Consider the following 57,671-nt stretch of genomic DNA (forward strand, 5'->3'; position numbering starts at 1 on the left):
CCTGACTCCCCCGCTTGCTTAACCGGGCGCGTGACCTGTTATTTATTACTGTCGTCACGCACTAAGGACGCATTGACGTTTTCTTTTGCGGCGGCTGGTTCTCATTTTGCTGAGTCGTTGACGCACCGGATTTGCCATCGGCAGGCATATAAAGCGGACCTTTCAGACCACAACCGAATAAACTCACTACGGCTAACACCAGAAAAGACTGGCGAAATACGTTCTTCATCACGTTAAGACCTGTCATTAATACTCGTATGCTCTCTATAATCGCAGGTGGATCATGAAAATCAATAGGAATCGAAAATGAACGATAGCGAGTTCCACCAATTAGCCGACGAACTCATGCTTCAGTTGGAAGAAACGCTGGATCGGTTTGAGGGTGATGCCGACATCGATTACGAAACCAACGGCGGTGTGATGACGCTGAGTTTTGAAAACGGCAGCAAAATCGTGATTAATCGGCAGGAGCCGCTACACCAAATCTGGTTGGCGACCAAAGCAGGCGGTTATCACTTCAACCGTCAGGGAGCACGCTGGGTATGCGACCGCAGCGGTGAAGATTTTATCGCGTTGCTGTCAGCGGCCTGTTCGGCTCAGGCTGGGGAAACCGTTCACTTCGGGTAACGGTCTTTCAACGACTTCACGGCGCTCCACACATCAGCGCCGTCCCAGAATTATCAACCCCAGAACCAGCAACAACAGCATGCCGATACCCACCATATTGACCAACGGCCAGCCGCTGGTCAGCGCCATCAGGCTACCGGCAGACAACGAGGCCAGCGCGTTAGGCACGTAAATCACCAGCGAGTTAATCCCCTGCAAACGGGATTTATGCACGGAATGGGTAAACGCATTCAGCATGAATGTCCCGCCGTTGAACATAAACGCCCACCCAATGCCGAACAACATCAGCGCAAAGAGGAAGTGCCAGAACGTCAAACCGCTCAGCGCTATCGCTACCCCGACAACATTGCACACCATGCCAATCACCACGACCTGAATCGGCGTCAGCCGCTTCGCCAGCAGCACTAACAGCAGCGCGGGCGCATACATGGCCACAAAATGCCATTGCAACACCGTCGCGCTGTGGCTGACGGAAAAGTGGTGCTGATGCATCGCCAGCGGCACAGAGTTCATTAATAGCGTCATCACCACAAACCCGACGGAACAGCTTGCCGTTCCCAACACAAACGCACGGCTTTTCAGAATCGCCGCCAGCGGTTCGCTACGCTGGGTGCTGGCCGTCACAATGGGCATCGGGGGAAGTTTAAGGCCAAGCAACAGCAGTGACGTGATAACGCAGATGAACGCCGCCGCGATAAAACTGCCGAAAAACGGGTACGGTGCCCAGAGCTGAGAAGACTGGCTGGCCGCGAACGGGCCGAGAAAACCGCCCAGAATACCGCCGCTGATGACCCATGAGATCGCCCGGTTTTTCTGCTGATTGTCGGTAAATATCTCAGCCGCGGCGAAGCGATAATACTGATTGAAAGCGCAGGACATCCCCAGAACAAACGTCGAAAAGACAAAGAGGGAAAAACTGTGTAGCACAATCGCCAACGCCGCCAAAAGCGCGCCAGCCAGCCCTAGCAGCGTGCCGATGATGAACGTATTGCGCCTGCCATATTTTGTCATCAGCGATGAAACGCTGTAGATCATGAGCGCGGCACCGCACACCGTCGCGGTAATCGGTAGCGTGGTCAACAAAGGAACGGGCGTCATCGATACGCCAACCAGCGTAGAACACAGCGTCATCAGGGAAATAATACTGCCGGTCAGCCCTTGTCCGAGCGCCAGCAGTATCAGGTTTCGGCGTTGCAACGAATCCATCAATACATCCCTTCCTGAATACGCTGAAAACCGAGTATCAGAGCGTTACTAGAGGATTTGCAGCCGCTGCTTCATCGTCATCGCTTCATCATCCACCACGGGCGTAATGCACAGATGAGAAAGCGCACTGCTGCGGAACGGGATCACCTGAGTACGGCCGTCCAACTGTACGATTTGGTAGAACTGCGGCAGATTGAAATTGATAAAGCTGGAGCCGTAGGTAAAGCGGTCATGCGAAGACGAATAGAAGCGGCTGACATCGCGCACCAGCTCTTCTTTACTGCCCTCACAGTGGTGATACACCTCAACGCGATTCGACTCATCCAGAATATAGATATTAAAGCCCTGATTTTCTGTCAGATCTTCAAAGAAGAACTGGATGATCCCCTCGCTGGCGACGCCATCGACCACCGGCGGTAAATGCACATGGTTGGTTTCAACCTGAACCGGCTGGCCTTGCAGCTTGTTGTTGGAAATCGCGCCATAAAACTCGACCGCATTTTCCAGCTTCTGCACCGAGACACTCAGCCGTTCGAAGAACAGACCCCAGGTTTGACCCGCGACTTTCACGGCTTTGAAACGCCCAGGCTCCTGCTGACGCGTACTGGTCAGGCGCAGCTCAATGCATTCGGACACCAACTGCTGCACACGGGTACGAATCAGCCCGCGCAGGTGCTGGCTGTAGCAGAAGACTTCCAGCGATTCCGGCAGCGCCGCATCCTGATGCATTTTGCCCAGAATGGTCTTCAGTGCTTCCAACACCGCCTGTTCGCCGCTGAAATGCAGCGTACGCACTTCGTTCCACGAGTTGCGATACAGCAGGTCGATACTGCCGACCAGACACTGCTGCTGCTGGCCGAAGCTAAAGACATCCAGATGACGGAAATCGAAATGCACGACCTGATTGCGGAAGGCCGCCGTCGGATCGTGTTCCAGATTGACGATAATCGCCAGATGACGAATTTCACACGGGCTGTACAGCGCCTTCGGCGTCGGTGCAGGCAAACGCAGCGGGAAGTGACTGGCGACGTCGTCCACCAGCGCTTGCAGGCGCGTGATGTCACACAGCTCGTTGCCTTTAATGTACAGACGCGTGCTTGGCGTCAGCAGGCCGTTAAAATACGCCCACGCCACCAATTTGTTCAGATAGCGGTTATATTCCAGCGGCTGGTGGCTGACGATCGCATCCATCGATGGTGCCTGATTATACAGATACCAACCTGAACGGTTCGCACGACCCGGCGGAACATAAATAAAGGTTAAATTCGGCTCCGACAAATCGGGCGAAATTTGTGGGTTCAGCAGGGTAACTTTACCCGGCAGCGCTTCAAACGCAGCATACAGTTTACGGGTCAACACACCGATATCCTGCGGGCTGGCGCTGACGCTCAGATTATTGCGACGGGCGAAGCGAATCAGGTTGCGATAGGTCTGCATCATCGCATCCAACAGCTCATTATGTGCTTCGCGTACCTGTTCGATTTTCCAGTTAGCGCGGTTATCCAGCATGGCCAAATGTTCGTCGCTCCATCCCCATTCTTGCACCAGTTGGCTCAGAATCTGGCGACGCCAGCCGACACAGGCTTTTTCTCTGGAGAGCTTTTCACAGACTTTTAAGTAGAAACATCGACGCGCCAGATCGAGGCGCGTGGGATCGTTGATCGCCGTCAGATAGTGCGTCACGCGATCCAACATCATGCAGTAAGGATCAAGGCCAAAAGAGACGATCTCGCCGTCATGCAGGCGCTTTTTAATTTCGGTCGACAGCAGGCTGGTGTCCGGGTATTCCCAGGAATAGGCTTCCAGCAGCAGCGTTTTCAGTACGGCTTTATAAGGAGAATCGATGCTTTTATAGAGCTGCCAGAGACTCGCGCCGAAATACTCTTCCGCCGACAGCGTGCTTAAGCCGCCTAAATCCATCCACTCGTTAGGAGCCAGCGCCCCTTGCGAGTACAGCGACAGCACATATTCGTCGTAGTGGGATTCTTCTTCGACCGGCACCATATTCCACAGAATACGCTTACCGGCCATACGCACGGCAGTACGGTAGAATTCGTCGAGTAACAGGATGTGCTGCATGGTGCCGCAGTCTTCACCGCTCAGGCTGCCACTTTCATTGTGGCGGAAGCGGCTTTCATCCATCAGGAAGAAACTGACCTCAGCGCCCTGCGCTGCTGCCCACTGCTCCAGCAGCGTACATTTCTTCTGTAAGAGCTGGCGTTCTTCGCTATCCAGCCAGGATTGGTGGCACACCCAGATATCGAGATCGGAGCTACAGCTCTGCCCGATAGATGAGGTACTTCCCATGGAATAGATGCCCGTGATCGGCAGTTCACCCTGCGGATGAGAACAGTCAAACTGACCCCAACGCAACGCGATGCCATCAAGGTACTGTTGCTGCTTTTCATCAGGCGTGTGAGTGCAGATACCGTGAGGCACCTTGCCTTCAAGGTAGCCGGGCATCAACGGGTGATGATGATGTAATAAAATGGGCAGAAGACTGTAAACCTGCTGAAAAGCGGGCTTCATTGCTCCCAGAGCACGGTCAACACGCAGTTGGTTGATCGCATCCAGTCTTTGCTTCAAAGTCTCGATGTAGAAGTACAAGACGTTTCGCCTGATTTATCCCAGTGCCTAGAAAAACCCCGTGTTCCAAATCCGCATGATGAAATTAGAAGAATGTTTAGCGAATTATTGCTGGAAACGTGATCAATTTAACACCTTGCTGATTGGGCGTAAAGAAAGTAAAGAAAGTTAGACTTATCTATCTTGCTTTATTACGAATTTCCCTACCTGACTGCATCAGCACGGCTTCTTACTCGACTTGCGGCACCCGAATTTCAGACCGTTTTAAAAGGCGCACCGCTAATGCCCACAACCTGACACCAACGCACCATCAATGATACGATGGCGGAAAATGATAAAAACGGTATCAAGCATGTTAGCCAATATTATTAGAATTGCCACCCGACAAAGCCCACTCGCCCTGTGGCAAGCACGATATGTTCAGCAGTGTCTGAATCACCTCTACCCGGATTTACACGTGGAGCTGGTGCCGATGGTAACCCGCGGCGACATCATCCTCGATACGCCACTGGCGAAGGTCGGCGGTAAGGGATTGTTTGTTAAAGAACTGGAATTGGCGCTGCTTGAAGGGCGCGCCGATATTGCCGTCCACTCCATGAAAGATGTCCCTGTCGAATTCCCAGATGGCCTCGGCCTGACCACCATTTGCGAACGCGACGACCCGCGCGACGCTTTTGTTTCCAATCATTACGACAGCCTCGAACAATTACCGGAAGGCAGCTGCGTCGGCACCTCCAGCCTGCGCCGTCAGTGCCAGCTGCGCGCCCGACGCCCCGATCTGGTGATTCGTGATTTGCGCGGTAATGTCGGCACACGCCTGTCAAAACTGGACAACGGCGAGTATGACGCCATTATTCTTGCCGTCGCCGGTCTGAAACGTCTCGGCCTTGAAGAGCGCATCCGCTGTGCGTTAAGCCCGGAAGAATCTCTGCCAGCCGTCGGACAAGGTGCTATCGGCATCGAATGCCGTTTGGATGACGAGCATGTCCGTCAACTCCTTGCCCCGCTCAATCACCCCGCTACCGCGGCCCGCGTACTGGCTGAACGCGCGATGAATGTGCGCCTTGAAGGCGGCTGTCAGGTGCCGATTGGTAGCTACGCCGAACTGGAAGGCGATACGCTGTGGCTACGTGCGCTGGTTGGCGCGCTGGACGGCAGCCAAATGATCGTCGGTGAACGGAGAGGACGCGTCTCCGATGCCGAACAACTCGGGATTGCACTGGCTGAAGAGCTACTGGCAAAAGGGGCCAGCGCCATCCTTCAAGCCGTTTATCAAGGGTCAAGCTCATCATGACTATTCTGGTTACCCGTCCGTCACCAACTGGCGAACAACTGGTGACCCGTTTAAGAAAGCTCGGCTACAACGCCTGGCACAGCCCGCTGATCGAGTTTTCGCCCGGACGAGAACTCGCCAGCCTGCCGACCTTGTTGCAGGCACTGCACCCAGACGATCTGGTGTTTGCACTTTCACAACACGCGATTCATTACGCCGATCCGATGCTGGCACGTACGGGCATCAGCTGGCCTGCCCATCTCGCTTATTACGCCATCGGCCGTACCACGGCACTGGCGCTACATAAAATCAGCGCACATCCAGTAACCTATCCGCCTGAGCGCGAAACCAGCGAAACGCTCCTGCAACTGCCTGACCTACAAGATGTTGCCGGGAAACATGCACTATTATTGCGTGGCAACGGCGGCAGGGAACTGCTGGGGGAAACGCTAACCGAACGCGGTGCACAGGTGACCTACTGTGAATGTTATCAGCGCAGAGACGTTCACTATGACGGACTAGAACAAAGCCGCCATTGGCAACAAATAGGCATCGACAAACTGGTGATCACCAGCGGAGAAATGCTACAACGGATCTATACTTTAGTACCTGATTACTATCGGGCTTCCTGGTTACTCGGCTGCCAGCTGATCGTCGTCAGCGAACGACTGGCAGAACAGGCTCGTCAGCTTGGCTGGCGCGATATCCGGGTGGCCGATAACGCCGATAACGATGCGCTCGTGCGCGCACTACAATAAACCTGATCATGGGATGTACCATTATGACGGAACACAATACCCCCACAGCTCCATCCGACGAGGTTGCTGAACGGGTTGAACCCGCGCATCAGCAGCAAGATCCCGCACCGCAGCCCAAACGTAGCGGTGCCGTGCTAGGGGCGATCGCGATTGTGATTGCGCTGGCAATAGGCGCGGGCTTGTATTACCACGGCCACCAGCAGGCGCAGAAAGAAACTGCCGCGCTTCAACGCCTGGAAACGCAGTTAAACACATTACAGCAGCAGCACAAGCAAGAGCAGCAGCAGTGGCTGGACGCTCAACAACAGCAAAGCAAAACACAGGAGACTGCCGCACAGCGTCTTGAGGCGCTAACGCGTCAGTCAGACGAGCTGCGCGATAAACTGGCGGCACTTTCCAGTCATGACACCAATACCTGGCTAATCGCTCAGGCAGATTTTCTGGTGAAACTGGCAGGGCGCAAGCTGTGGAGCGACAAAGACGTCACCACCGCAGGCGCGTTGCTGAAAAGCGCGGACGCTAGTCTGGCGGAAATGAACGATCCCAGCCTGATAGAAATCCGTCGTGCGCTGACCAACGATATCGGTGCGCTGGCAGGCGTCAGTCAGGTCGATTTTGACGGCATCATACTGAAAGTAAATCAGCTCACCGATCAGTTGGATAACTTGCAGCTCGCCGACAACAACACCGATGAAGCGCCGATGGATGCCAACAGCACAGAGCTGTCCGCCTCTTTGAGCGAGTGGCGACAAAATCTGAGCAAGAGTTGGCACAATTTCCTGGCTGATTTTATCACCATTCGCCGCCGTGACAGCGCCGCCGAACCGCTGCTGGCACCGAATCAGGATGTGTATCTGCGCGAGAATATCCGTTCACGTCTGCTGGTTGCCGCACAGGCCATTCCGCGCCACCAGAATGAAGTGTACAAACAGTCGCTGGAAACGGCAGCAACCTGGGTTCGCGCCTACTTCAATACCACCGACCCTACGACGCAGGCCTTTTTGGATCAGCTCGATGCCTTAAGCCAGCAGTCAGTTTCACTGGATGTCCCAACGGAGCTACAAAGTCAGGTGCTGTTGGAAAAACTGATGCAAACGCGCGTTCGTAACCTGCTGGCTCAGGCGCCAGCCACACAGCAGGGAGAGTGAACATGCTGAAAGTCTTATTGCTGTTCCTGATCCTGATCGCAGGCGTGGTGATCGGCCCGATCGTCGCAGGTCACCAAGGCTACGTTCTGATCCAGACGGATAACTACGATATTCAAACCAGCGTAACCGGTCTGGTCATCATTCTGGTGCTGTTCTTCCTCGCCTTTTTGGCGGTGGAATGGGTGCTCCGCCGGATCTTTCGTACCGGTTCCCGCACGCGCGGTTGGTTCCTCGGCCGCAAACGCACTCGCGCCAGAAAACAGACCAAAGCCGCGCTGCTCAAGCTGGCCGAGGGAGATTATTTACAGGTAGAGAAGCTGCTGACTCGCAATGCCGACCATGCCGAGCAGCCCGTGGTTAACTACCTGCTGGCTGCCGAAGCCGCCCAGCAGCGCGGTGACGAGTTCCGCACCAAGCAATATCTGGAGCGTGCCGCCGAGGTTGCAGATACCGATCAGCTTCCGGTGGATATTACGCGCGTGCGTATTCAGTTGGCGCGTAATGAAGATCATGCCGCACGTCACGGCGTGGACAAACTGCTGGAGGTCGCGCCCCGCCATCCTGAGGTTCTGCGTTTAGCGGAACAGGCTTTCCTGCGCACTCACGCCTATAGCGCGCTGCTGGATATTCTGCCTGCGATGCGCAAGATCAATCTGTACCCTGAAGAACGTTTGCTGGATCTGCAACAGCAGGCCTATATCGGTCTTATGAATCAGGCGATGGCGGATGGCGGCAGCGAAGGGCTGAAGTCATGGTGGAATAATCAGAGCCGTAAAGTTCGCCATGAGATCCCGCTTCAGGTCGCGATGGTTGAGCATCTGATCGAGTGTGACGATCATGATACCGCCCAGAAGATCATTCTCGACGGTCTCAAACGTCAGTATGACGAACGCTTGATCCTGCTAATGCCACGCCTCAAAGCTGGTAATCCAGAACAGCTGGAAAAAGTGCTGCACCAGTACATTAAGCAACAGGGAGCAACGCCGCTGTTGAGCAGCACGTTAGGCCAATTGCTGATGAAACACGGCGAATGGCAGCAGGCCAGCGATGCCTTCCGCACCGCGCTAGAGTTACGCCCAGACGCTTATGATTATGCCTGGCGTGCAGACGCACTCGATCGGTTGCGTCTGCCGGATGAAGCGGCACAAATGCGGCGCGAAGGGCTGTTACTCACACTACAGCAGCCTGCCGACTAGTCACTGCGCGATTCCTTTCATAAGGCTCCTTTTTTGGAGCCTTATTCTTTTGTGTGACCCGTCCTGCATAGCCCGACAGAAGGCAGTTACCGAACATTTTCCTCAGACGAAAAAAAACGCTTACCGATAAACGGTAAGCGTTGAAAATATCAGGTCTGTCAGACAACAGAATGGTGCCTCACTCAACGTTATGTCCGGAAGGCCCGATGGAGATTTGCATCTTCATCTGGAGTTGGACGATAGGCACCTCAAATTGGCTCTGCGTCATTCCCAGGATTATGAAGCCGAAGCAAACATAGAAGGTGGAATGAGCATCTACACGCTTATTTAAGCATAAATTATGCCAACATGCATAATTTTATTATCAACACTGCATGAAATAAAGCTAACCAGCTAATAATAAATAATATTTTTATTTATCCACTGGGAGAGAGCGCAAGACACGATGGGCGACAAAAACGAGATCGCGCTCACAAAACCTGTCGCCATTCAGAGACGAATTTGTTATGTAAAATATTAATCATTAATAATCAATGAATTAAATGTCTCTTTTTTGCGACAGCAGAACCCCTAGAGTGTCGTGTTTTTCCGACAGCCTTATCAAAGCTGTTGATTCAACATGCTTAACCGGGCGCGGTAACCGTTACGAATATGCTGACAAGCCGCTTCTTGTGCGGCGTCCTTATCACGCCGCACCAACGCTTCCACAATCGCTTGATGTTCACGCCGTGCTTCCTCGGTACGTTCCGTCGACTCATAGGTGGTTCCGCGCAGTAGTGACAGATGAATACGCAGATTTTCCAGCATCTCGTTCAGATAGGGATTATGCGTCGCCCGGTAAATCTGCCGATGGAAAAGCCGATTGTGATCGTGCAGTTTTCTGCTGTCGGTGAGCGTCTTCTCCACTTCAACCATATCTTGCAGTAGTGCCAGTTCTTCTGCCGACGCAGAAGCCACGGCGAGTTCCATCGCCAACCTCTCTAACCCTTCACGCACGGCGAAAAGCTGACGCAGCCGCTCATAGCTGATCTGCGCAATCATCAGCCCGCGCTGCGGGCCAGGTTCAACCAATCCCAGCGCTTCAAGCCGATGCAGCGCCTCACGAATCGGCGTACGGCTTAGCCCAAACTGCTGCGCCAGCCGTGTTTCCTGCAAACGTTCACCAGGCAGCAGCTCGCCCTTCTCGATCGCGTTAATCAGTATCTCGAACGGCGACAGCGCCAGCTCTTTGTCGTTAAGTGTTAAGTTCATAATCCCTTGATATGTCGTGTGACGGTCAAAACGGGAGCACGCGCAGACGGGTAAAACACCTCGCCTTTATGGCGGTTCGCGCGTTTATGCTACGCCGTGGATCGTCATGCATTGAGAAAAATTCAAGTTTGCCCGACGCCCTGCCTTTAGCAAGATATCGAATCGCATATTTTGTGCTTAGCTTAGCGAAAAAGCGTCTTTGTCAGTGAATGGGCGATTGCATATGCTTTTCGCCACACACTGTATACAAATGCATTCAACAAGACAAAACGTGAATCCCAGAACCGTTCGACTGTGCTGGCAATATCATCGCGTTTTCGCCTAAGGAGCTTCTACGATGTCTGCCACCCCGACGTTTCCTCGCGGCAACGCGCTCAGCCAGTTTATTCACACCGCCTCCACGACTACGATACCCGATGCCGTCTGGCACGAGGCCAAGCGAGCGCTCATTGACTATCTGGGCGTCTCTATTGGCGCAGTAGGAGACGACGCGGCCAGCGCGGTTCAGCGCGTGGCACAACGCTGGCAGGCTAATGGGAATGCGCAAATCATTCTCGGTGCGAAAACCACACCGTCGCTTGCAGCCCTGATCAACGGCACGCTTTCTCATGCGGCCGACTATGACGATACCCATCCGGCTGGCGCGGGGCACCCCAGCGGCCCGTGCTGGTCTACCGCGCTGGCGATGGCGCAGCACTACGGTGCGGACGAGCGCACAACGCTTATCGCTTTCATCACCGGCTTTGAAGTCATGGCCAGACTGGGTGGCGGCTGGGTGCCCGGCGTGGGACGCAACTTGCAACGCCGGGGCTTTCACCCGACGTCGATTGTCGGACGCGCGGGGGCTGCTGCTGTTGCCGCTTCTATCCTACGCCTTGAACCCAACGCGATTGCCAATGCGTTGGGTGCAGCTGCGACCATGATGGGGGGATTACAGAAATCATCCGGTACGCACGGCAAACCGTTTCATGCTGGTAAAGCGGCAATGGACGGCATCACAGCAGCAGAACTGGCTGATGAGGGCTTTATTGCCGCCCATCACTTTTATGAAACCGATGGCTGGGTGAAAACATTTGTGCAAGACGGTAGTGCCGTTATCCCACCGCTCGATTTTGGCGAGAGCTGGGAGCTACTGGGTAACGGCTACAAGCTGTATGCCAGCTGTCGGGGAACGCATGCATCAATCGAAACCGCACTTAAGCTCTATCCACAGCTAAAAGGCCGCGCTATCGCCCGCATTCATGCCAAGGTCCATCCAATGGGGATGGTGAACGCTGGGATCGCCAACCCGCAAAACCCGCTGGAGAGCAAATTCAGCATTCCACATTGCATTGCGCTGGCGTTGAGCGGCTATCACCTCACCGATACGGACTTTACGCAGCAAACCGTTGACGACCCGGCACCGCGCCAACTGCTGTCGCGCTTGCAGATCGACGCAGTCGAGGGGCAATCGGCCAGTTCCGCGTTTATCGATATCGAACTGGAAGACGGCGAAACATTGCATGCGGAAACCGATGTTTATCGTGGTCATCCGCAAAATCCACTGACCGACGCCGAGCTGCGCGCCAAGTTCGACGCCCTGACTATTCCCGTGTTAGGAGAAGCCCGTAGCGATCGACTCTATCAGGCAGCTTTCCACTTTGAGCAGCCGGGTTCACTCGCTGCACTCACTGAGCTATTAGCGGGCTAACGCGTTGCCGTTCGGCATAAACGATTCGATATAAAAAATTTCACGATAACGACAGGATACTTTCATGACCATTGCCCGCCAGCTTGCCCATAATCTGCTGGAATTTTCTCGCCAGACGTTCCCTGCCGACGTATTGGCTCACGCACGAACCGCTGTGATTGACACGCTGGGCGTCACGCTCGCCGGGGGGATTCAGGACGGGGCGCAAAAACTCAGGGCGGTGATAGTTCCCTCGGCTGCCGAGGGAAAGAGCCGGATTTTCGGTACGGACCTCAAACTCAACGCGCTGGACGCCGCGTTGCTGAACGGCACATCCGCACATTTACTTGATTTCGACGATTCCAATTCCTGGCTGCACGGGCATATTTCCGTTGCCGTACTTCCCGCGCTGCTGGCACTGGCTGATGAGCAGGAAGCCGATGGAGAAGCCATCCTGCACGCCTATCTGTGCGGCTATGAAACCGCGGCACGCATGGGCAAAGCCGTCAGCCCTTTCCAATATCGCAACGGCTGGCACCCGACAACGTCCGTCGGCATTTTCGCGGGCGTAGCCGCCTGCGCGGTGCTGTTGAAGCTTAGCGAAGCAGAAGCGGCGACCGCCTTTGCAATCACCGCATCACTAGCCTCCGGTATAAAATCCAACTTTGGCAGCCAGACGAAATCACTGGCGGTCGGCCACGCCAACCGCAGCGCCGTCATGGCAGTATTATTGGCGCGTCAGGGATACAGTGCGGGAGATACCGCGTTTGAACATCACCACGGCTATTTCAACGTCTACAACCGTGCAGCCGAAAACGTCGATACCACGCCGTTAACCGAACCCTGGTCTGCACCGTCCCATATTCTGGATCCCGTAAAAGGCAATAATTTTAAATATTTTCCCTGCTGCTACGCCATTCTGGCACCGCTGGACGGGCTGCTGGCGCTGCGTGAGGAAACTGGGCTAGCTCCCGAATCCTTGGAACGCATTCAGATTGCCATTCACCCCATTCGCTTTCCACATATCAACATTCCTACGCCAGATACACCGTTGGCAGGGAAGTTTAGCCTGCATTACTGCATTGCCCGCGCTTGGGTGCAAGGGAAGCTGACGCTGGATGATTTTATTGACGATGCAGCACTACACGACCCAACCACGCAGTCGCTGATGGCGCGCGTTGAGCTGATCTGCCATGACGAAGCCACTACGCATACGGCGCACGTCACGCTGGTGGCTCATGATGGGAATACCTATCATCGTCGCGTGGCGGGCGCACTCGGCTCCAGCGCGGAGAACCCGCTGCCGGACAACCTGATTGCGGAGAAATTTATCGACTGCGCCAGTCAGGCGTTGCCGCGCACCGAAGCGCTGGCGTTATACCAACGCCTGTTACGCGACGATTATCGTTAACAACAGGAAGGATGCTTGATACGCCTTGATCGCATCAGGCATTATCATTCGCTCTACCACGCGATGGGTTCCACCATGCTAGATCTTGTTCCACCCGACATCTCGCCGCTCTTTGCCGGTATCCTGATTTTTTGCAGCTTCCTGACATCGGCGCTAACGGCAGCGCTGGGCTTGGGCGGTGGCGTCACCTTGCTTGCCATCATGGGACTGGGTATGCCAGTCAGCAGCCTGCTGCCAGTGCACGGCATTGTCCAGCTAGGCTCCAACCTCAGCCGTAGCCTGATCCAACGTTTGTATATCGTCTGGCCGCTGGCGCTGTGGTTTTTTATCGGCAGCGTCATTGGCATCGCAGTGGGTGCCCCTATTGCAGTCTGGATCCCAGACAACGTGGCAAAAATCGCGTTGGCTCTTTTCATTCTGTGGTCAGTTTTTCGTAAACGTACCGCACCAAAACCGGTTAACCGGCTGTTCTTCATTCTGGGCGGCGCGCTCACCAGCCTCGGCACCATGATCGTCGGCGCAACAGGCCCGATGGTCGCAGGGCTTATCAGTTCTCAAGGGCTGACCAAACAGCCGCTGATCGCCACGCATGCGCTTTGCATGGTGTTACAGCACGGCTTGAAGATTCTGGCATTCGGACTGATGGGGTTTGCCTATCACGACTGGCTGCCGATGCTGGCCGCAATGATTGCCAGCGGTGTACTGGGTACCTGGCTGGGCACGCGCCTGCTGGATAATCTGCCCGAAAAACTTTTCCGTACCACCTTTCGCCTCACCATGTTGATTCTCAGCGCTCAGCTCATTTGGCAAGGCGTACAAGGCCTGCTCGCCCACTAATCTCTCCCTTCTGTGCCTTGCTTACCGTGCGAGGCACAGTTCTCTTTTCCCCTTCACATTATCCCCAAAATGGCTATATCCACTATTCAGCTTTAGATAGAGAAATATGCTATTTGCCATTTGAATGCAACATTGAGAACATTTGTATACAAATGGACGCACCATAATAAAAACAATTAATTACAACACGTTAAAACAACACCGACTATTCTGAGGATACTATGCTGAGAAAACTACTCTCATTGACGACCGCCACAGCGCTGACTTTAGGGAGTCTCCTGCTGCCTGTTGCTCAGGCCACTGCCGCTGACGCTGGAAATGGTGAAACACTCAAAAAGATCAAAGCACGCGGTGAGCTGGTTTGCGGCGTGCACCCAGCGCGCCACGGCTTTTCTGCGATTGATAGCAAAGGACAGTGGACCGGCCTGGACGTCGATTATTGCCGCGCATTAGCTGCCGCTATTTTTGGCGACGCAAACAAAGTGCGTTTTGCCGCCCTGTCTACCGCGCAACGCTTCCCGGCGATTCAGTCTGGTGAAGTTGATGTGCTGTCACGCAATATCACTGCCGATTTGTCGCGCGATACGTCGCTGGGCCTGAACTTCGCACCGCCGACCTTCTATACCGGAACGGGCTTTATGGTGCGTACCAGCACCAATGTGAAGAAGGTGGAAGATTTGGACGGCGCGACCGTCTGCATCACGCCGGGCAGCAGCACCGAACGCAACGTCGCGCAGATTTTTGCATCACGCAACCTGCATTACACCCCGGTCGTCATCGAGAACAATAAAGAGTACGTCGCAGCCTACCTGTCTGGACGCTGCGATGTCATTGCCCGCGATAAAGTGGCGCTGCCCGGCGTGCGCACCTTCGACGCGGAAAAGCCCTCTGACCACGTCATTCTACCGGGGATTTACTCAAAAGAGCCGTTGGCAATGGCAGTCCGTCAGGGTGACGACCAGTGGTACGACATCGTGAAATGGGTGGTGTATGCCACGTTCAACGCGGAAGAGATGGAAATCGGCCAGCAGAACGTGGACAGCAAACTCAAATCAACAGACCCGGATATACAGGCATTGCTTGGGGTCACCGGCGATTACGGTCAGAAGCTGGGATTGAACAACCAGTGGGCTTACAACCTGATTAAGCAGGTAGGCAATTACGGCGATATTTATAACCGCCACTTCGGGCCAGACACCCCGGCACCGCTGGAGCGCGACCTGAATAATCTCTGGACGAAAGGCGGCCTGCTCTACGGCCTGCCCATTCGTTAATTCACTACACCATCGGCATCAGCCCGGAAATCTCTGAGCTGATGCCATGCCATCGCATTCACGCCCTACCGCTATCAGGTCGCATGTTAAGTAGCGGTACTGGCCAGAAGAAAAGACCGCCGGTAATGAAATCATCACAGAAGACGCTATCGTCAGCCTCTGCACCACCGTGGCTGGGAACACTACCTTATTCGCGCCGTCTGTTGAATGCGTTTGACAGCAAGTCCCTACGCGCCTGGATTTATCAGTGCCTGCTCGGCCTCCTGATTGTCGCTTTCAGCTACTGGCTGTACGCCAACGTGGTCGAAAACCTGCGTTCGCAAAACATTGCCACCGGCTTCGGTTTTCTTGATCACACCGCACAGTTTGAGATTGGTGAAAAGCTCATCGCGTTTACCCCGCGAGACAGCTATCTGCGCGCACTTGGCGTCGGGTTATTGAATACCCTGTACGTCACGCTATGCGGCATCGTACTCGCCACGTTGCTCGGTTTCTCCGTCGGGATCGCCCGCGTCTCCCGCAACTGGCTACTGGCGCGGCTTGCCGGGGGATACATCGAGCTGATGCGCAATATCCCCGTGATCTTGCAGGTGATTTTCTGGTCGGTGGTGATCCGTAATTTGCCCTCGCCACGCGACGCCATCGAGCTTGGTAGCCTGGGATTTCTGACCAATCGCGGGCTGTCTTTTTCCGTCCCCGCTGCGCATCACGGCTGGCTGTGGACCGGGATCGCGCTACTCGCCGCCGTCCTGATTAGCCTGATTCTGAAACGCGTGGCCCGCTACATGCGGGAAAATGCAGGCCGCTCTCTGCCTACAGGTCGCCTGATACTGGCCGCGATCATCGGGTTACCGCTGCTGGTCTGGTGGCTTTCTGGCGCTCCAGCAGAGCTTGACCGACCTATCCTGAGCGGCTTTAACTTCCGCGGTGGCTTTACCGTCAGCCCTGAATTCACTGCGCTGCTGCTTGGCATTGCACTCTATTCCTCTGCGTTTATCGCGGAAATCGTGCGGGCAGGCATTCAGTCGATCCCTAAAGGCCAATTGGAAGCGGCACGCGCGCTGTCTTTTTCGCCCTGGCATATGATGCGCCACATCATCATTCCACAGGCCATGCGCGTCATCGTTCCACCGTTGACCAGCCAATATGTCAGCCTGTCAAAAAACAGCTCAATCGCAGTCGTGGTGGGTTACCCGGAGCTGGCAAACATCAGTAACACGCTAATGAATCAGACCGGTCAGGCGCTCGAAGTGATTGCCATCATGATGGTGGTTTACCTGACGGTCAGCATCGTGACATCGCTGCTGATGAACCTGTTTAACCGCGTCGTCGCCATCAAAGAGCGCTGAGGAGCACTGAATGTTATTTCCGGTACTGTCACTCTCCGCCGTTCCCAGCCGCTTGCGCACGCCGCTGCTGTGGCTGCGTCGCCACCTGTTCAGCAGCGTGCCGCAAACCATCCTCACACTGCTACTAGCGGTGTTGATGTGGAACGTCGGCAATAAACTGCTGCACTGGGGCATTCTCGATGCCGTGTGGTACACCACTGACCCAGACATCTGCCGTGTAGCCGCTGGCGCCTGCTGGGCGGTGATCGTGGAAAAACATCGCCCCATCCTGTTTGGCCTTTATCCTTACGATGAACACTGGCGTCTGGTGTTGGCGATGGGAATCTGGTTTCTGGCGCTTGGCCTGTCGCTGATGCCGCGCTTCTGGCATTCGCGCATCCTCTTACCGCAGTGGATCGTCGCGGTAGTCGGCATCGCCATCCTGATGTCTGGCGGCGTATTTGGCTTATCTTACGTGCCTTCCAGCGAATGGGGCGGACTGCCGCTGACCATTCTGTTGTTTAGCGGCACGGTCGTCATCGGTATGCCGGTTTCAGTTTTATTGGCGTTAGGCCGACGCTCACCGCTGCCCTTTCTGCGCGGCCTGTCGGTTATTTTTATCGAAGGCCTGCGCGGCGTGCCGCTCATCACGATTCTGTTCGTCGCGGTTAACGTCTTCCCGCTGTTCCTACCCGCAGGCATGGAAATCAACAAGCTACTGCGCATCATCATCGGCATCGCGCTGTTTTTCGCCTGCTATCAGGCTGAGGTGATTCGCGGTGGTTTACAGTCCGTTCCACGCGGGCAATACGAAGCGGCGATGGCACTCAACCTCGGCTATTGGCACACGACGACCAAAATCATCCTGCCGCAGGCGCTGCGTATCTGCCTGCCCGCCATGACCAACCATATTATCGCCGCCATGAAGAATACTTCATTCGTCATCATTATCGGGCTGTTCGACATCCTCACCGCCACCAGTTCGGTGATGCAGGACCCGCTATGGCGGCGTTATTACATTGAAACGTACCTTTTCATCTCGGCTATCTATCTGCTGTTTGGCTTCTTGCTCTCACGCTACGCGCTGTGGGTGGAAAAACGCATCGATGCCAGCCGTAACCCAGAAACGTATCACGGTTAAGCGATAGCCGTTGATGAAAACACAGACAGGAGCTTTGTTATCATGAGCTTAGCCGCAGACACTTTCGTTACAGACAATGCAGTGACAAACAGTATCGTTACAAACAATAACGTCATTATTGAGATCGACGCTGTCAGCAAATGGTACGGTGCGTTTCAGGCGCTGAATAACGTGACGCTGAACGTGGAGAAAGGAGAACGCGTGGTGATTTGCGGCCCTTCCGGCTCCGGCAAATCCACGCTCATCCGCTGCATTAATCGACTGGAAGAGCACCACGACGGGCATATCCGCGTGAACGGCATTGAAGTTAACGACAATATCAAGAACATCAACCGCGTGCGCTCCGGCATCGGCATGCTGTTCCAGCAGTTCAATTTGTTTCCCCACCTGAGCGTGCTGGATAACCTGACGATCGGCCCGACGCTGGTCAAACAGCGTAAGAAGCAGGAAGCCATTGATTTAGCGATGCATTACCTGGAAAAGGTGCATATCGCCAATCAGGCGCACAAATTCCCGCTACAGCTCTCTGGCGGCCAGCAGCAGCGCGTGGCCATTGCCCGGGCACTGTGCATGCAGCCGGAAATTATGCTGTTTGATGAGCCCACGTCTGCGCTGGACCCAGAGATGATTAAAGAGGTGCTGGATGTGATGCTCGATCTGGCGGAATCCGGCATGACGATGATCGTCGTCACCCATGAAATGGGTTTTGCCAAAACGGTCGCGGACAAAGTCATTCTGATGGCAGATGGCAGCATTGTGGAATCCGCCCCGCCGCAAGACTTCTTCAACACGCCATCACACCCGCGTACGCGCCAATTCCTGGATCAGATTCTGAGCCATTGATAAGCAAAAAAATATCCGCGTCGAGGAATCGGCGCGGATAGCATGGCTTAACCGTGAATTAGCGGGAGGACAGCTGTTCTAAACTCTGCTTCGCCACCTGATACAGATAATGCGCAGTCGGGAACAGCGCGCTATCATCGACGCGGAATTTCGGGTGATGCAGCGCATATGGTCCGCCGGAGCCGACCATCATGAACGTACCCGGCAATTTCTGCTGATAGAACGCAAAATCTTCACCAATCGGGCTGGCTTCCACGCGACGCGCTTCAAACCCTTCGTCACTCGCCACATTCAGCGCAAACTCAACCCACTCTGGCGTGTTGATCACCGACGGCGGCCCGGCATGCCACAGGAATTCAATTTCTGCACCAAAGGTGCTGGCGATACCCGCTACGATCTGACGGAAGCGCTGTTCAATTAAATCACGCGCGGCCTGATTGAACGTTCTGACCGTACCTTCGACATAGGCCGTGTCTGGGATCACGTTCCAGGTACTGCCGCTATGTACCTGCGTAATCGACACCACCGCGTTATTGTCGGACGATACCGTGCGGCTGATAATGGTCTGTACAGCAGAAATCAGCTGACCCAGAATGATAATCGGATCGTTGCCTTCATGCGGCTTCGCGGCGTGACAGCCTTTCGCTGCGATCTTGATCTCAAAGCGGTCAACACCCGCCGTCAATGCGCCGTCTTTCCCACCGATAACGCCAACCGGCAGCGTTGGATCGTTGTGAATGCCAAAAATCGCTACCGCATTGTCCAACGCGCCAACGGCGATGACTTCCGGCGCGCCCAATCCTGTCTCTTCAGCAGCCTGGAACAAAATTCGCACCGTGCCTTTCAGCTCCGGCTCAATTTTCTTCAACAGAATCGCCGCGCCCAGCGCCGCGGAAGAGTGAAAATCATGACCGCAGGCGTGCATCACGCCCTTGTTGAGCGACGTAAATTCTACGCCAGACTCTTCTTCAATCGGCAGGGCATCTATGTCGGAACGCACCACGACCAGTGGGCCTTCCTGTAAACCGCCCACTTCCGCAACCAGACCGGTTTTCAACGGCAGGTCGAGGATACGAATCCCTTCTTTTTCCAATACCGCACGAATCTTCTTCGTGGTCTCGAACTCCTGATTCGACAGTTCAGGATGGCGGTGTAAATCGTGGCGAAACGCCTGAATAAACTGAGCCAGAGGCTCGTGCTGAGATGCTGTTCTCATGAATACTTGCTCCACATTATCGTGCCCTGCCTGACAGGGCTGCCTTGTTCAGGCGTGCAGGTGTCTCTACGTATGCGTTAAATATCGTACTCAAGCGGCTCAGGCAGCTTGGTCAACTGACGCAGGAAACGCTGGGTTTGCGGGTTGTCCGAGAAGCTAATCACCTGCTCCGCCGGGCCCTCCTCAACGATGTGCCCGTCCGCCATGAAGATCACGCGATCAGCCACTTCTTTCGCAAACTGCATTTCATGGGTGACGATCACCATCGTGGTGTCGTTTTTCGCCAGCTTCTGAATCACCTGAAGCACTTCGTGTACCCTTTCCGGGTCAAGCGCCGAGGTCGGTTCATCAAACAAAATCGCCTTCGGATCCACCGCCAGCGCACGCGCAATACTCACGCGCTGTTGCTGTCCGCCGGACAGCGTCACCGGATATTGTGCCGCCTGCGGCAGCAGACCGACCTGCTCCAGCAGCGCCAAACCAATTTCATCCGCCTGCTTCTTCGGCATTTTTTTCACGACAATCAGCGCTTCCGTCACATTCTCCAGCGCTGTTTTGTTCTTAAACAGGTTGTAACTCTGGAATACCATCGCCGTCTGGCGGCGCAACGCATAGGCTTCTTTAGCGCTGTAACGGCGCGTATCCAGCGTTTGTTCGCCAATTTCGATCGTGCCCGACTCTGGCGTTTCCAGCAGGTTAAGACAGCGCAGCAGCGTGGACTTACCCGAACCCGATGGACCGATGATCGCGACGACTTCGCCTTTCGCGATATCCAAACTGATGTTGTCCAACACCACCTGATCGCCAAAGCGTTTAGAAAGATTCTTTACACTGATCATGTCAGCCCCTTATCGCTGTAGCGAGTGATTCAGTTTCTTCTCAAGCTGTTTTTGCAGCCAAGAGTAAACAATGATCACCAACCAGTAAATCAGACCCACAACCAGGAAGGTCTCAAAGAAACGCAGAGATTCGGCGGCAATCATCTTGCCTTCCGCGAACAGTTCAGAGACGCCCAGCGCAAAGGCTACCGAGGTATCTTTAATCAGGGAAATGAAGGTGTTCCCCGTCGCTGGCAGCGCATTCAGCATGGCCTGAGGCAACACGATGCGGCGATAAACCTGCGCTTTACTCATTCCAATGGATAGACCCGCTTCCGTCTGGCCGAAGTCGACCGAGGCCAAACCCGCACGGAAAATCTCAGCCATATAGGCGGATGTTTTCAGGCTAAAGCCGATAATCGCGGCCGTCATCGCATCCAGATTGGATAAGCCGGGGAATAGCTGCGGCAAGCCGAAGTAGATGATAAACAGCTGAACCAGCGACGGAATACCGCGGAACAGCGAGATATACAGTTCGACGATTTTTACTACCACGACGATCTTGCTTTCACGGACTAACGCCAGTATCAGGCCGAGAACCATAGCAAAAAACATCGAAACCACGGCAAGAAACAGCGTGGTCGGCAAATACATTAATACCTGAGGAAAGACTTTTAACAGGTAGGCAAGATCGACATTCATGAGTCATACCATTAATGCTTCCACCGGCCATACTGCGCCGGTGGAGAAGGTGATAAGTCAACCGACAAGCGGCAATAGCGTTACTTTTTCGGTGGAACAGAGATGTCCTCACCAAAGTATTTTTCGGCGAGCGCTTTCAGGCGTCCATCTTCACGCATTTTCGTCAATTCAGCATCGAATTGTTTACGTAATGCATCACCATTTTCGTCCTTATGGAACGGGAAGCTCACTTCTTCAATCACCAGCGGCTCACCAACCAGTTTGAACGGCAGGTTACGCTTATTGATTTCTGCCAGCAGAATCGGACGTGAATTCACGTAGCCTTCAACGCGTTTAGACAGCGCATCGTTCATCGCGCCATCGCGCGTTTCATAGGTACGAATATTCACGCTGCCGTCGGCAAAGGCTTTTTTCAGGTTGTTAACGTGGTTGGAACCCAGAACACCCGCTACCGTCTTCCCTTTCAGGTCAGCCAGTGTATTAATGTCCGTATTGTCTTTGTGCGTCACAATCTGGCTACCGTAATAACTGTACGGTTGGGCAAAGTTATATTTTTCCTGACGCGCGGGGGTAATTGCCACCACGTTCGCGACCGTATCCAGTTTTCTCGCTTCCAGTTGCCCCATCAAACCACTGAAATCGGCGGTAACCCACTCAACTTTGTAGTTCAGATCTTTCGCGATGGTTTCCGTCACTTCAACGTCAAACCCGACCAGCTTGTTATCTTGCTTGAAGCCGCTTGGATAACTTTGGCCTGTTGAACCCACTTTCAGTACTTTTTCCTGCTCAGAGCCGCTCTTCCCAGAGTCACAGCCAGCTACAAGAAAGGCGGTCGTCAGCGCCAGAACAGACAACGTTACTTTTTTCATCATTTTACTGCCTCTCTTTTTGAGTTTTTATCTTTCCACTGGTCATACAATTGGTTATCAAGGATTTTTTCCATCCAGATTGTCAGGTGTCCTTTTCCCAGATTCGTCTGCCCGACTTCCTTGAAACCATAATTTCTGTACATCTCAATCAGCCACGGGTGGTTTTGCGCGGTGCCAAGCGACACCGCAGGGGCTTTGAGCTGGTTAATCAGAATCTCTTCTTCCAGCCAGTTCATCATTTGCTTACCCAGCCCCTGTTTTTTATAGCCAGGGTGCGTCGCAAACCAGCCCAAATGGGGCAAACCGAACGGGCCCGGCTCCGGCCCCCACGGATAGCGGATGGTAAATGACGACACCATCTCGCCGTCTTTTTCCATCACATAAACGCCATGTGAGGCAATATGCGTACGCACCATGTCGATGTCCGCATGGGCGGCGGAAAAGTTGATACCCAGTTGGCGAATCGGCTCAAATGCCGCCAGCGCCAGCGCCAGATAGGTCTCATCGTCCGCAAGCGTAGCCTGACGAAATACGATACTCATGATGTCACCTTATGCTGGCAGCAGGCCGGAGTTATCCGCATAGCGAATCACGTCATCAACCTTCTGCGGCGCACTGCCAACGTAGTTAGCCGGATTCAGCCATTCGTCCAGATCGGCGGCGGTCACTTGTTCAGAAAGCACAGGGTGGGCCAGCAGTACCGATTTAAAGGACTGATTTTGCTCGAATGCCTGCATAGAACATTCGTAAACCAGATGGTGAGCAGTCTGCTTGCCGAGACGTTTGCCAATCTCGAACATCACTTTCTCGGACAGCAGCAGGCCATTTTGTAGATCGAGGTTCGCCAGCATCTGCTTCTCGTTGACGGACATGCCACGCAGGATGCCAAGCGCGTTCTGAAGCTGAGCAGACAGATAGATATTGATTTCCGGCAGCGCGATCCACTCCGCACGCCAGCTCATCGCATCACGCTCATGCTCAACTTTCATGGATTCATGAATCAACGCTGCGCTCTTAAACAGCGGAGCCGTCAAGCTCGCCAGCCCTTCCAGCGCGGCAGGGTTGCGTTTATGCGGCATCGTAGTAGAACCGATTTTCCCTTCGGAGAACGGCTCTTCGATTTCGTTAATCTCGGTGCGCATCAGGTTGTACAGCTCATTGCCGATTTTGCCCAGCGTACCGCTGATCAGAACCGTAACAGAAGCATATTCGGAGAAGCGATCGCGGGCAGACTGCCAGCCGATATTCGGTGTATTCAGCCCCAGCTTATCCAGCGTCAGACGCTCGATTTCCGGCCCTTTCTCGCCAAAAGAGGCATAGGTACAAATCGCACCGTTGATGTTGCCAACCAAAACACGTTCTTTGATTTCACCCAGACGTTCGAGGTGACGGATAAATTCATCCAGCCAGACGGCCAGTTTGAAGCCAAACGTGGTGGGCAGCGCCTGCATACCATGAGTACGACCGGCCATCAGCGTATGCTGGTGTTTCTTTGCCAGACGTTTCAACTCAACGGCCAGCAGTTGTGTATCTCTGACGACAATATCAAAAGATTGTTTCAGCTGTAACACCGTCGCCGTATCAACAATGTCCTGCGTGGTCACGCCGTAGTGAATAAACTCACCCGCAGCACCGCACTGTTTCTGAATCGCGGCAATCGTCGGCATCAGAGAATGCTTCATGCGCGCGGCATCTTTTGCAATCTCTTCAACGTTAAGCGCGCTTGCGTCAGCGTTTTCTGCAATGGTTTTTGCCGCATCCAGCGGAATGACACCCAGTTCACCCTCGGCAAGCGCCAGGGCAACTTCTACTTCGACCTGTTTAGTCAGGCGGTTATGCTCGGACCATACGCCGCGCATTTCAGGCGTGCCAAAATTATTCCCTATAAGAAGAAAATCAATAAGATGTGATGCCATAATTAACTCGTTAGTGTTGGATTTATCAGGCGGGGATTTATGTCGTCTTTTTAATTTTTAAAAATATAACATGCGGAAATTATGCGCTTTATACCTTTGGGATCTATCTTAGATCAAAAAGTTTGATTGCAAACTATGCATGTAGAAATGTTCGCTAACACTCTCTCCTCTGCTGAAAAACCCCTTTGTCACTTTCCTCTTCCTACAATGAAACTCCTTATCCGTATGACCGCTGACGAAGGATTATCATGCTTTACCACACGACATTACGTACTCCCCGTAGCTTATTGATTACCATGATCATTATTTCAGCCTTCTCTACTCAGGCCCATGCTCAGGATCGCTATCTTCTGGAAAAGGTCGTTGAAGTCAGCCGTCACGGCGTACGTCCTCCAACAGAATCTAACACTATCGCACTGGAATCCGGCACGGCACGGCAGTGGCCTCAATGGGTCACGCGGGAAGGAGAATTAACCGGGCATGGCTATGCCGCCACCGTATTAAAAGGCCGCTACGAGGGCGAGTATTATCGTCAACAGCATCTGTTCGCGTCAGGTTGCCCAACGGAACAGCAGATTTATGTGCTCGCCAGCCCGCTACAACGCACCCGTGCAACCGCACAAGCCTATATGGACGGCATGTTTCCGGGCTGCGGCGTTGCGACGCATGCCGTTGAGGATGAAAAGCAGGACCCGCTGTTCCACGGGGATAAAATGGGGATTGGCACGCTTGACCCCGAACGGGCAAAGGCTGAGGTACTGAAAGCCATGGGAGGTGATTTGGATATCGCCTATCAGCGTCTTAAGCCCAGCATCGAGCTGTTAAAACAGGTCGTATGCGAAGCGGGTAAGCCGTGCCCGGTGTTTGATAAACCGTGGGCGAATAAGCAGGATAAAGAGGGTTCAATTTCTATCCGCGGCCTGAATACGCTGGCGAATATGAGCGAGGTTTTCCTGCTGGAGTACAGCGAAAACTTGCCACTGGTACAGGTTGCCTTTGGTCATGTCCGCAACACACAGGATCTCGTCCCGCTGATGGCAGCGATGACCGCTAAATACGACTTCACCAATGATGTTCCCTATATCGCACAGCGCGGCGGTTCGCTCTTCATGCAGCAAGTCGCACAGGCACTCGCGCAGGGAACGCCAGCAGAGCAGGACACCACACAAGGCGAGCCACCAGCCGTCCCTTACTTGCTGTATGTCGCTCACGATACCAATATCGCCTACCTGCGCACACTGTTGCAGTTTCATTGGCAGCTACCCGGCGATACCGCCGATAACATTCCGCCCGCAGGCAGTTTGGTCTTCGAACGCTGGCGCGATACCACTACTCAGCAGCGCTTCTTGCGTATCTATTTCCAGACGCAGTCGTTGGATCAGATTCGTTCACTGACGCCGCTTGACGATCGGCAGCCGTTACTGAAAGAGGAATTTACCTCTCAGGGCTGCCAGAAGACAGAAAAAGGCACACTGTGTCCTTTTGATACCGCACTAAAATCAATGCGAGAAAGTATCGATAGCAGCGCGCTAGCGCCAGTGCATTACGCGCTGTAGCACGCTATATCGCAGGGAACCACAACGTCTTGTCGGGTTGATAAATCCGGCAAGACTTTCGCCAGAGAAGGCAAATTGCAGACGAAAAAAAAGCACATCTTTCGATGTGCTTTTCTTTGTAATTGGTCGGCGAGAGAGGATTCGAACCTCCGACCCACTGGTCCCAAACCAGTTGCGCTACCAAGCTGCGCTACTCGCCGAATGTACTGCTTTTTTGAACATCACTGATGTTCTCGTTTGTGTGTGGTGCGAAGAGAGGGACTTGAACCCTCACGTCCGTAAGAACACTAACACCTGAAGCTAGCGCGTCTACCAATTCCGCCACCTTCGCATAACTCACAAACCGTCAATCAACTACTATCGCTGCAAAATCTGGGGTGGCTAATGGGACTCGAACCCACGACAACTGGAATCACAATCCAGGGCTCTACCAACTGAGCTATAGCCACCATCACCACACTTTACATCAACTACTTATTACGCGGTACTTCCTTTTTACGGGATACTTTCTTTACGAAGAAAAGTGTACCACCGCAGCTCTTGCACACAACATACTCGTTTACACAATATAATGGTGCGCCCGACAGGATTCGAACCTGAGACCTCTGCCTCCGGAGGGCAGCGCTCTATCCAGCTGAGCTACGGGCGCTTAGCGCCGTTGCGGGGCGGGATATTACGGGCTTAGTGACTGGCTGTCTAGTGCTTTTTTATCGAAATGATGCGTTTGATTATGATTTGCTCATTCCAAGCTAAATAACACACAGTTCCGCCCTTCCTGCCCCCAACTACTACGATTTATCCTCTGTCAGCGACATTTTTTTGCCCAGTCCCAACGCAAAATAACACAGGCTAACCACAGCTAAAAACGCGACGCCGACCAATAAAGACATCCGCGTATCGATATTGATGTACATGCCCACCAGCACACACAGCAAAAACGCCATCGTCAGGTAGTTTACCCACGGGAACAACACCGATTTAAACGGATGTGCGACCAGCGCGGCACGATGCTGCTCACGAAAACGCAATTGGCTGATTAACACCACAAACCACGGCACCATGCCCGGCAGTACGCTGGCGCTATAAACATAAACAAACACTTTTTCCGGATTAGGGATGATGTAATTCAACACCGACCCCGCCATCAGGCAAAGAATAGAAATCATGACGCCTGCTGCGGGTACGCCGCTGGCCGTCACTTTACCTAGCCAGGCGGGAAGCTGACGGTTGTTGGCCAGCGAATACAGCATACGTCCGCAGCTATACATGCCGCTGTTGCAGCCGGACAGCGCAGCCGTCAGTACCACAAAGTTGATGATACCCGCCGCCGCAGTGATGCCAATTTTCGCAAATGTCAGCACAAACGGACTACCGGACGTGCCGATTTCATTCCAGGGGAAAATCGTGACGATAACGAAGATCGCGCCCACATAGAAAATCAGGATGCGCCACAGAATGTTGTTGATCGCGCGCTTCAGCGTCACCTGCGGGTTCTTCGCCTCGCCCGCCGTAATGCCGACCAGTTCCACGCCCTGATAAGACGCCACGACCAGACACAATGCGAACAGCAGGCCTTTCCAGCCTCCCGCGAGGAAGCCACCGTGTTCGGTCAGGTTACTGAATCCGGTTGCCTGACCGTGGTTACCGAAGCCGAAGAAAATAATGCCTACGCCGACGACGATCATCACGACGATGGTGGTGATTTTTATCATCGCGAACCAGAATTCGATTTCGCCATACAGCCTTACCGCAGCAAGGTTTGCCCCCGCCACCAGCGCAACTGCGGCAATAGCCGGTATCCATTGTGGCAAATCGGGGAACCAGTACTGAACATACACGCCAATCGCGGTAATTTCCGAAATCCCGACCGCCATCCACATAAACCAGTAACCCCATGCGGTGAGATAACCGAAGAAGGGATTCATGTATTTGTGTGCGTAGACGGCAAACGATCCCGCGACTGGCTCCAGATAGAGCATTTCGCCCATTGAGCGCATGATGAAGAAAACGAAGATTCCGGCGACAATATAGGCCAGCAATACTGACGGCCCCGCCCACTTCAGCGCGCTGGCGGCGCCCATAAACAGCCCAACGCCGATCGTGCCGCCCAGCGCAATCAGCTCAATATGCCGGGCTTCCAACCCCCGATGGAGTTTCTCCTGCTTTATATCTTCTGCCATATATCCTCTGTCTTTATGTTGTGCTTATCCCGGCTGCTGCCGGTTATTGTTTTTTATTCAGTTTTATGAAGAGCCCATTCGGTTTCGTGAAAAGAAACCGGCTCTTATCAGGCATACCGCATCTGTCATGCTGCTTATTTTCAGAAAAAATGTGCCTTCGCCTCAAATTAGCGGCCATGAAAATACCGTAATGTGGGTTTGAATAACACATAAGGGATGACGAATACGCCAAAGATAGAATTCTGTATTTCTGATTGACTAGCAAACAGACAATTAAAATCGAATAGGAATAAGAAATCAGGTTTATATATTGCGAGGAAAGATTGTGGAGCAAGGTTGGCGCGTTTAACGCGCCAATTCAATGAAGCTACAGGCGACCGCTGTAGTGATAGGCAACATATTTCAACAGCCTAAGCTGCCGAAAAATACGGCTCGGCTGGGACAGCAAACGATACAGCCATTCCAGTCCTAAGTTTTGCCACACGAGCGGGGCGCGCTTCACATGCCCGGTAAAGACGTCATAGGTTCCACCCACGCCCATATAGAGCGCATCAGGATAGTGGTGGCGACAATCGCGCATCAGGATTTCCTGTCGTGGCGACCCCATCGCGACGGTAACAATCTGTGCACCGCTGGTGCGGATACGTTCGAACAGGGCATCACGCTGCTCTGGCGCAAAATAGCCATCCTGACTGCCGACAATATTCACGTTCCACTGCGCCCGCAGCTTCGCCTGCGTTTGTGCCAACACATCAGGTTTGCCGCCCACCAGAAAAACCGGCGTGCCTAATTTGCCTGCCCGCTCCATTAGCGCTTCCCACAGGTCAGCGCCCGCAACTCGCGTGACGTCAGCCTGCGGATACTTGCGCCGAATGGAGCGCACGATGCTGATGCCGTCCGCATACTTGTACTCTGCGCGATCGAGCAATGCACGCAGTGCCACGTCTTTTTCCGCCGTTAACACTTTCTCAGCGTTAATCGCGACGAGCGTGCCCGTTTCAACCCGCTCGCCCGCAAACAGGTAATCAACAAACTGCGCCATATTACGAAAACCGTGAATGGGCAAACCACGAATGGTATACAGAGGAATGGTCTCTGTGGTTTTTAACGCTGTCATACCTGCTCCTTTATCACAGGATCCTGTACGGTGTTGGGTGTCGGCGTGGCACGCATACGCATCAAGCGTTGCCGGATTAGCCCTGCGCTTTCCAGCAGCCAGTAGAGCAGCTTGGCAATGAGCAAGCACAGGCCGAAGACCAGACAGAAAAACACCACACGCGAAACAAAAGAATCAACGCCTTCACGCGTCAGCACAATAATATTGAACACCGCCCCGAAGCAGAACGCCTGCAAAATAGCGGCCTTATAGCGATTGCTGTCGTTCTTCCCTAACTCGTACACCCAGTCGAACCATTTGATAACCAACCCTACGGCAATCGCGCCGAGCGGGATAAACAGCACGCCTCCCATCACCACCAGTGAGCCCAACAGCGTGGGGGAGATCGCCAGCCCGGAGTGGTTATTCAACACTTCCCAGGTGAAATAGTTCGCACTGTTTAACACCAGATTCGGACGATCCGGCCATAGCCAAGAGGGAATAAAGACGTAGAAATCACGGGCAATCGGTGCCAGTCCCTGGAATTCAATCTTGTCGTAGTTCTGCCACAGCAGCGCCAGATTTTCCCAGGGCGAGAAGGTGTCGCGGGTTAAATAGAGGAACGTATAAAATGCGTAATCACCGCTGACGTCCAGTCCATAGCGCTTCAGCGCCAGCCAGAACATCCCGACAATCCCGAATGCACCAGCCGCAACCAGCATCCAGAGCGTAATCCAGCCGCGCACAATCCCAATAAACAAAAACAGGGCGAAGGCGATGATCAGATTCGCACGCGTTCCGCCGACAATCACATACGTCAGCATCCCGAACGCGACCGTTCCGATGAGGAACAGTAGCCACGCACGCTGCGTCTGGCGCAGGAAATACACGACCAGCATCGCCGGAATGAAGAAGTAGAAGAAGCGCTTCAACGCCACGCCAGACACATCGCTGGAAAATATCTGGCTGTACGAACGCAGCTTAAACAACAAGAAGCCATTGTTGAGGAAGAAAATACCGACGGTGGCTACCGCAATCAACGCCAGCAGCAGCCAGGTCAGATTGGCTTCAACCCGGTTTACCGTCAGGAGTGGCGCACGCGGCGCGGAGGCTTTCTGGCGTAGCCGTGTCTTATAGCTGACGTAATAGATCGCATAGAACGCCGTCGCAGACAGCATCGCCTGAAGCAGAAACTGCACGGGAACCACTTCGACGCCAAACCGGAACACAAGCACGCAGGTAAATGGAAAACCAAAATAGAACGTCAATAAATAGAGCAGGGAAAACAGCACGTTAAAATTAAAACGCACCCGCCGAAACTCCATCCAGGTCAGGCTCAGGATAAAGATGACTGAAATCAGGTAGACGACAAACAGCCCACCAAATTGCCCCAGCGTCATGTCGGTTCTCCCGCTGCCAACGCCAGCGCATCGCGCCAGCCTTGCAGATAATTGGGATTGAAGAATGCAATCTGGTGCTTATCGACCGATGCCAGCTGGCGCTGCGCTTCACGCACCAACGCCTCATCCAGCTCGTCACCGTAAAACAACACGGGCAGCCCTTGCTCCGTCAGATCCTGCCAGAACGGGTTTTGTCGGCTGATCACGAACGGCACGCCAAACTGAATCAGCAGACATAACGTCCCGATTCCCTGCTGACGATCGAAAATAAAATAGCCCAAATCACAGGTGCGCAGCATATTGAGATAATCATCAAACGCCAGTTGGTCTTTTAGCAGTTGGAAATTTTTCACGCCGAACAGCGCCAAACCGTCCTTTTCCACCTGTGCGATGTAGGGCGCGTTATTCGCGGGGTAGCCCATCGGCACAATCACCCGCACATTTTTCCCGAACTGCTTGTGAATCGCCCGCAGCGCTTCCTGATGGCGATTGGTGCGATCGCCAGAATTGCCGACCAGAATCGTCATCGGCCCTGCCAGTGGTTTATCCACCTGCATGCCCGTTAGCGCTGGATTCATTCGCGTTGGGAAGTACAGCAACGACGTCGGCACGCGAGGTGAACGCTGCTGATACCACGCCAGATCGCCACGCGTGGCAAATACGTGCCCGACACGCTTTTGCGCCATACGCCGCAGCAGATAAAACAGGCGATACTTCAGGCTGCTCGCCTCTTCATACAAATCCGCCCCCCAAACGTGCCAGTAAACCTGCTCGGATTTGATTTTTCCACTCAGCAACGCCAGCCACAGCGTGGGATTAAACTGCCCATGCAGGAAAAAACGCATCTTGCGGTTTGCTTTAGCTCTGGCGATGACCGCCTCAGCCAGCGTTTTCTTATCCACGCAGGTTTCGATACGCAGCGCGGGGAAATCGGCCGATGAAATGCCGTCGTGAGAAGCCACGATGAAGTGCCGAATCTGCTGTTCGGGGAGTTCCGTCGCCAGTACGTCGTTAAAAAAACGTAAAACGGTCTGGTTATGATGCGGGATGTCAGATCCCAATACATGAATCAGTGTCGTCATGCTCGCCTACGGTAAATAATGAATACGCAACAACAAAGCAAAAAATAGACCAGATAGGTTGCCATATAGGCCTGCGCCGCACCTTGTGCGCCATAAAGCGGAATCAACCAGTGGGAAAACCCAGTCAGCAGGAGAAACTGGCTCACTTCCGTGAGCAGATAAAAGCGCAACGCCGCTTTCGCAATGACCAGATAGCCAAAGACGTAAGCGCCCACTTTCATTACATCGCCTACCAATTGCCAAACGAAAAGATCTCGCATTGCCGTGAACTCGCTGGAGAACAGCAGCCAGATGGCAAAATCTCGCAGCAGCCACACACAAAAGCTGACACCAGCCACGACGGGCAGCACAAATTTCAGCGAGCGAACAATCTCCTGCGCCAACGCGGCTTTATCCGTCAGACGCGAGAGTGTCGGCAACAAATACACGGTAAAGGAGGCGGTAATGAATTGCAGGTAAGCATCGGAAATACTGCTGACGCCCTGCCAAATACCCACTTCATCCCAACTGTAATGTGCCGCCAGCAGGTTACGCATCATGATGTACGCAACGGGCAGCGTCACCGCCGTCATCAACGCCATCAGCGTAAATTTGCCCAACTGTCCGGCAATCGCGCGATCCCACGCGGGTTTTAGCGATGCCAGCGCCAGCGGCGTACGCCGCAATAGCATGATTCCTGCCGGAATCACCAGCAGCGCAGGCACCAGCGCCAGCCCTGCCAACGCACCAACATAGCCACCCAGTTGCAGGCAGAGCCAAAAGGCCACCAGCCCAATCAGGCTGCCGCCGATAACGGCCAGCGCGTTGCCTATCGCATCCCGATAGCCTTTAAGGATCGCCAGACATAGATTGGCGTAGGCGATACCCATTTGGATAAACGCCAGCGCCCGCACCACGTCGTGATAGTCGTCATGCCCAAATAGCAGATTAGCGATAGGCGTTGCGGCCGCCAGAAAGAGAATCGCCAGCAGCGTGGAGAAGCCCAGCACCAGCGTGACAGACGTACCGAGCAGCGGCCTCAGCCGTTCCGGCTGTTGCTGATACTCCGCCACGTATTTAGTGACGCCGTTGAAGATCCCAGCACCGGCTAACACGCCCAACACCGTAATAAGCTGGCGGAAATTCCCTGCCATCCCCACGCCGCTGGGGCCAAAAGCGACCGCCAGCAGTTTGACAACAACCAGCCCTGCGCCGATTTTTATCAGCGTGGAGCCTGCCGTCCATATCGATGCTTTCGCCAACGACATATCAGGAGAAGAAGCTCAGAATGGTATTGATGACCGTCCGCTGATTGACGTCCGACAGGTTATAGAACAAGGGTAAACGCACCAACCGTTCGCTTTCCTGCGTGGTGTAGCGATCGTCACCGGAGAAACGACCGAAGTTCAGGCCAGCCGGGCAGCTATGTAGCGGGATATAATGAAAGACCGTCATGATTTCCGCTTCTTTCATGTAATTGATAAACGCGCTGCGGTCGTCCTGATCGCACAGTTTGATATAAAACATGTGCGCGTTGTGAATCCCATTGGCAGGAACGGTCGGCAGGGTAATACGCCCGGCATCAGCCAGCGATTTAAATGCCGCGTAGTAGTTCTGCCACAGTTTCAGGCGACGCTCGTTGATCGGACGCGCCGCTTCCAACTGGGCCCAGAGGTAGGCAGCCTGAATATCCGCCATCAGGTAGCTTGAACCGATATCCCGCCAGGTGTATTTGTCCACCTGTCCGCGGAAAAACTGGCTCCGGTTGGTGCCTTTTTCACGGATGATTTCCGCGCGTTCCACCAACCTTGCGTCATTAATCAGCGTGGCTCCGCCCTCACCGCCCGAGGTGTAGTTCTTGGTTTCGTGAAAGCTGAAACAGCCGATATGGCCGATGGAGCCAAGAACGCGGCCTTTGTAGCTGGACATCACGCCCTGCGCGGCATCTTCCACGACATATAAATCGTATTTCTTCGCCAGCGCCATAATCGCGTCCATCTCGCAGGCCACGCCCGCATAGTGAACCGGCACGATAATGCGCGTTTTTTCCGTAATGGCCGCTTCGATCTTCGTCTCATCGATGTTCATGGTATCCGGGCGGATATCGACAAACACGATTTTCGCACCGCGCAGCACAAAGGCGTTGGCGGTAGAAACGAAGGTATAGCTCGGCATGATCACTTCATCGCCGAGCTTAACGTCGAGCAGTATCGCAGCCATCTCCAACGAAGCGGTGCAGGAAGGCGTGAGCAGGACTTTTTTACTGCCGGAATAATGTTCCAGCCACTGCTGACAACGGCGGGTAAATCCCCCATCGCCGCACAATTTACCGCTGCTCATGGCAGCCTGCATATAATCCAGTTCCGTACCAACAACCGGTGGCGCATTAAATGGAATCATGTGTTCACCTGTATAACCAATACGCCGTGCTCTCAATAGTGGCACCACGGCGAAGATAAAGACGAAGCGCCGCTACGTTGCCAACCTGCGTCGCGACCCGAAGACGTACCAATCCTTGTTGTCGACACCACATTTCCGCCAGCGCCATCAGCTGTGAACCGATGCCCCGTACCGTAACGCCCGGCCAGACGCCCAGTAGCCCGACACGTGCATCCGTGTCATCCATTCTACGTAGCGTGACCCATCCTTGCGGATTGCCAGCGGCATCTTCCGCCAGCAAACAGCAGTGGTCGAACGTACCGCGCACGGCGTTTTCAATCCACTGCGCATAGAAACGTCCGCTATCCTCCGGCTGATACCACGGAGAACGAAAACGGCTCAGTGCAAAAACACGTGACGCCGCATCCCTCAGTGCAGGGATATCGTCGAGCGTAGCTTCACGCCAGCACGATAGCGGTGTCACAACAGTCGCCCGTTGCAGCGGCAGACTGAGATCGACTTCGCCTTCCACCAATCGAAAACCAAGATCGGCAAGCGCATCCGCCAGCACCAGATTGTCCGCCGCAATTTTGGCCTGCGTCAGCGTCAATGCGTTCAGTGCATCGGGCGTCAACGCAGGCGCAGAAGGCGAAAAATTCAGCTTACCGCTGTCAATCTGGAAGAATTCACTCTCCCAGCCCAGCGGTTCAACCGTGGCACGAATCTCTCCCTTTCCTATTGATATCGGATGGGTCATCGTTTCGCTCCTTCGTTTCCGCCATCTGGTTCAGGCACGGGTTTAGTCGTTCAGCCCTAAACGTTCGCCGGTATAAGAACCATCCTGCACGCTGCGCCACCATTTTTCGTTATTCAGATACCAGCTGACGGTTTTCCTCATGCCCGTCTCAAACGTTTCTTCTGGACGCCAGCCCAGCTCACGTTCAATTTTCCCGGCATCGATCGCGTAACGCATATCGTGACCTGGACGGTCTTTCACGTAGGTGATGAGATCGCGGTAATGCGCCACGCCAGCGGGCTTATTCGGTGCCAGCTCTTCCAGCAGCGCGCAAATGGTCTGCACCACTTCAATGTTTTTGCGCTCGTTGTGACCACCGATGTTGTACGTCTCACCGATTTCGCCTTCCGTCACTACTTTGTACAGTGCGCGAGCGTGGTCTTCGACAAACAGCCAGTCACGGATTTGCGCGCCGTCACCGTAAACGGGTAACGGTTTTCCCGCGACCGCATTCAGGATCACCAGAGGAATCAGCTTCTCTGGGAAATGGTAAGGGCCGTAGTTATTCGAGCAGTTGGTGATAACCGTCGGGAACCCGTAGGTGCGCAGCCAGGCGCGAACCAAATGGTCGCTGGAGGCTTTCGATGCGGAATAAGGGCTGCTTGGCGCATAAGGCGTGGTTTCTGTAAACAGATCGTCCGTCCCGTGCAGGTCACCAAACACTTCATCGGTAGAGATATGGTGAAAACGGAACGCACGCTTGTCCGCATCAGCCAGGTTCTGCCAGTAGTGGCGTGCTGCTTCCAGCATCGTATAGGTGCCGACAATATTGGTTTCGATAAACGCCGCCGGGCCATCGATAGAGCGATCGACGTGGCTTTCTGCCGCCAGATGCATCACCAACGCAGGCTGGTAAGCCGTAAAGACACTGTCCAATTCAGCACGATCGCAGATATCCACCTGCTCGAACGCAAAACGTTCGCTATCAGCAACAGGAGCCAGCGAAGACAGGTTGCCCGCATAGGTCAGCTTATCGACAACGACGACGCTGTCCTGCGTTTCCGTCAGAATGTATCTGACCAACGCCGAACCAATAAACCCAGCACCACCGGTAATTAAAATACGTTTCAACGCCATACTCCTTTAGTATCAATAACCCACTGTTGTTTCACATCTTCTGGGTTAACCGCTTTAAACTGACGGTGGTCGACCAGCATTACCAGCACATCGGCTTCTTTTAATGCACTGCTGGTATCGACCAGTTTTACCTGTCCGGCCAACACGGACGGCAGGTGTTTGACATTCGGTTCGACGGCTAACGTCACGCCGGTATTCCACTGTGCAATCATGGACGTAATCCCTACCGCGGGACTTTCACGCAGGTCGTCAATATCGGGCTTGAACGCCAGCCCGAAACAGGCCACCGTAACCTCGCTCGCGCGTTTATCCGTTTGTGCCAGATAATCCGCCACGGCTGCTTTTACGCGATCCACCACCCAGAGTGGCTTGCCATCGTTCACCAGTCTGGCGGTATGAATCAACCGAGCCTGCTGCGGATTCTGCGCCACGATGAACCAGGGATCGACAGCGATGCAGTGTCCGCCGACGCCAGGGCCGGGTTGCAGGATATTGACGCGGGGATGGCGGTTTGCCAATCGGATAAGTTCCCATACGTTAATGTTTTGTTCGGCACAAATCAGCGAGAGCTCATTGGCGAAAGCAATATTGACGTCGCGGAAGCTGTTTTCCGTCAGCTTGCACATTTCGGCGGTGCGGGAGTTAGTAACTACACACTCACCTTCGAGGAAGATTTTGTACAGTTCGCTCGCACGAGCAGAGCACACTGGAGTCATGCCGCCAATGACGCGATCGTTTTTAATCAGCTCGACCACGACCTGCCCCGGCAGCACGCGTTCAGGACAATAGGCAATATTGATATCCGCCGTTTCCCCAACCTGCTGCGGAAACGTCAAGTCAGGGCGCGCGTCGGCCAGCCACTCGGCCATTTGCTCCGTCGCCCCCACGGGGGATGTCGATTCCAGAATCACCAGATCGCCTTTCTTCAGAACAGGCGCGATGGACGCCGCAGCCGCCTGAACATAGGCCAGATCGGGTTCGTGATCGCCTTTGAAAGGGGTAGGAACGGCGATCAGGAAAGCATCGGCTGGTACAGGCTTTGTCATCGCCTGAAGGTAACCATTTTCTACAGCAACTTTGACCAACGAATCCAGATCGGGCTCGACGATATGGATTTCGCCGCGATTAATGGTTTCGACCGCCAGTTTGTTCACATCGATACCGATGACTTTTTTCTGGCGCGACGCAAACGCCGCGGCGGTGGGTAAACCGATGTAGCCCAAACCGATTACGGAAATGGTAGTAAAGCTCATAGTGTCACCATAATTATTTCTCGGATACTGATAGATGCATTGAGCGGTGATAATGGATAGATCGTAAAGACGCTGTGAATACGTCCCTGTACGCTCGAGTTGCGCCATCCATGGCGCAAACGCTTTACTCTTCTATTCCATTATCACCGTTTGCATTCTGTAAATCGGCTCTTCGCAGCCTGAAAATGTACTTAGCGATTTTTTATGTCGGGCTATCCTTGCCCGACCCCCTTCGGGCCGTCGCATAGCGACGTTTAAAATCGCTCCTAGCGATTTTTTAAAGCATCAACAATGCGTTGACAGGCTTGTCCATCACCATAGGGATTGTGGGCGCGGCTCATTGCCTGATACGCCTCTTCATCCGTCAACAGCATAGACACCGCATCGACAATGCTGGTTACTTCCGTACCTACCAGCTTGACCGTACCGGCTTCCACCGCCTCCGGTCGTTCTGTCGTATCACGCATCACCAATACAGGCTTGCCTAACGACGGCGCTTCTTCCTGAATACCGCCAGAGTCGGTCAAAATCATGTAAGAACGATTCATCAAATACACGAAAGGCAGATAGTCCTGCGGCGCAATCAGCATCACATTATCAATGCCGCTCAGAATGCGATTCACCGGTTCACTGACGTTAGGATTCAAATGGACCGGATACACAATTTGTACTTCAGGGTGTCGACGGGCGATATCTGCCAGCGCACTGCAAATGCGTTCAAAACCACCGCCAAAACTCTCGCGACGGTGTCCGGTAACCAGAATCAGCTTCTTGTTGTCGTCTAAAAAAGCATATTTTTCATCGAGGCTGCGGCGTAATGCGGCGTCCCCTAGAATGCGATCGCGCACCCAGAACAACGCATCAATCACCGTATTACCCGTCACAAAAATATGCCGGTCAGACAGATGCTCACGCAGTAAATTTTGGCGGGAATTTTCCGTCGGGGCGAAATGGTACATCGCCAAATGTCCGGTCAGTTTGCGGTTAGCTTCTTCCGGCCAGGGCGAGTAGAGATTGCCAGTACGCAATCCCGCTTCTACGTGGCCGACGGGGATACGCTGATAAAACGCCGCAAGACTGGTTGCCAACGTTGTGGTGGTATCGCCGTGTACCAACACCAAGTCCGGTTTGAATTCCGCCATAACGGGTTCAAGTCCCGATAAAATCCGGCAGGATATCTCACTGAGTCCCTGTCCCGGTCGCATAATATCCAGATCGTAATCCGGCGTAATATCGAACAAACGCAGCACCTGATCCAGCATCTCCCGGTGCTGGGCTGTTACGCAAATTCTCGATTCAAAGGCTCCATCCTGAGCCAAGGCATGAACCAGCGGTGCCATTTTTATGGCTTCCGGCCGGGTGCCGAAAACAGTCAATACTTTCACATTGAATCTCTTTAATCAGGTTAGACGCAGACGCTCGCAGAGCATCAGACGCGAATCAGCAAGCTGGTTAGCGCGGACGGCGAGCCAAGGCAACACCCGCACCGACGAGCGCACCAATCGCCCCCCACATCACCATCAGGAATGCCCGGCGTGGGCTGTCTCGCTTCACCGGTTCTTCCGGCGTACGCAAATAACGATACGTCTGGAAAGCCGCCTCAAGCGTTGGGCCAACGTTCAGCGTCGCCAACATCGCGCGATTTTGATCATAATCCAGTTCGTAGTGCGGGCCGCTGGTCTGCAACGTTTCCAGTCGGGCTTGAAGCATCGGCCTGCCAAGCAGGAACATTTCCGATGCGGGGATTTCGTCTGCGGGTGTATCCGTCTGGCTACGGCTAATACCTTGCTGCTGGGCAATTTTCAACGCCAGTTCAACGCTGCGGACTTCGCGATCGTAAATCGCTTTTGCTACCGCTTCCTGACGCTTGATTTGTGACTTCATGAAAATGGTTCTGGCCGCCCAGGCACCCTTGATCTCTTCATTCAGGTGGCTGGCTGCACGCTGGCTGGCAAAAGCCACATACTGACGAAGCAACGTGTTGGAATCTTTAGAGGTTTCCGCCACCAGCTTCACGGAATCATTGGTTTTTTTCCCGTCGTCACGCGGCGTAAACTGAATATTGTTGACCAGTTCATCCAGCAGAGCCGCATCGGCTTTTTCATCACCTTCAAGACGCTGCTTATAATAGTCAGTCTGCAACCAGAAATCGCGGCGGGTATCGTAAGCCGCTAATTGCATGATGAATTCGTCATACGCATCGGCTGAAATGGATGGTTGCTCTGGCTGAGGCGCAGAAAAAGAGCGGGCGTCGAGGTTACGCAGGAATTGCTGCTGCGAATAATACCCACCTAGCATATTGACCGTCGGCTTGTCGGTAATCGCTGTCGCGCTCCACTCCTGTTTAACAAGATAGGAATAGCCTAGTGCCACGACGGCAAAAAGCAGGCCGAACGCTATCGGCCACACCTTTCCACGCCACAACAGGCGAAATAAACCACGGATATCCAGTTCGTTATCAATCAATGCATTCCCGGTAGACAAGTTCTCTGATTTCATTACTTCCCCAAAATTATTTGGTCAGGATGACTGCTTTTGCTCATCAGAATGCCGCATACGGCGTTTGATTCGCTTGATAAAACGGGCGACCCGCCATGCTCGTTTCAGGCAGTAGCCATACAGTAGAAATGCAAGCAAGAATAATGCCAACATGAACCATTCGGGTATAAAAAAGAAATATTCTCCCAATATGCCAACCGCAGCCAACAAGGCGGCAGCAAGCGTAATCAACACAAATGCCTGGCGGGAAGAAAAACCAGCTCGCATCATTAAATGATGGATATGCTGTCGGTCAGGCGAGAACGGACTCATCCCTTTACGCAAGCGCCGATACATAATGGCGATCATATCGATCAGCGGGATAGCGATGATCCACAGTGCCGTAACTGGATTAATCGGATGCTGCGGGCCTTGCGTTGTTTGAATCAGGAGCCAGATGGCCGTGAAGCCAATCATCGTGCTACCTGCATCGCCCATGAACACCTTGTAACGAGGTCCAAACATGCCGAGATTAAGCAGAATGTAAGGTAAGGTCGCAGCAATCATGGCGAAACACCACAATGCCAGATTCGTATGGCCGCTCAGATACAGCAAAATCCCCATCGCCCCAAATGAGACACTGGACAATCCGCCGAGCAATCCATCGATCCCGTCCACCATATTGAACGCATTAATCGCCGCCCAAACGGCAAACAGCGTGACCAGATAGCCAAACGGCCCCAGCCCCATCTGCCACGGGCCGAAAATGTATCCCAGGTTGTGTATCGTCAAGCCAGCGAAAGCCATCATCACGACGGCAACAAACGCCTGCACAACAGCACGAATTTTCACGCTGATATCAAAACGATCGTCCAGCATGCCGATAAACACCAGCACACCCGCGCACAGCAGGTAAAGACGGAAGTTGGGGATATATTGATCGGTAATGAAGTAGGTAAAGCAGATACCCGCATACACGGAGATACCACCAACCAGAGGCACAAGACCCCGATGGCGTTTACGGTAGTTGGGACGATCGACGAGCCCTATTTTACCCGCGATGCTGCGAGCAAAAAAAAGGAAGCCTAAAGAAAACAAGAAAATAAATAGTAATTCGGTACTCATAGTGAGTAAGTTCACCGTTAACAGCTGCGCTGTAGCTGTTCAGTATAGACTCGGTTTACGCCTTATATCCTATCGCCCACGTTGATCGCCAGTACAAATTGAGTGATAACCGAGACTTCCCAGTAGAAAGCCCCTTCACATCCGATCAATTAGGGGATAAAAAAACGCCACGACCCAGCGTGGCGTTCCCCGAGTTATCCGTAATGGATGAACGCCCGGATTTATGAACGTTTCATCATATCGAAGAATTCATCGTTGGTTTTTGTCATCGCCAACTTGTTGATGAGGAATTCCATCGCGTCGATCTCACCCATTGGGTGGATGATCTTGCGTAGAATCCACATCTTCTGCAATTCTTCAGAGGTGGTAAGCAGTTCTTCTTTACGCGTACCGGAACGGTTGTAATCAATCGCCGGGAACACGCGTTTTTCTGCGATTTTACGCGCCAGGTGCAGTTCCATATTACCTGTACCTTTAAATTCTTCGTAAATCACTTCGTCCATCTTGGAACCGGTATCAACCAGCGCGGTGGCGATGATTGTCAGGCTACCGCCTTCCTCGACGTTACGCGCCGCACCGAAGAAACGCTTCGGACGATGTAGGGCGTTAGCATCAACACCACCGGTCAACACTTTGCCCGAAGCCGGAACCACGGTGTTGTAGGCACGCGCCAGACGGGTAATGGAGTCCAGCAGGATGATAACGTCTTTCTTATGCTCAACCAGACGCTTCGCTTTTTCGATCACCATTTCAGCAACCTGAACGTGACGGGAAGCTGGTTCGTCAAACGTTGACGCCACCACTTCACCCTTCACCAGACGCTGCATCTCGGTAACTTCTTCCGGACGTTCGTCAATCAGCAGCACCATCAGCACACAGTCAGGATGGTTGTAAGCGATGCTCTGTGCGATGTTCTGCAGCAGCATGGTTTTACCCGCTTTTGGCGGTGCAACGATCAGACCACGTTGACCACGGCCGATCGGCGAAGCCAGATCCAGCACACGCGCCGTCAGATCTTCTGTTGAACCGTTACCCCGTTCCATACGCAGACGAGAGTTTGCGTGCAGCGGTGTTAAGTTTTCGAACAGGATCTTGTTGCGGGCGTTTTCAGGTTTGTCGTAGTTGACTTCGTTAACTTTCAGCAGCGCAAAGTAGCGTTCACCCTCTTTCGGCGGACGAATCTTGCCAGAAATGGTGTCACCAGTGCGGAGGTTAAAACGGCGGATTTGGCTGGGAGAAACGTAGATATCATCGGGGCCTGCGAGGTAGGAGCTGTCTGCGGAGCGGAGAAAGCCGAAGCCATCCTGCAATATCTCCAGCACACCATCGCCGAAAATATCCTCGCCGCTTTTGGCATGCTGCTTCAGAATAGCGAAGATAATATCCTGTTTACGCATGCGGGCCTGGTTTTCCAGTCCCATATTTTCGCCAAGAGTAATTAACTCAGAAACTGGCGTATTCTTTAATTCGGTAAGATTCATAGTGGTGGGTTCTTTAACTCGGGGTAAATCTCGAACTATTAACGTGAATGGTATGGCAGGATCATCCGTGCCTCTATAGCAGCCTTCAACCACCGGATTCCTGTCTGGTTTCACACCTGAAGCGCATTAAATCCGCGCAAAACGACATCCGCATAAACGATATCCGCATAAATCAACGGCAGGAGATCGAAGACACATAAAACCAATTATTGTAAAACTAGTAGACTGTCCAAACCGGATCACAAACGTGTTGTAAAACAATCGTCTTGTAGAACAATTACCTTACAAAACAACGATTTTTTCGATTTCGACACAGAATAATGCTTTAGACTCTAACTTTCAGGCTTAAGCCTAAGGGCTTAAACATAGGCAAGTACGATATGCAGTGATGAAGAATCTAACACGCTTCCCGACGAGCGGCAAGCAGTCAATATGAGAATTGCATATTGCCCAGTTGCGCCCGCCGGTGACACCCTTTTTAGGGTATCAAGCTAATTACAGGTTCGCCGTCAGGAACTCTTTCAGTTGCCCTTTGGACAGTGCGCCGACTTTCGTCGCAGCGACTTCGCCGTTTTTAAACAGCAACAGAGTAGGAATGCCACGGATACCATATTTTGGTGCGGTAGCCGGGTTTTCATCAATGTTCAGCTTGGTAACCGTCAGTTTACCGTCAAACTCTTCGGCGATTTCATCCAGAATAGGAGCGATCATTTTGCAAGGACCACACCACTCAGCCCAGAAATCAACCAAGATAGCGCCATCAGCTTGCAATACTTTCGTGCCGAAGCTGTCATCAGTCAGGTGAATTATTTTATCGCTCATATTTTACTCCGCAGGATTATTTCTACCGTGTTGGTGTAGCATTAACCAACAACGGCTTGACTTTATTTCACCGGATACGCTTTCGTAAAGCAATAGTTAGCTGATATTCTACCACACTATGAGCAAAACACACTTAACTGAACAGAAGTTTTCCGACTTCGCCCTGCACCCGCAGGTTATTGAAGCTCTTGAAAGTAAAGGGTTTCATAACTGTACGCCTATTCAGGCGTTAGCTCTGCCATTGGCTCTGTCAGGGCGTGATGTTGCGGGTCAGGCGCAAACCGGTACCGGCAAGACGCTGGCTTTTCTCGCGTCTACTTTCCATTATCTGCTTTCACACCCTGCAAACGCAGAGCGTCAGACCAATCAGCCACGTGCTTTAATTATGGCACCAACCCGTGAACTGGCTGTCCAGATTCACTCAGATGCAGAAGCGCTGTCTCATGCCACTGGGCTAAAATTAGGTTTAGCCTACGGTGGCGACGGCTACGACAAACAGCTTAAAGTACTGGAAAGCGGCGTTGATATTCTGATCGGCACCACCGGCCGCCTGATCGATTACGCTAAGCAGAACCATATCAATCTGGGCGCGATTCAGGTCGTCGTGCTGGACGAAGCCGATCGCATGTACGATCTCGGCTTCATCAAAGACATTCGCTGGCTATTCCGCCGCATGCCGCCAACGGCGCAGCGCCTGAACATGCTCTTCTCCGCTACGCTCTCCTATCGGGTGCGTGAACTCGCGTTTGAACAGATGAATAACGCCGAGTACGTGGAAGTAGAACCAGAACAGAAAACTGGCCACCGCATTAAAGAAGAACTGTTTTATCCGTCCAACGAAGAAAAAATGCGCCTGCTCCAGACACTGCTGGAAGAAGAGTGGCCGGACCGCTGCATTATTTTCGCGAATACCAAGCACCGCTGCGAAGACATCTGGGGCCATTTGGCTGCTGATGGCCATCGCGTTGGGCTGCTGACGGGCGACGTCGCGCAGAAAAAGCGTCTGCGTATTCTGGAAGAATTTACCCAAGGTAATCTGGATATTCTGGTGGCAACGGACGTTGCAGCACGCGGTTTGCATATTCCTTCTGTGACCCACGTTTTCAACTACGATCTGCCGGATGACTGCGAAGACTACGTTCACCGTATTGGCCGTACAGGCCGCGCGGGACAAAGCGGATTCTCTATCAGCCTGGCCTGTGAAGAGTACGCGCTGAACCTTCCAGCTATCGAAACCTATATCGGTCACGGTATCCCAGTCAGCAAATACAACAGTGACGCGCTGATGAATGATTTACCTGCACCGAAGCGTTTAACGCGTCCACCGCGTTCCAATAATGGCCCGCGCCGACACAATGCGCCGCGCCGCAGCGGAGCGCCCCGAAATAACCGTAAACGAGCGGACTAACCGTCGATGCTGAGCTCTTCTTCACTTTACGCTGCCATCGATCTCGGCTCGAACAGCTTTCATATGCTGGTCACCCGGGAAACCGCAGGCAGCATTCAGACGCTGGCGAAAATAAAGCGTAAAGTCCGCCTTGCGGCAGGGCTGGATAAGCAGAATCGGCTCTCGCAGGAAGCGATGCTGCGTGGCTGGCAGTGTCTACAACTGTTCTCTGAACGGTTGCAGGACATTCCGCAGGATCAGGTGCGCGTCGTCGCGACCGCAACCCTGCGGCTGGCAACGAACGCTGACGAGTTTCTGCAACGGGCTCAGGAAATTCTGGGCTTGCCGATTCAGGTTATCAGCGGTGAAGAAGAAGCACGCTTGATTTATCAAGGTGTAGCACATACGACAGGTGGCCCAGATGCGCGTCTTGTCGTAGATATTGGCGGTGGCAGTACCGAACTGGCAACAGGAATCGGCGCAAAAACGACTCAGTTGATCAGCCTCCCGATGGGATGCGTAACATGGCTGGATCGTTATTTCAGCGACCGCAATCTGGAAGCCGGTAACTTTGAACGCGCTGAACAGGCGGCGCGTGAAATGCTGCGTCCTGTCGCGGCTTCTCTGCGCGAACAGGGCTGGCAAATCTGCGTCGGTGCTTCCGGCACAGTTCAAGCGCTACAGGAAATTATGGTCGCGCAGGGAATGGATGAATACATTACTCTGCCGAAGCTCAGACAGCTTAAAGAGCATGCGATTCAGTGCGATAAGCTGGAAGAATTGGAAATTGATGGCCTGACGCTGGAACGTGCGCTGGTTTTCCCCAGCGGATTAGCCATTCTGCTGGCGATCTTCCAGGAACTCGACATCAAAACGATGACGCTGGCCGGAGGTGCGCTGCGTGAAGGACTGGTCTATGGCATGCTGCATCTGCCCGTCGATCAAGATATCCGTCACCGTACGTTAGCAACGCTGCAACGCCGCTATCTGCTGGATACCGAACAGGCCAAACGCGTCAGCACGCTCGCGGACAACTTTCTACAACAGGTTGCCCGTGACTGGCAATTAGATAGCCGATGTCGCGAGTTACTGCGCAGCGCCTGTCTGGTTCACGAAATCGGTTTGAGCATCGATTTTCGCCAGTCGCCCCAGCATGCAGCCTATTTGATTCGCCATAGCGATCTCCCCGGCTTTACGCCCGCCCAGAAAAAACTGTTAGCTACACTCCTGCAAAACCAGATTAACCCTGTCGATTTAATGCCGCTCAGTCAGCAAAATGCGCTGCCGGTCAATCAAGCACAGCGCCTGTGCCGGCTGTTGCGTCTGGCGATTATTTTTGCCAGCCGCCGCCGTGATGACACGCTGCCAGCCGTACGGCTGCGCGTAGAAGGCGAAGCATTGCGTTTGATTCTGCCTGCTGGATGGCTGGCTCAGCACCCGTTACGGGCAGAAATGCTGGAACAGGAAAGCCGCTGGCAGAGTTACGTACACTGGCCGCTGATGCTGGAAGAAACCCCGGCTTAACGAGCATATAAGGGGGAGGATTATCCCCCTTTTGCTTTCGCCAACATCGCCCGGATATTGGCGACGTTCGTCTGACCTTTCTGCATGCGCTCTTGTCCGCTAACCACTTTTCTTTCCGTTTCCCACACCACATCATCCTGCGGCAATTCAAGCAGGAAACGGCTCGGTTCGGGGCGCACCAACTCTCCATACTGGCGGCGTTCTTTGCACAATGTGAAGAACAGTTCACGCTGGGCACGCGTAATTCCTACGTATGCCAGACGCCGCTCTTCATCGACGTTATCTTCATCAATACTGCTCTGATGCGGCAACAGACCTTCTTCCATCCCCACTAAAAAGACGTACGGGAATTCCAAACCTTTGGACGCATGCAGCGTCATTAGCTGAACCTGATCCAGTTCCTCTTCGCTTTCACCACGTTCCATCATGTCCCGCAATGTGAAACGCGTCACCACCTGCGTCAACGTCATCGGTTCATCCAGCTCGGAACCTTCCAGCATTTCCGTCATCCAGCTGAATAGCTGATTAACGTTCTTCATCCGCATTTCTGCGGCTTTTGGGCTGGGTGAGGTTTCATACAGCCAGCTTTCGTAGTCCAGCCCATGAATCAGATCCCGCACGGCGGCTACCGGTTCACGTTCTGCCAGAAGGGCGATTTCCGCCAGCCACTGGGTAAACCGTTGCAGGGATTCCAGCCCACGGCCGGTCAGCGACTGGCTCAGCCCGAGATCAAAACTCGCGCTGAACAGACCTTTATTGCGCTGCCCTGCCCACTCGCCTAGCTTCTTCATCGTTGCCGGGCCAATCTCACGCTTAGGCGTGTTCACAATGCGTAAGAACGCACTGTCATCGTCCGGGTTGGTCAGTACGCGTAGGTAGGCCAGTAAATCTTTGATTTCAGGTCGGGAGAAAAAGGATGTGCCACCGGAGATACGATACGGAATACGGTTCTGCATCAGCATCTTTTCAAACAAACGCGACTGATGGTTGCCACGATACAAAATGGCATAGTCGCCGTACTGGGTCTTTTTAATAAAGTGATGGGCAATCAACTCACCCACGACCCGCTCTGCTTCGTGATCTTCGTTGTTGGCGGTAATCACTTTGAGTTCATCACCGTAACCCAACTCCGAGAACAGACGCTTTTCAAAGACGTGCGGGTTATTGGCGATGAGAATATTGGCGGCTTTCAGAATACGCCCTGATGAGCGGTAATTTTGTTCCAGCTTGATCACATCAAGCGCGGGAAAATCCTGCTGTAGCAACACCAAATTCTGTGGTCGCGCACCGCGCCAGGAGTAAATCGACTGATCGTCATCCCCTACCACGGTAAAACGCGCACGGGTGCCGACCAGCAGCTTAACCAGCTCATACTGGCTGGTATTGGTGTCCTGATATTCATCCACCAGCAGGTAGCGTAAGCGGTTCTGCCAGCGTTCACGCACCTCCGCGTTCTGCTTCAGCAACAGCGTGGGCAGCAAAATCAGATCGTCGAAGTCCAGCACGTTACAGGCGCGAAGGTGGTCGTGATAGAGCGAGTAGCAATGCACAAACAGCTTGTCTCGTTCGGAGCGAGCGGTTGCTGCCGCACCGGCAGGATCGATAAGATCGTTTTTCCAGTTTGAGATCGTCGAGATCAGCTGTTGCAGCAGAACCTTATCGTTTTCCAGCCACTGTTCCGTCAACTCTTTCAGCAGCGCCATCTGGTCCTGATCGTCAAACAGGGAGAAATTAGATTTCATGCCCAGCGCGACGTATTCACGTTTGATGATCTCCAGCCCCAGCGTATGGAAGGTCGCAATCATTAGCCCACGCGTTTCTTTACGCCCCAGCGTCTGCGCCACGCGCTCCTTCATCTCTCGCGCCGCTTTGTTGGTAAACGTCACGGCGGCAATGTGCTTAGCCTGATAGCCACACTGGCGAATAAGGTGCGCGATTTTGTTGGTGATAACGCGGGTCTTGCCTGAACCTGCGCCCGCCAGCACCAGACAAGGTCCGGTGACGAATTCGACGGCGTGTTGTTGGCTGGGGTTTAAGCGCATAACGATCTTGCTCACTCATAAAACGGAAGGCGATTGTAGCAGAAAGCCGTATCGATCTTGACCAGGGATTTGTTATTAAGGAAAGCACATCGCAGTCCACATCTTGCGTTGCAAATGTTACATTGCGCGCCGGAATCTCTTTTGCAAAAAAGGTAATAACATGGCAAATACCGCAGCAGCCCTACACATCCTGGTAGACACTGAGCAGGAAGCTAATGACATTCTTGCGCAACTGGAAAAAGGTGCAGACTTCCAGAAACTGGCACAGAAGCACTCGACCTGCCCGTCAAAACGCAACGGCGGCGATTTAGGTGAGTTTCGTAAAGGCGACATGGTGCCAGCTTTCGATAAGGCGGTGTTTTCCTGCGAATTGCTGAAACCGTTTGGTCCGGTGAAAACCCAGTTTGGCTACCATGTGATCAAAGTGCTATACCGCAACTAAGTTGTCCTGCAACTCAGTCGTCACGCCGACACCCCCGAACATAAAAAGCGCGCCAACCTTCTGGTTTGGCACGCTTTTTATACTATACCCGCCTGACTAACCTATCGTCATCAGGCTGGCATTGCCGCCCGCGGCGGCGGTATTGATACTCAGAGAACGTTCGGTCAACAGACGCTCCAACTGAACGTGGGTATCGCCCTGCGCATAGCCTAACGGCTGGATAATCGGGCCATCGCGCTCTGCAAGCGCCTCACTCAGTTGCCGTAACCGATCGGCATCCCCATGATAAATGACGCCATGAAAAGACGCGTCTTGCCGCTGCCAGTCGGGCGTGAACTGAATATGCGACTGCACGCCTACGGGTAAACGGCCATAGAGCGTTTTCTCCTGCTCGCCTTCCAGCCACAACAACTCCCCGCCCGTTGCCAGCACCGCCGCCGTCTGAATCAAGCGATCGTCCTCATTATCCGCCAGACACAGAATCCGCTCATGCGGCAGCAGCGTATAGGAATTACTTTCTCCTGTCGGGCCGGGCAGCAATCGCGTTGTCCCGCCGACGCTGTATTCTCTGTAGCGTTGGCATAGCGTCGCTAGCCCGTGACGCTCCCCGGCAATCGCCCAGCCTTCCAGCGCCTGTAGCCCCGCCAGCAGCGACGATCGAGCAGACGCATCCAGTGCCTGCTCACGGTTCTGCTGTGCGAATTCAGCCGCAAGCGCGTCGTCTGGCCGATGTGCCAGCAAGCGATACAGGTAAAGCGGCCCGCCCGCCTTTGGCCCAGTTCCCGATAAGCCTTCCCCGCCAAACGGTTGAACGCCGACAACGGCACCGACCATATTGCGGTTCACATATTGATTACCCACTTTCGCCTTGCCCGTCACACGCAGGATAGTTTCATCAATGCGGGTATGCACACCCAGCGTCAGACCGTATCCCGCCGCGTTAATCTGCTCAATCACTGCATCCAACTGCTGGCTTTGATAGCGAACGACGTGTAAAACTGGACCAAAAACTTCTTTTTTCAGCTCGTCTATCTTGCCCAGTTCGATCAGGGTTGGTTTCACAAACGTCCCGTGCCGCCACGTTTCCTCATCCTGCGGATACGCTGCCTGAAATACCGTATGGCCTTTCGCCCGCATCGTCTGGATATGCAGTTCCACGTTCTCTTTCGCTTCCGCGTCAATCAGTGGGCCGATATCGGTCGATAGCCGCTCAGGATTCCCCATTCGACACTCCGCCATCGCACCACGCAGCATAGCCAGAGTGCGATCCGCGATATCTTCTTGCAGGCACAGCAGACGCAACGCCGAGCAACGCTGTCCGGCGCTGTCGAACGCAGAGGCGATAACGTCATTCACCACCTGCTCCGTCAGCGCAGACGAATCGACAATCATCGCATTCAGGCCACCCGTTTCGGCAATCAGCGGCGTCAAACGTCCCTGTGGATCGAGCCTGCCCGCGATGCTGCGTTGCAAGGTTTTGGCAACGGCCGTCGATCCGGTAAACACCACGCCGCGTACCCGTTCATCGTTCACCAACGCGGCACCAATCGTTTCTCCCTGCCCGGGCAGCAGTTGCAGCACGCCCTGAGGAATGCCCGCCTCATGCAAAATACGCACCGCCTGTGCCGCAACCAGCGGCGTCTGTTCAGCCGGTTTCGCCAGCACGCTGTTTCCTGCCGCCAGTGCGGCAGAAATTTGACCGGTGAAGATCGCCAGCGGGAAATTCCACGGACTGATGCAAACCACCGGCCCCAGCGGACGATGGGTATCATTGGTGAATGAATCCCGAATCTGAGCCGCGTAATAGCGTAAAAAGTCCACCGCTTCGCGCACTTCCGCAATCGCGTTACTGAAGGATTTACCCGCTTCCCGCACCAGCAGCCCCAGCAGACTTTGCAACTGCCCTTCCATCAGCGAAGCGGCCTGATTCAATATCGCGGCACGCTCTGCGGGTGGCGTCGCAAACCAAATGGTGCCAGCATGTACCGCCGCGTCTACCGCCTGCTCAACATCCGCCACCGAGGCATCGAGAACGTAGCCCACCACATCGTGCACATCTGCGGGGTTCACGACAGGCCTTTCTTCACTCGCCTCGCTTTCCCCCTCAATCATCGGTGCGGCATACCACGGCTGTGACGCATGATTCAGCAACGCGCTGGAGAGAGAAGCCAGCCGATGCTCGTTCGAGAGATCCAGCCCGCTCGAATTTTGCCGTTCCCGCCCATATAGCTGACGTGGCAGAGGAATCTTGGGATGCGACGCGCCCATACTCCATTCCACTTTTGCCAGCGCCTCTACGCCACGAATCGGATCGGCAATCAGCGTTTCCAGCGCCATTGAGGTATCTGCAATGCGGTTAACAAACGAGGTATTCGCGCCATTTTCCAGCAGACGTCGCACCAGATAAGCCAGCAGCGTTTCATGGGTTCCGACCGGAGCATAAATGCGACACGGACGGTTCAGTCTTCCATCAGCAACCGCGCCCACCACCTGATCGTAGAGCGGTTCGCCCATGCCGTGCAGGCACTGAAACTCATACTGACCGGGATAATAATTGTTGCCCGCCATGTGGTAGATCGCGCTTAGCGTCTGCGCGTTGTGCGTGGCAAACTGCGGGTAAATCAGATTCGGTACGGCCAGCAGCTTGCGAGCGCACGCCAGATACGACACATCGGTATAGACCTTACGCGTGTAGACCGGATAGCCTTCTAACCCGTCAACCTGCGCGCGCTTGATTTCACTGTCCCAGTACGCCCCTTTCACCAGACGAATCATCAGCCGCCGACGGCTGCGCTGTGCCAGTTCAATCAGCATATCAATCACATACGGGCAGCGTTTCTGGTAAGCCTGAATGACAAACCCAACGCCGTTCCACCCCGCCAGCTGTGGCTCCATGCAGAGTTTTTCCAGCAGATCGAGCGAGATTTCCAGTCGATCGGCTTCCTCCGCATCAATATTGATCCCAATATCGTATTGGCGCGCTAGCAACGTCAGCATCAACAAACGCGGATAAAGCTCTTCCATCACGCGGTCATACTGCGACCGGCTATAGCGCGGGTGCAGCGCCGACAGCTTGATGGAGATACCCGGCCCTTCATAAATCCCGCGTCCGTTCGAGGCCTTGCCGATAGCGTGAATCGCCTGCTGGTAGGCCGTCAGATAGGCAGCAGCATCGTGCTCCGTCAGCGCGGCTTCACCTAACATATCGTAAGAGTAACGGAAGCCTTTGCCCTCCCGCTCACGGGCATTCGCCAGCGCTTCACCGATGGTTTCCCCAGTGACAAACTGCTCCCCCATCAGCCGCATAGCCATATCGACACCTTTGCGGACAAGCGGCTCACCACTTTTTCCGATGATGCGGTTCAGCGAATTCGATAGGTTCACTTCGTTGTGCGTCGCCACCAGTTTTCCGGTAAACAGCAGCCCCCAGGTTGCAGCATTCACAAAGAGCGACGGGCTGTGACCAAGATGCGCCTGCCAATTTCCCCGACTGATCTTGTCGCGGATTAGCGCATCACGCGTGGATTTATCAGGAATACGCAGCAGCGCTTCGGCTAAGCACATCAGCGCCACCCCTTCCTGAGAAGAAAGTGAAAATTCCTGTAGCAGCCCTTGCACAATGCCCGCACGCCCATTTCCGGCTTTCTGACCGCGTAATTTTTCTGCCAGTTGATAAGCCAGTTTCTGCGTTAACTGCGACATTTCATCGGTAAGTCTTGCCTGTTCAAGCAAGATAGGCACCAGTTCACTTTCGGGACGGCGGTAAACAGAAGTAATGGCGGCGCGGATAACAGACTGAGGAAGAACATGTTCAGCGAAATCAAGAAAGGGTGGGTGGGTTTCTTCTTCCTGAGATTGCGGTATAATCTCTTCCGCTTCAATGTGGCTGACGTTCGCCCATTGCGGTGTTTCAGGAGTGTCGAGGCCGCTTTCGAGGCGTTCAAGGTAATGGAAAATAGCCTGTTTGATCAGCCAGTGCGGTGTACGATCAATACGCTGTGCTGCCGCCTTGATGCGTTCGCGCGTTTCCTCATCGAGTTTTACACCCATTGTGGTAGAGCCCATAGAGTCCACTCCTGTAATGAGAAGATGCACATCGGGATAACGCCAATATCAACCATGTTGCAACTTTGTGCAACCTTGTTAACAAATGGAACGGTTGCAGCCCATCATCACCGTCAGACCTCGTTCCGGCCTGAGTGATTACTATAAAACACAGCGTCGCCGCGACAGTGGCACGAAAAAAAATGTGGAGAGTTGAATGACAATAAGTACACCCATGCTGGTGACATTTCTGGTGTATATTTTCGGGATGGTCCTCATCGGCCTGTTTGCCTACCGCGCCACCAATAACTTTGGCGATTACATTCTGGGCGGACGCAGGATGGGAAGCGTGGTGACCGCACTGTCAGCTGGCGCTTCCGATATGAGCGGCTGGCTGCTCATGGGATTACCGGGCGCTATTTTCATTGCCGGGATTTCTAAAAGCTGGATCGCGATCGGCCTGACGCTAGGCGCGTACCTGAACTGGAAATGGGTCGCCGGACGCCTGCGTGTCCACACCGAAATCAACCACAACGCACTTACGCTACCTGACTATTTCACCCACCGTTTTGAAGATAACAGTAAATTACTGCGCGTGATCTCCGCGTTAGTCATCCTGATTTTCTTCACTATCTATTGTGCATCCAGCGTGGTCGCAGGGGCGCGTCTGTTTGAAAGCACCTTTGGCATGAGCTACGGCACCGCCTTATGGGCAGGCGCAGCGGCCACCATCGCCTATACCTTTATCGGCGGCTTTTTGGCTGTAAGTTGGACGGACACCGTTCAGGCCAGCCTGATGATTTTCGCCCTGATCCTAACGCCAGTAATCGTCATTCTGTCACTTGGGGGAATCGATAGCTCGCTGATGGTGATTGAAGCGAAAAACCCAGCCAATCTGGATATGTTCAAAGGGCTGAATGTTGTCGCCATCATATCGCTGATGGGATGGGGTCTGGGCTATTTCGGCCAGCCTCACATTCTGGCGCGTTTCATGGCTGCAGATTCACACCACACAATCCACAGCGCGCGCCGTATTAGTATGACCTGGATGATTCTTTGTCTGGCCGGTGCCGTGACAGTCGGCTTCTTCGGCATCGCCTACTTCCACAATAATCCGGATCAGGCAGGCAACGTGGCACAAAACAGCGAGCGCGTCTTTATTGAGCTGTCCATGCTGCTGTTCAATCCGTGGATTGCCGGCGTCCTGCTGTCTGCGATTCTGGCGGCCGTGATGAGTACGCTGAGCTGCCAGCTGCTGGTCTGTTCCAGCGCCATCACCGAAGATTTATACAAGCCGTTCCTGCGCAAAAATGCCAGCCAGAAAGAACTGGTCTGGGTGGGTCGCGGCATGGTGCTGTTAGTCGCTATTATCGCTATCGCACTGTCTCTCAACCCAGAAAACCGCGTCCTGGGTCTGGTGAGCTATGCCTGGGCAGGCTTCGGTGCGGCATTCGGGCCGGTGATTTTGATTTCTCTGCTGTGGCCGCGGATGACGCGCAACGGCGCACTGCTCGGTATGATCGTGGGTGCGGCAACGGTGTTGATCTGGAAACAGTACGCCTGGCTGGGTCTGTATGAAATCATCCCCGGTTTCATCTTCAACTGCCTGACTATTTTCATCGTCAGCCTGCTGGGTAAAGCGCCATCAAAAGCGATTACCGACCGTTTCAATCAGGCGGAAGCAGAATACAAGTCCGTTTGATAAAAAAAGAGGGCGCAGCCAATGCTGCGCCCTCTTCTATTTCGATCACCGACGGAAATTAACCCGCAACGGCGATACGCTTCATGTCTTTCATGTAACCGCGCAGCGTGTGGCCTACGGTTTCGATTGGGTGGTTACGGATAGCTTCGTTAACATCACGCAGCTGTGCGTTGTCTACTTCAGTACCCGCGACCGCTTTGCCCAGATCGCCCGGTTGCAGAGATGCCATGAACGCATCTTTCAGCAATGGAACGGCAGCGTTAGCAAACAGGTAGTTGCCGTATTCTGCAGTATCAGAGATAACCACGTTCATTTCATACAGACGCTTACGCGCAATGGTGTTGGCGATCAGCGGCAGCTCATGCAGTGATTCGTAGTAAGCCGACTCTTCGATGATGCCAGAACTCACCATGGTTTCAAACGCCAGCTCAACGCCCGCTTTCACCATCGCAACCATCAGCACGCCGTTATCAAAGTATTCCTGCTCAGCGATTTTACCGTCGAACTGCGGTGCGTTTTCGAATGCCGTTTTACCGGTCTCTTCACGCCAGGTCAGCAGTTTCACGTCATCGTTCGCCCAGTCAGCCATCATGCCGCTGGAGAATTCGCCGGAGATGATGTCATCCATGTGTTTCTGGAACAGCGGAGCCATGATGCCTTTCAGCTGCTCAGACAGTGCGTAAGCACGCAGTTTCGCTGGGTTAGACAGGCGATCCATCATCAGCGTGATCCCGCCTTGCTTCAGCGCTTCGGTGATGGTTTCCCAGCCGAACTGAATCAGTTTTTCTGCATAAGCCGGATCGGTGCCTTCAGCAACCAGTTTGTCGAAGCTCAGCAGAGAGCCCGCTTGCAACATACCACACAGGATGGTTTGCTCACCCATCAAGTCAGATTTCACTTCTGCAACGAAAGAAGATTGCAGAACGCCAGCACGGTGACCGCCAGTTGCTGCAGCCCAGGCTTTAGCAATGGCCATGCCTTCGCCTTTCGGATCGTTTTCCGGGTGGACCGCGATCAGCGTTGGCACGCCGAAACCACGTTTGTATTCTTCACGTACTTCCGTACCTGGGCACTTCGGTGCCACCATCACAACGGTGATGTCTTTACGGATTTGCTCGCCCACTTCAACGATGTTGAAACCGTGAGAGTAGCCCAGCGCTGCACCCTGTTTCATCAGCGGTTGTACTGCCTGAACCACAGCGGAGTGCTGCTTGTCTGGCGTCAGGTTAACCACCAGGTCAGCCTGCGGGATCAGATCTTCGTATGTACCAACGGTGAAGCCGTTTTCGGTCGCTTTGCGCCATGATGCGCGTTTTTCGGCAATCGCTTCAGCACGCAGGGCGTAAGCGATATCCAGACCAGAATCGCGCATGTTCAGACCCTGGTTCAGACCCTGAGCACCACAGCCGACGATCACCACTTTTTTCCCTTTCAGGTAGCTCGCCTCATCGGCAAATTCATCACGCCCCATAAAGCGGCACTTGCCCAATTGATCCAGCTGCTGACGCAGGTTTAATGTGTTGAAATAGTTAGCCATGTTGTGCTCCGTATACGGTTTTGTTTGTCTATTATTCGAGAAAGGATTCCCGTCAGATGGGAATTCACTATGACCCCATCATATGACAGGAATTGCGTTGCTTAAATTGATATATTAACAACGTCACATTGCACTATTTGCAAGATAAAAAACGGGGCCTGCATCGCATGGATTTACGTGATCTCAAATTATTCCTGCACCTCGCAGAAAGCCGGCACTTTGGCCGTACCGCCAAGGCGATGCACATCAGCCCGTCCACGCTGTCGCGGCAAATTCAGCGGCTCGAAGAGGATTTAGGGCAGACGCTGTTTCTGCGTGATAACCGTACCGTACAGCTCACCGATGCCGGAGAGCATCTGAAGCTGTTCGCCCAACAAACGCTGCTGCAATACCAGCAGCTACGCCACACGATAGACCAGCACGGGCCATCATTAAGCGGCGAACTGCGGATCTTCTGTTCCGTCACCGCCGCCTACAGCCATCTACCGCCGATTCTGGATCGCTTTCGGGCGCTGCACCCGCTGGTAGAAATTAAGCTGACAACTGGCGATGCCGCTGATGCCGTTGAGAAAATTCAGTCGAATGATGGGGATTTGGGGATTGCAGGACGCCCGGAGGCGCTCCCGGCCAGCGTTGACTTCATGCCGCTCGATAAGCTGCCTCTGGCGTTGATTATCCCGGCACTTCCCTGCCCCGTGCAGTCGCTGGTGCGGCAAACAGACCCAGACTGGTCGCAGATTCCGTTCATCCTGCCAGAACACGGCCCGGTGCGTAAGCGCATCGATCTGTGGTTCCGACGCAACCACATCACCAACCCGCAAATTTACGCCACCATCTCCGGGCATGAAGCGATGGTATCGATGGTCGCGCTGGGCTGCGGCATCGCGCTGATTCCCAACGTCGTGCTGGAGAACAGCCCGGAACCGGTACGCAACCGCGTTTCTGTCTTTGTCGAGCAGGTGATGGAGCCGCTAGAACTCGGCGTGTGCGTACAGAAAAAACGGCTTAGCGAACCGCTGATTGCCGCCTTTTGGGACATATTACAGGACACGCCATGAAGATAGCCTTCACTGCCATCATCGCCGCAGGGGTGACGTTGGCCTCCCTCTGCCACACTGCGCAAGCCGCCAGTTTTCCCTGCGAAAAAGCCGCCTCAGCGCAGGAGAAGCTAATTTGCGCCAGCCCGCTGCTCGGGCAGCTTGATGAAGAACTGGCACAGACATGGAAGACCTCCCGCGCGTCCCTGACGGCATACGACAACAGCGCACCGTGGGAAAAAACGCTCAACCAGTTTCAACGCAGTTGGCTGACCACCCGCGATCAATGCAAAGACGAAGACTGTCTACGCCAGCGCTATCAGCAGCAGTTAAATCGGCTGCGCTATCTGAATGACATCGCGCAACACGCACTCCCTTCGCCGATTACGCCGGTGAAAAATACGTCCTGCTTCCACGGTTCATTCAGCTATGAGTATGTGATGTCAGGGCTTTCTGCCGAAGAGTACCGCGAGTTGGGTGATTATTTTCGGGAAATGTATGACCAGAAAGCGCCCTACCACGCCGTCAGCCTGACGATGACCAACCAGCGCGGCAAGATTGAGGGCGGCGCATCCATTGCATTCCGCTACGGTAACAAGCTGGATGATTCTGCCTTCACGGCCCGTCAGATGAGCGATGTACAAGCGATTGGCAAAGGCGAAAGCAGCTTCGGCCAGCAGGTGAAAATACTGCTCACCTGCATTGACGATGATCATCTGCAAATCACCACCTTCGGCAGCAATCGGGAAGAAGGTTACCTGTTTAACACTTTGCTGGAGCGCGATAAAAACCCACTGGAGCCGCAGAAAACGCCGTAGCGTTGGCTCACTTTGGCTCTAGCGTTCAAACCACTTATCCGCCGAAAATGCCCGCGTATCGGACTCCGTTTCCTGCGCGGCTTTCTTCATGGTCTCGACGTTCATCAGGTAATGATAGAGCGGTTCAAGCTGGGTAAAACCCTGTGACAGAACCGTCACCAGATCACCGGAAAACAGCGCGTCCATATCCTGTCGGGTACATATCGCAGCAAACGACTTACGGTTATACCAGTCAGCCAGCTCCGGACCCTGACCTTTAATCAACGGACGTTTGTAGCTTTCGCCTTCCAGCGTGAAGGTATTGCCCAAACAGCTCGCCACTTCAAGAAACTGTGACGGATTCCCGCGCAGCGTCTGACGGAACA

General features: G+C 53.7%; 47 protein-coding genes and 4 tRNA genes (1 of these 51 cut by a window edge). 19 read left to right on the forward strand and 32 right to left on the reverse strand.

The genetic code is table 11. The features are described 5' to 3' along the window. Positions 1–61 precede the first annotated feature (61 nt). Positions 62–247 (reverse strand): LPS translocon maturation chaperone LptM, encoded by a 186-nt coding sequence (gene lptM, locus BUB06_RS16435; protein ID WP_010294557.1) that lies wholly within the window; start codon positions 245–247, stop codon positions 62–64. 59 nt (positions 248–306) lie between these two features. Between lptM and cyaY the strand changes: the two genes are divergently transcribed. Continuing rightward, positions 307–627, forward strand: coding sequence for an iron donor protein CyaY (cyaY, locus tag BUB06_RS16440; RefSeq protein WP_039474203.1), 321 nt, complete (start codon positions 307–309; stop codon positions 625–627). Between the two features lie 33 nt (positions 628–660). Here cyaY and BUB06_RS16445 read toward each other — a convergent pair whose 3' ends face one another. Both BUB06_RS16445 and BUB06_RS16450 read right to left on the reverse strand, forming a co-directional pair. After that, entirely contained in the window at positions 661–1,833 is a 1,173-nt protein-coding gene (locus BUB06_RS16445) for an MFS transporter (protein ID WP_039474206.1), read from the reverse strand. 48 nt (positions 1,834–1,881) lie between these two features. Further along, positions 1,882–4,440 (reverse strand): class I adenylate cyclase, encoded by a 2,559-nt coding sequence (locus tag BUB06_RS16450; RefSeq protein ID WP_010294567.1) that lies wholly within the window; start codon positions 4,438–4,440, stop codon positions 1,882–1,884. 331 nt (positions 4,441–4,771) lie between these two features. On the opposite strand from BUB06_RS16450, the gene hemC reads away from it, so the two are divergent. Genes hemC through hemY form a run of 4 tightly spaced genes read left to right on the forward strand, consistent with a single transcriptional unit; the run spans position 4,772 to position 8,794 of the window. Continuing rightward, positions 4,772–5,713 (forward strand): hydroxymethylbilane synthase, encoded by a 942-nt coding sequence (gene hemC, locus BUB06_RS16455; RefSeq protein WP_039474209.1) that lies wholly within the window; start codon positions 4,772–4,774, stop codon positions 5,711–5,713. After that, a complete protein-coding gene (hemD, locus tag BUB06_RS16460) occupies positions 5,710–6,450 on the forward strand; it encodes a uroporphyrinogen-III synthase (RefSeq protein WP_039474212.1) in 741 nt (246 codons plus the stop codon). The genes hemC and hemD overlap by 4 nt, the downstream gene beginning before the upstream one ends. 23 nt (positions 6,451–6,473) lie before the next feature. Further along, positions 6,474–7,598, forward strand: a complete 1,125-nt coding sequence (gene hemX / locus BUB06_RS16465; RefSeq protein ID WP_039474215.1) for a uroporphyrinogen-III C-methyltransferase — start codon at positions 6,474–6,476, stop codon at positions 7,596–7,598. A gap of 2 nt (positions 7,599–7,600) precedes the next feature. Beyond that, the gene (gene hemY, locus BUB06_RS16470) at positions 7,601–8,794 is read left to right on the forward strand and encodes a protoheme IX biogenesis protein HemY (protein WP_039474219.1); all 1,194 of its coding nucleotides are present in this window, start codon (positions 7,601–7,603) and stop codon (positions 8,792–8,794) included. Positions 8,795–9,394: 600 nt separating this feature from the next. Here hemY and BUB06_RS16475 read toward each other — a convergent pair. After that, positions 9,395–10,045: a GntR family transcriptional regulator gene (locus tag BUB06_RS16475; RefSeq protein ID WP_039474223.1), complete on the reverse strand. Its 651-nt coding sequence runs from the start codon at positions 10,043–10,045 to the stop codon at positions 9,395–9,397. Between the two features lie 337 nt (positions 10,046–10,382). Between BUB06_RS16475 and BUB06_RS16480 the strand changes: the two genes are divergently transcribed. The 7 genes from BUB06_RS16480 (at position 10,383) to BUB06_RS16510 (ending at position 18,548) form a co-directional block, all read left to right on the forward strand. Next, positions 10,383–11,735 carry an MmgE/PrpD family protein gene (locus BUB06_RS16480; protein WP_039474226.1) on the forward strand — a complete coding sequence of 451 codons (1,353 nt, stop codon included), beginning with the start codon at positions 10,383–10,385 and terminating at the stop codon, positions 11,733–11,735. A 64-nt stretch (positions 11,736–11,799) separates the two neighbouring features. Beyond that, positions 11,800–13,125: an MmgE/PrpD family protein gene (locus tag BUB06_RS16485; RefSeq protein WP_039474228.1), complete on the forward strand. Its 1,326-nt coding sequence runs from the start codon at positions 11,800–11,802 to the stop codon at positions 13,123–13,125. A 75-nt stretch (positions 13,126–13,200) separates the two neighbouring features. Continuing rightward, positions 13,201–13,962, forward strand: a complete 762-nt coding sequence (locus BUB06_RS16490) for a sulfite exporter TauE/SafE family protein (RefSeq protein ID WP_039474326.1) — start codon at positions 13,201–13,203, stop codon at positions 13,960–13,962. Positions 13,963–14,183: 221 nt separating this feature from the next. Beyond that, the gene (locus BUB06_RS16495; RefSeq protein ID WP_039474231.1) at positions 14,184–15,236 is read left to right on the forward strand and encodes an amino acid ABC transporter substrate-binding protein; all 1,053 of its coding nucleotides are present in this window, start codon (positions 14,184–14,186) and stop codon (positions 15,234–15,236) included. Between the two features lie 125 nt (positions 15,237–15,361). Beyond that, positions 15,362–16,585 (forward strand): amino acid ABC transporter permease, encoded by a 1,224-nt coding sequence (locus tag BUB06_RS16500; RefSeq protein WP_039474234.1) that lies wholly within the window; start codon positions 15,362–15,364, stop codon positions 16,583–16,585. Between the two features lie 10 nt (positions 16,586–16,595). After that, on the forward strand, positions 16,596–17,705 hold the full coding sequence (locus BUB06_RS16505) for an amino acid ABC transporter permease (RefSeq protein WP_039474236.1): 1,110 nt from the start codon (positions 16,596–16,598) through the stop codon (positions 17,703–17,705). 42 nt (positions 17,706–17,747) lie between these two features. Continuing rightward, positions 17,748–18,548, forward strand: a complete 801-nt coding sequence (locus tag BUB06_RS16510) for an amino acid ABC transporter ATP-binding protein (protein WP_010294598.1) — start codon at positions 17,748–17,750, stop codon at positions 18,546–18,548. Between the two features lie 58 nt (positions 18,549–18,606). On the opposite strand, the gene BUB06_RS16515 is transcribed toward BUB06_RS16510, so the two are convergent. The 6 genes from BUB06_RS16515 to purB all read right to left on the reverse strand — a co-directional run bounded on the left by BUB06_RS16515 (position 18,607) and on the right by purB (position 24,069). Next, entirely contained in the window at positions 18,607–19,764 is a 1,158-nt protein-coding gene (locus tag BUB06_RS16515) for a M20 peptidase aminoacylase family protein (protein WP_010294601.1), read from the reverse strand. Positions 19,765–19,841: 77 nt separating this feature from the next. Next, positions 19,842–20,603, reverse strand: coding sequence for an amino acid ABC transporter ATP-binding protein (locus BUB06_RS16520; RefSeq protein WP_010294602.1), 762 nt, complete (start codon positions 20,601–20,603; stop codon positions 19,842–19,844). Positions 20,604–20,612: 9 nt separating this feature from the next. Further along, on the reverse strand, positions 20,613–21,284 hold the full coding sequence (locus tag BUB06_RS16525; protein WP_010294604.1) for an amino acid ABC transporter permease: 672 nt from the start codon (positions 21,282–21,284) through the stop codon (positions 20,613–20,615). An 80-nt stretch (positions 21,285–21,364) separates the two neighbouring features. After that, positions 21,365–22,156, reverse strand: coding sequence for an amino acid ABC transporter substrate-binding protein (locus tag BUB06_RS16530; protein ID WP_010294606.1), 792 nt, complete (start codon positions 22,154–22,156; stop codon positions 21,365–21,367). Next, the gene (locus tag BUB06_RS16535) at positions 22,153–22,695 is read right to left on the reverse strand and encodes a GNAT family N-acetyltransferase (protein WP_010294608.1); all 543 of its coding nucleotides are present in this window, start codon (positions 22,693–22,695) and stop codon (positions 22,153–22,155) included. The genes BUB06_RS16530 and BUB06_RS16535 overlap by 4 nt, the downstream gene beginning before the upstream one ends. Before the next feature lie 9 nt (positions 22,696–22,704). Further along, on the reverse strand, positions 22,705–24,069 hold the full coding sequence (gene purB / locus BUB06_RS16540; RefSeq protein ID WP_010294611.1) for an adenylosuccinate lyase: 1,365 nt from the start codon (positions 24,067–24,069) through the stop codon (positions 22,705–22,707). Between the two features lie 248 nt (positions 24,070–24,317). Between purB and BUB06_RS16545 the strand changes: the two genes are divergently transcribed. Continuing rightward, positions 24,318–25,625 (forward strand): histidine-type phosphatase, encoded by a 1,308-nt coding sequence (locus BUB06_RS16545; protein ID WP_039474240.1) that lies wholly within the window; start codon positions 24,318–24,320, stop codon positions 25,623–25,625. 123 nt (positions 25,626–25,748) lie between these two features. Here BUB06_RS16545 and BUB06_RS16550 read toward each other — a convergent pair. The 18 genes from BUB06_RS16550 to trxA all read right to left on the reverse strand — a co-directional run bounded on the left by BUB06_RS16550 (position 25,749) and on the right by trxA (position 42,773). Continuing rightward, a tRNA-Pro gene (locus BUB06_RS16550) sits at positions 25,749–25,825 on the reverse strand. Between the two features lie 44 nt (positions 25,826–25,869). Further along, positions 25,870–25,956 (reverse strand) — tRNA-Leu (locus tag BUB06_RS16555). A gap of 42 nt (positions 25,957–25,998) precedes the next feature. Next, positions 25,999–26,074 (reverse strand) — tRNA-His (locus BUB06_RS16560). A gap of 123 nt (positions 26,075–26,197) precedes the next feature. Beyond that, positions 26,198–26,274: transfer RNA gene (locus BUB06_RS16565), tRNA-Arg, on the reverse strand. Positions 26,275–26,413: 139 nt separating this feature from the next. After that, positions 26,414–27,805: a bifunctional threonine/serine APC transporter ThrP gene (gene thrP / locus BUB06_RS16570; RefSeq protein ID WP_039474243.1), complete on the reverse strand. Its 1,392-nt coding sequence runs from the start codon at positions 27,803–27,805 to the stop codon at positions 26,414–26,416. 367 nt (positions 27,806–28,172) lie between these two features. Beyond that, positions 28,173–28,922 carry a lipopolysaccharide N-acetylmannosaminouronosyltransferase gene (gene wecG, locus BUB06_RS16575; RefSeq protein WP_010294624.1) on the reverse strand — a complete coding sequence of 250 codons (750 nt, stop codon included), beginning with the start codon at positions 28,920–28,922 and terminating at the stop codon, positions 28,173–28,175. After that, entirely contained in the window at positions 28,919–30,301 is a 1,383-nt protein-coding gene (gene wzyE, locus BUB06_RS16580; protein WP_039474246.1) for an ECA oligosaccharide polymerase, read from the reverse strand. The genes wecG and wzyE overlap by 4 nt, the downstream gene beginning before the upstream one ends. Beyond that, positions 30,298–31,383 (reverse strand): TDP-N-acetylfucosamine:lipid II N-acetylfucosaminyltransferase, encoded by a 1,086-nt coding sequence (locus BUB06_RS16585; protein WP_039474249.1) that lies wholly within the window; start codon positions 31,381–31,383, stop codon positions 30,298–30,300. Before BUB06_RS16585 ends, wzyE begins: the two co-directional genes overlap by 4 nt. Beyond that, complete coding sequence (gene wzxE, locus BUB06_RS16590; protein WP_039474252.1) at positions 31,380–32,630, reverse strand: lipid III flippase WzxE; 1,251 nt, start codon at positions 32,628–32,630, stop codon at positions 31,380–31,382. Before wzxE ends, BUB06_RS16585 begins: the two co-directional genes overlap by 4 nt. Before the next feature lies 1 nt (position 32,631). Continuing rightward, entirely contained in the window at positions 32,632–33,762 is a 1,131-nt protein-coding gene (gene rffA, locus BUB06_RS16595; RefSeq protein ID WP_039474255.1) for a dTDP-4-amino-4,6-dideoxygalactose transaminase, read from the reverse strand. A 4-nt stretch (positions 33,763–33,766) separates the two neighbouring features. After that, complete coding sequence (gene wecD / locus BUB06_RS16600; RefSeq protein WP_039474259.1) at positions 33,767–34,498, reverse strand: dTDP-4-amino-4,6-dideoxy-D-galactose acyltransferase; 732 nt, start codon at positions 34,496–34,498, stop codon at positions 33,767–33,769. Between the two features lie 42 nt (positions 34,499–34,540). Next, the gene (rffG, locus tag BUB06_RS16605) at positions 34,541–35,614 is read right to left on the reverse strand and encodes a dTDP-glucose 4,6-dehydratase (RefSeq protein ID WP_175552172.1); all 1,074 of its coding nucleotides are present in this window, start codon (positions 35,612–35,614) and stop codon (positions 34,541–34,543) included. Then, positions 35,605–36,867 (reverse strand): UDP-N-acetyl-D-mannosamine dehydrogenase, encoded by a 1,263-nt coding sequence (gene wecC, locus BUB06_RS16610; protein WP_039474261.1) that lies wholly within the window; start codon positions 36,865–36,867, stop codon positions 35,605–35,607. Before wecC ends, rffG begins: the two co-directional genes overlap by 10 nt. 266 nt (positions 36,868–37,133) lie before the next feature. Continuing rightward, on the reverse strand, positions 37,134–38,252 hold the full coding sequence (gene wecB, locus BUB06_RS16615; RefSeq protein ID WP_029367259.1) for a non-hydrolyzing UDP-N-acetylglucosamine 2-epimerase: 1,119 nt from the start codon (positions 38,250–38,252) through the stop codon (positions 37,134–37,136). 67 nt (positions 38,253–38,319) lie between these two features. Continuing rightward, a complete protein-coding gene (gene wzzE, locus BUB06_RS16620; RefSeq protein WP_039474265.1) occupies positions 38,320–39,366 on the reverse strand; it encodes an ECA polysaccharide chain length modulation protein in 1,047 nt (348 codons plus the stop codon). 21 nt (positions 39,367–39,387) lie between these two features. Continuing rightward, the gene (gene wecA / locus BUB06_RS16625; RefSeq protein WP_029367261.1) at positions 39,388–40,485 is read right to left on the reverse strand and encodes a UDP-N-acetylglucosamine--undecaprenyl-phosphate N-acetylglucosaminephosphotransferase; all 1,098 of its coding nucleotides are present in this window, start codon (positions 40,483–40,485) and stop codon (positions 39,388–39,390) included. A gap of 206 nt (positions 40,486–40,691) precedes the next feature. Continuing rightward, complete coding sequence (rho, locus tag BUB06_RS16630) at positions 40,692–41,951, reverse strand: transcription termination factor Rho (protein ID WP_010283881.1); 1,260 nt, start codon at positions 41,949–41,951, stop codon at positions 40,692–40,694. Positions 41,952–42,446: 495 nt separating this feature from the next. Beyond that, positions 42,447–42,773, reverse strand: a complete 327-nt coding sequence (gene trxA / locus BUB06_RS16635) for a thioredoxin TrxA (RefSeq protein WP_010294649.1) — start codon at positions 42,771–42,773, stop codon at positions 42,447–42,449. Positions 42,774–42,891: 118 nt separating this feature from the next. Here trxA and rhlB point away from each other — a divergent pair, with 118 nt between their 5' ends. Next, positions 42,892–44,181: an ATP-dependent RNA helicase RhlB gene (gene rhlB, locus BUB06_RS16640; protein ID WP_039474269.1), complete on the forward strand. Its 1,290-nt coding sequence runs from the start codon at positions 42,892–42,894 to the stop codon at positions 44,179–44,181. Between the two features lie 6 nt (positions 44,182–44,187). Further along, positions 44,188–45,684: an exopolyphosphatase gene (ppx, locus tag BUB06_RS16645; RefSeq protein ID WP_039474272.1), complete on the forward strand. Its 1,497-nt coding sequence runs from the start codon at positions 44,188–44,190 to the stop codon at positions 45,682–45,684. Between the two features lie 20 nt (positions 45,685–45,704). Here ppx and rep read toward each other — a convergent pair whose 3' ends face one another. After that, the gene (gene rep / locus BUB06_RS16650; protein WP_039474275.1) at positions 45,705–47,726 is read right to left on the reverse strand and encodes a DNA helicase Rep; all 2,022 of its coding nucleotides are present in this window, start codon (positions 47,724–47,726) and stop codon (positions 45,705–45,707) included. A 160-nt stretch (positions 47,727–47,886) separates the two neighbouring features. On the opposite strand from rep, the gene ppiC reads away from it, so the two are divergent. Then, the gene (gene ppiC / locus BUB06_RS16655; protein ID WP_010294655.1) at positions 47,887–48,168 is read left to right on the forward strand and encodes a peptidylprolyl isomerase PpiC; all 282 of its coding nucleotides are present in this window, start codon (positions 47,887–47,889) and stop codon (positions 48,166–48,168) included. 96 nt (positions 48,169–48,264) lie between these two features. Here ppiC and putA read toward each other — a convergent pair whose 3' ends face one another. Beyond that, the gene (putA, locus tag BUB06_RS16660; RefSeq protein WP_039474278.1) at positions 48,265–52,233 is read right to left on the reverse strand and encodes a trifunctional transcriptional regulator/proline dehydrogenase/L-glutamate gamma-semialdehyde dehydrogenase; all 3,969 of its coding nucleotides are present in this window, start codon (positions 52,231–52,233) and stop codon (positions 48,265–48,267) included. Positions 52,234–52,429: 196 nt separating this feature from the next. Here putA and putP point away from each other — a divergent pair, with 196 nt between their 5' ends. Continuing rightward, on the forward strand, positions 52,430–53,914 hold the full coding sequence (putP, locus tag BUB06_RS16665; protein WP_039474281.1) for a sodium/proline symporter PutP: 1,485 nt from the start codon (positions 52,430–52,432) through the stop codon (positions 53,912–53,914). 58 nt (positions 53,915–53,972) lie between these two features. Here putP and ilvC read toward each other — a convergent pair whose 3' ends face one another. Beyond that, positions 53,973–55,451 carry a ketol-acid reductoisomerase gene (ilvC, locus tag BUB06_RS16670; protein WP_010283900.1) on the reverse strand — a complete coding sequence of 493 codons (1,479 nt, stop codon included), beginning with the start codon at positions 55,449–55,451 and terminating at the stop codon, positions 53,973–53,975. A gap of 167 nt (positions 55,452–55,618) precedes the next feature. Here ilvC and ilvY point away from each other — a divergent pair, with 167 nt between their 5' ends. Both ilvY and BUB06_RS16680 read left to right on the forward strand, forming a co-directional pair. After that, positions 55,619–56,509 carry an HTH-type transcriptional activator IlvY gene (ilvY, locus tag BUB06_RS16675; RefSeq protein ID WP_039474285.1) on the forward strand — a complete coding sequence of 297 codons (891 nt, stop codon included), beginning with the start codon at positions 55,619–55,621 and terminating at the stop codon, positions 56,507–56,509. After that, a complete protein-coding gene (locus tag BUB06_RS16680) occupies positions 56,506–57,306 on the forward strand; it encodes a lysozyme inhibitor LprI family protein (RefSeq protein ID WP_039474287.1) in 801 nt (266 codons plus the stop codon). Before ilvY ends, BUB06_RS16680 begins: the two co-directional genes overlap by 4 nt. An 18-nt stretch (positions 57,307–57,324) precedes the next feature. Here BUB06_RS16680 and BUB06_RS16685 read toward each other — a convergent pair whose 3' ends face one another. Beyond that, positions 57,325–57,671, reverse strand: partial view of a DUF2461 domain-containing protein gene (locus BUB06_RS16685; protein WP_039474290.1) — the end only. 397 nt of this gene lie beyond the right edge of the window; only the last 347 of its 744 coding nucleotides appear in the window; its start codon lies off the right edge, out of view; the stop codon is at positions 57,325–57,327.

Source organism: Pectobacterium carotovorum (assembly GCF_900129615.1).
GTDB lineage: Bacteria > Pseudomonadota > Gammaproteobacteria > Enterobacterales > Enterobacteriaceae > Pectobacterium > Pectobacterium carotovorum.

Bases quoted from the DNA above. Each gene is read 5' to 3' on its own strand.
- putP (WP_039474281.1), top strand. From the start codon at position 52,430: ATGACAATAAGTACACCCATGCTGGTGACATTTCTGGTGTATATTTTC.
- hemD (WP_039474212.1), top strand. From the start codon at position 5,710: ATGACTATTCTGGTTACCCGTCCGTCACCAACTGGCGAACAACTGGTG.
- BUB06_RS16480 (WP_039474226.1), top strand. From the start codon at position 10,383: ATGTCTGCCACCCCGACGTTTCCTCGCGGCAACGCGCTCAGCCAGTTT.
- putA (WP_039474278.1), bottom strand. From the start codon at position 52,233: ATGGGCTCTACCACAATGGGTGTAAAACTCGATGAGGAAACGCGCGAA.
- BUB06_RS16445 (WP_039474206.1), bottom strand. From the start codon at position 1,833: ATGGATTCGTTGCAACGCCGAAACCTGATACTGCTGGCGCTCGGACAA.
- cyaY (WP_039474203.1), top strand. From the start codon at position 307: ATGAACGATAGCGAGTTCCACCAATTAGCCGACGAACTCATGCTTCAG.
- wzxE (WP_039474252.1), bottom strand. From the start codon at position 32,630: ATGTCGTTGGCGAAAGCATCGATATGGACGGCAGGCTCCACGCTGATA.
- BUB06_RS16505 (WP_039474236.1), top strand. From the start codon at position 16,596: ATGTTATTTCCGGTACTGTCACTCTCCGCCGTTCCCAGCCGCTTGCGC.
- hemX (WP_039474215.1), top strand. From the start codon at position 6,474: ATGACGGAACACAATACCCCCACAGCTCCATCCGACGAGGTTGCTGAA.
- hemY (WP_039474219.1), top strand. From the start codon at position 7,601: ATGCTGAAAGTCTTATTGCTGTTCCTGATCCTGATCGCAGGCGTGGTG.
- lptM (WP_010294557.1), bottom strand. From the start codon at position 247: ATGACAGGTCTTAACGTGATGAAGAACGTATTTCGCCAGTCTTTTCTG.
- BUB06_RS16485 (WP_039474228.1), top strand. From the start codon at position 11,800: ATGACCATTGCCCGCCAGCTTGCCCATAATCTGCTGGAATTTTCTCGC.
- wecD (WP_039474259.1), bottom strand. From the start codon at position 34,498: ATGACCCATCCGATATCAATAGGAAAGGGAGAGATTCGTGCCACGGTT.
- purB (WP_010294611.1), bottom strand. From the start codon at position 24,069: ATGGCATCACATCTTATTGATTTTCTTCTTATAGGGAATAATTTTGGC.
- BUB06_RS16680 (WP_039474287.1), top strand. From the start codon at position 56,506: ATGAAGATAGCCTTCACTGCCATCATCGCCGCAGGGGTGACGTTGGCC.
- rep (WP_039474275.1), bottom strand. From the start codon at position 47,726: ATGCGCTTAAACCCCAGCCAACAACACGCCGTCGAATTCGTCACCGGA.
- rho (WP_010283881.1), bottom strand. From the start codon at position 41,951: ATGAATCTTACCGAATTAAAGAATACGCCAGTTTCTGAGTTAATTACT.
- rffA (WP_039474255.1), bottom strand. From the start codon at position 33,762: ATGATTCCATTTAATGCGCCACCGGTTGTTGGTACGGAACTGGATTAT.
- hemC (WP_039474209.1), top strand. From the start codon at position 4,772: ATGTTAGCCAATATTATTAGAATTGCCACCCGACAAAGCCCACTCGCC.
- BUB06_RS16530 (WP_010294606.1), bottom strand. From the start codon at position 22,156: ATGATGAAAAAAGTAACGTTGTCTGTTCTGGCGCTGACGACCGCCTTT.
- BUB06_RS16510 (WP_010294598.1), top strand. From the start codon at position 17,748: ATGAGCTTAGCCGCAGACACTTTCGTTACAGACAATGCAGTGACAAAC.
- rffG (WP_175552172.1), bottom strand. From the start codon at position 35,614: ATGGCGTTGAAACGTATTTTAATTACCGGTGGTGCTGGGTTTATTGGT.
- BUB06_RS16495 (WP_039474231.1), top strand. From the start codon at position 14,184: ATGCTGAGAAAACTACTCTCATTGACGACCGCCACAGCGCTGACTTTA.
- BUB06_RS16525 (WP_010294604.1), bottom strand. From the start codon at position 21,284: ATGAATGTCGATCTTGCCTACCTGTTAAAAGTCTTTCCTCAGGTATTA.
- BUB06_RS16545 (WP_039474240.1), top strand. From the start codon at position 24,318: ATGCTTTACCACACGACATTACGTACTCCCCGTAGCTTATTGATTACC.
- BUB06_RS16500 (WP_039474234.1), top strand. From the start codon at position 15,362: ATGAAATCATCACAGAAGACGCTATCGTCAGCCTCTGCACCACCGTGG.
- wecG (WP_010294624.1), bottom strand. From the start codon at position 28,922: ATGACAGCGTTAAAAACCACAGAGACCATTCCTCTGTATACCATTCGT.
- BUB06_RS16535 (WP_010294608.1), bottom strand. From the start codon at position 22,695: ATGAGTATCGTATTTCGTCAGGCTACGCTTGCGGACGATGAGACCTAT.
- BUB06_RS16520 (WP_010294602.1), bottom strand. From the start codon at position 20,603: ATGATCAGTGTAAAGAATCTTTCTAAACGCTTTGGCGATCAGGTGGTG.
- ppiC (WP_010294655.1), top strand. From the start codon at position 47,887: ATGGCAAATACCGCAGCAGCCCTACACATCCTGGTAGACACTGAGCAG.
- wzzE (WP_039474265.1), bottom strand. From the start codon at position 39,366: ATGAAATCAGAGAACTTGTCTACCGGGAATGCATTGATTGATAACGAA.
- BUB06_RS16515 (WP_010294601.1), bottom strand. From the start codon at position 19,764: ATGAGAACAGCATCTCAGCACGAGCCTCTGGCTCAGTTTATTCAGGCG.
- thrP (WP_039474243.1), bottom strand. From the start codon at position 27,805: ATGGCAGAAGATATAAAGCAGGAGAAACTCCATCGGGGGTTGGAAGCC.
- BUB06_RS16475 (WP_039474223.1), bottom strand. From the start codon at position 10,045: ATGAACTTAACACTTAACGACAAAGAGCTGGCGCTGTCGCCGTTCGAG.
- wzyE (WP_039474246.1), bottom strand. From the start codon at position 30,301: ATGACGCTGGGGCAATTTGGTGGGCTGTTTGTCGTCTACCTGATTTCA.
- wecC (WP_039474261.1), bottom strand. From the start codon at position 36,867: ATGAGCTTTACTACCATTTCCGTAATCGGTTTGGGCTACATCGGTTTA.
- BUB06_RS16490 (WP_039474326.1), top strand. From the start codon at position 13,201: ATGCTAGATCTTGTTCCACCCGACATCTCGCCGCTCTTTGCCGGTATC.
- ilvC (WP_010283900.1), bottom strand. From the start codon at position 55,451: ATGGCTAACTATTTCAACACATTAAACCTGCGTCAGCAGCTGGATCAA.
- rhlB (WP_039474269.1), top strand. From the start codon at position 42,892: ATGAGCAAAACACACTTAACTGAACAGAAGTTTTCCGACTTCGCCCTG.
- BUB06_RS16585 (WP_039474249.1), bottom strand. From the start codon at position 31,383: ATGACGACACTGATTCATGTATTGGGATCTGACATCCCGCATCATAAC.
- ilvY (WP_039474285.1), top strand. From the start codon at position 55,619: ATGGATTTACGTGATCTCAAATTATTCCTGCACCTCGCAGAAAGCCGG.
- ppx (WP_039474272.1), top strand. From the start codon at position 44,188: ATGCTGAGCTCTTCTTCACTTTACGCTGCCATCGATCTCGGCTCGAAC.
- trxA (WP_010294649.1), bottom strand. From the start codon at position 42,773: ATGAGCGATAAAATAATTCACCTGACTGATGACAGCTTCGGCACGAAA.